We start from the raw sequence: 57,671 nt of genomic DNA, 5'->3' as shown, positions 1-57,671 counted from the left end.
TCCCCTCGTAATGGCGAAGGTCATAAAGTGCTTTTTCTGCAACAATGCCGAGCCGATTTCAGTTTGAGCGCACCTTCATCCGTATCTGAAATGCTTGACGACTCGATTAACGTCGGCGCCGCTTCCCGGCGCGCCGCGCGTGGGCAGGCCGCCACCACGCTGGCTGTGGGCTCGCGTTCCGGCCGCGAGCAGGACAAGTTCGCCGCCGCGGGGCTGGCCACATTCGCGGCGGCTGAAATTGCCGCGCCGTTGGTGGCCGGTTGTCTAGCCTGGCTGGAATGCCGCGTCATTCCCGAGTCAGCCGTGGCAGGCCGCTACGACTTGTTCATCGCGGAAGTGGTGGCCGCGTGGGCTGACCCCGCCGCATTTTCAGAGGGCTGATGGCATTTTCCGGACGCCGAGTGCCGCTCAATCCACTATCTGGCTGGTGGCGCTTTTTTTTGCCACGGGCCAGGGTTTTCAGGTAGTGCCGGGAGAGCGCGAATGAGCAGGGCGAGCGCGTGGCGCCGCGGCCGTCCCGCCATGAGCGGTCTGGCGTGGCGGGCACGGCACCCGGCTCAAGGAATCACGGGACACCGCCGTTATCTGCCTTGAGCGGGTCGCTGGGGTGTCGATCCGCCGGGCCGGGGCCGGTGGAGGCCTTGCGCATTCCTTACCGTATCGGGTGCTTCATGTCTTTCCATAACAATATCCAGATCAAAACTCTGCTGCGCGGCGCAATGGCAATGTTGTCGCTTCTTCTGATGCTGGTTGGCGGCGTTGGCCTGTATGGCATGTCGCACAGCAATGACGCGCTTCAGGAAACCTATGGTAACCAGCTAGCCTCGTCGCAAGCGCTGGGCGAGGCCATGCTTGGCATGACGCGCATGCGCCTGGCCCTCGATCGCGGCGTCATGCCGGGAGAGGGCGATGATGCCAAGGCGGTGGTGGACCGCTCGATGATCTTCATCGACAGTGCCGAGGCGGCCTGGAAGCGATACTTGGCGCTGCCGCAGGATGCCGAAGAAAAGGCGCTGGCCACGGAGTTCGGCCGCAAGCGCCAGGATTTCATGGAAAAGGGCATCCTGCCCCTGCAAAAAGCCATTAGGGAGAACAACGCGGACACGGCACTCAAGGTTGCCAAGAAGGACTTGCCCGATCTGCAGCGCAGCATGGCAACTGCCTACGAGGCACTGCAGGCATTCCAGTACCGTACCGGCGAGTCCAATTTCAATGACGCCCAGGCCCGCTTCCAGCGAGTGCGTGTGCTCTGCTTCCTGCTGATCGCCTTTGGCCTGGTGGTGGCCGCGCTGTGCACGGCTGCCCTGCAGCGGGCCATCGTCCGGCCGGTGGAGGAAGCCCTGGCGGTCTTCGAGCGTATCGCCGCGGGTGACCTGACCTCGCGTATCACCAATGTGTCGCGCAATGAGGTAGGCCGGATGATGCAGGCACTGGTTGCCATGCAGGAAAGCCTGTCGAACATCGTCTCGCAGGTGCGCGGCGGCACCGACTCGATCGCCTCGGCCACGCAGCAGATCGCTACCGGCAATCTGGATTTGTCGCAGCGTACCGAAGAGCAGGCCTCGTCGCTGGAGGAGACCGCTGCCAGCATGGAAGAGCTGACTTCGGCCGTGCGCCAGAATTCGGACAACGCGCGCCAGGCCGGCGTACTGGCCAGCGACGCCTCGCAGATCGCGCTCAAGGGCGGTGACGTGGTGGGCCGCGTGGTCGATACGATGAACGAGATCAATGGCTCGTCGCGCAAGGTGGTCGAGATCATTGCCGTGATCGAAGGCATTGCCTTCCAGACCAACATCCTGGCACTGAATGCCGCGGTGGAAGCTGCGCGCGCCGGCGAGCAAGGCCGCGGCTTCGCGGTGGTGGCAGGCGAGGTGCGCACCCTGGCGCAGCGCTCGGCCGCCGCCGCCAAGGAGATCGAGGCGCTGATCAGCGAATCCGGCCAGCGCGTGGAAAGCGGCACCAAGCTGGTTGCCGAAGCCGGCCAGACCATGGGCGAGATCGTCAACGCGGTCAAGCGCGTCACCGACATCATGAACGAGATCAGCGCGGCCACGCAGGAACAGACCAGCGGCATCGAGCAGGTCAACCAGGCAGTCACGCAGATGGATCAGGTCACCCAGCAGAATGCTGCGCTGGTGGAAGAGGCGGCGGCGGCGGCCGGCGCGCTGGAAGAGCAGGCGCAGAAGCTCAATGGCGTGGTGTCGGTGTTCCGTCTTTCCGGCAGCCACGTGATGGCAGCACAGCCGCCGGCAACGCGCGCGCCCGTGGCCGCCAAGGCCGCGGCGAGCAGTGCACCCGGGCGCCAGGCGGCCATGCCGGCGCGCCCGCGCACGCCGGTCCAGCGCCAGGCACGCGCAGCACGTCCGGCCGCCCCGGCGATGGCTACGGCCAACGCTGGCGGCGATGACTGGAGCGCGTTCTGAGCCATGGTTGAACGTTTGCCGCCGTTTTCATCACCGGGGAAGCGCGTGTAATGCGATGATGCGGGTCTTGCGCCCGCATCGCCTGGATCGTCGCGCCATCGCCCCCAATTTTTGCGCAGCTTCCTTATTGACATGAGTGCTAGCCTTCTGCTGCTCGCTGCCCTATCCGGCCTCGCGGTCGGGTTGGGGATACGTGCAGCCAAGCCGGACCGGGAGCAGCCTAGCGGGCCGGCCCGGTCGCTGCAATGGGCGGTCTTGCTGCTCTCCCCTGCTTCCGTAGGCCTGCCGTTATGGGTCGCGCTGGGTTCCGGCAGCCTGCGCGTCACGCACGACGTGTCGCAGACCGCGGCGGCCCTTGTCGCGACGGCCGCACTCACGCTTGCCATCCCCTGGCTGCGCCGCAACGTGCCACTGCGTGGCGCCGCGTTGCTGATGACACTGACCGGCGCCGGCGTGGTGGTGGCTGCCGGCATGCGCTTGAGCACTCTGTGCGGCGAGGCCCCGCACCCGTCCGCCCTTTGTCTGGATCCCGGCAGGTTCATGCCACCGGCCTGGGTGGCGGCGGGCACGCTGCTTTTGCTGCCGCTGGGATTCTTCGCCCTGCGCCGCGCCAACCTGCCCGGATGGCGGCTAGCCAGCAGCGGCAATTTCGCAAGCCCACAGAGCCATGCGTTGGACGAAATGTTCGAGGACCATCCGCCCGGCACTGGCGGCATCGCCGGCAGCGGCGGCCCGACCATGCCGATGCGGCGCCGTGGCCGTATCCCGGGCCGCCTGACCGTGCGCGCGACCGCGCGCGGGCACGGCACGGTCGGGGAGTACAGCGTCAGCACGGACCTTCCGGACCGCACCGGCTTTGCTCGCTGGCTCGACCAGTCGATCGCCCAGGCGCGCCTGGCCGAGACCAGCTGCGCCGTGCTGCTGGTGCATATCGCCGATTTTCGCGAGGTCGATGAAGTTTTCGAGGTGCGCGCCGACGATATCCTGGCGCAGGATGCCGGGGCGCTGGCCCAGGCAGCGCTGGAGCCGCACGACTTCCTGGCGCGCCTGGCGCGGGACGAATTCGCGGTTGGCGTGCCGGAGATGGTGCACCAGAACCGCGCCAATGAGCTGGGCGCGCGCTTGCTGGGCTCGCTCGCGGAGTTCGTGGCCGCGCGTGGCCTGCAGATGCAGATTGGCGTGAACATCGGCATCGCCATCTACCCGCGCGATGCGCAAACCTCCGAGGCCCTGATGCAGGCGGCACGCGTGAGCCTGAGCGAGGCGCGCGAGAGCGGCTCGAACCAGGTGCGCGTATTCAACTCGGCAGCCGGCGAACGTGCCCGGCGCATGCGGGTAATCCGCCGCGACCTGTGGCTGGCCATCCAGGACGATGGCCTCGCCTTGCAGTACCAACCGAAGTTCGACGTGCGCCAGCGCACCGTGATCGGCGCCGAGGCCCTGTGCCGCTGGCGCCATCCGACCCTGGGGCAGGTCAATCCCGCCGAGTTCATCACGGTGGCGGAGCAGTCCGGCCAGATCGACAAGCTCGACGACTGGGTGATCGCCACGGTCTGCCGACAGATCCGCCAGTGGCAGGACGACGGCATCCCCGTGGTGCCGGTGGCCATCAACGTGTCTGGCTTGCGCTTTGCCAGCCGCGATTTCCCGCAGTACCTGCTTGAGCAGATCCACCAGCATGACATCCCGCCATCGGCCGTCACGCTCGAGATCACCGAGACCGCGGCGATGAAGGACATCGCCCAATCGCTGGAAACGCTGCTGGAGCTGCAGGCGCTGGGCATCCACGTGGCGCTGGACGACTTTGGCAGTGGCTATTCAAGCCTCGGTTATCTCAAGCGCCTGCGGGTCGGGACGCTGAAGATCGATCGGACCTTGATTGGCGGGCTGGATGTCGATGCGCAGGGCAGGGCCATTGTCGGGTCGATGGTGGCGCTGGCGCACGAGCTGAAAATGCGGGTGGTGGCGGAAGGCGTGGAGTCGCATTCGCAACTGGATATCCTGGCAGGGATGGGGTGTGACGAGGCGCAGGGGTATTTGCTGTCGCATCCCTTGGACCCGGTTACGTTTGCCAATTTGTTATCGGGAGCGTGAGGAGGACCGGGCGAACGACGCCTCGCCGTCAAGCTTCACTTTCTGGGCGTGAAAGGCTCCGGTAGCGCACCCCCGGGCGGAAACAACGCCAAAACCCGGGTAAACCGCCCGCTCTCCGGCACCAGCAAGGCAAAGCGGGTCTCGCAATGGTGTCCGGTAACGGCCCCAAGCCGGCGCAACTGCTGGCTGCAGCTAACCAGCGACGGCAGCCCGCGCGGCAGGTAGATGCTCGCCAGCAGCGCCTCCGGCTCGATCCGCGTGCGGCCATGAAAGCGCGCTAGCTGCATCAGCAGCTCATCCGACATGCCGGCCTCGCTGCTGGTGTCCAGGTGCAAGGGCAGGCCAATGGCATCGCGATTCGCCACCGTCTGCACATCCCGCCAGTTCAGAGGCATGGGCCCGTCGCTGAGCACCGGCGCGAACAACACCGAAGCCAGCAGCTGCAGGGTACGCGGCAGCGCCTCGGCGGTGGTCGGCACGATGGGCCCGCAGCCAGTGGCGGCATGTGGCAGGCCGTCGACCAGCAATGTGAGGACAAGGCGGTCGGGATGGCGCAAGGAGCGCAGGCGTTGGGCGGTGGTAGCGTTGATCTGCCGCTCCACGATCACAAACTGCGCATCGGCCGGCTGGCGCGGGCGCCGCGATACCCAGTGCAGGCATCCACCAAAATCCGGCAGCGGCGCCAGCAATGCGTCTGGCGCGCCCTGGATGAAGACGGTGAGCTTGTCGGGTTGGCGCGGGTCAGGGGTATCCCGTTTGCTCCACTGCGGGCCTGGCAAGTTCGACATGATCACGTTCCGATGGTATTGCAGTGCCTCAGTCGCGGGTAGCGCAGGCGTGCCATGGCCCGCCGGTGCGCGGGCCATTTTACGGCGAGGCCGTAGTATGCCCACCCGCCGCCGCCAGATGCACCCCATGCTGGTGGGGTAACAAATTCCGCCGATCCACGCAACCGTACTACGGATTCGGCCGCTGCTGCCGATATGCCCCAAAGGGGCGTTGTTTGCACCGGCCACGCCAGTCGCGCTTCGCCGCACACCGCAGCCCCGTCCGCAGGAACATCGGTCCACCGTGCCAGAACCCCGGCTTGTGGACTCACCATCGTGCTGTCAACGGAGCCGCTATGTCTTTGCCTCATATTCTAGTTGTCGATGATTCTCCCTCCTTGCGCCGCATGATCGGCGCCTGCTTGCGCGCGGGGGGCTACGGCGTGTCCGAAGCCGCTGACGGCGACGAGGCGCTGGCGCTTGCCCTCGACGCTACCTTCGGCATGCTGGTGACCGACCAGGTGATGCCGGGAATGGACGGCCTGACCCTGATCCGCACGCTGCGTGGGAACGCTGCCTATGCCGCCATCCCGATGCTGATGCTGAGCACCGAGGCCGACAGCCAGGTGCGCGAGCAGGCTCGCGTGGCCGGCGCGTCCGGCTTCCTGGCCAAGCCGTTCGATCCGGATCAGCTGATGGAGGCTGTGAATGCGCTGCTAGACCCCTCCAAGGTAGGGTAAACGCATTGGCATTGTTGCCCTTCAGTCACGTCCAGGACTGCCGTTAAGAGGTAAACGATATTCGTGCCTCGTCGCAGGCTGAGTCTCGGCCTGGCTGCCCGCCCGCGGGCCGGCCGGCTGCGGCTTTGGCAGCGCCGCATGGCCGGTCATGGCAGCGGGAGCCAGCAAATGAAAACCGGGAACAAGACAGAGGGCACGGGGGAAGAGTTCCTCGCGTTCAGGTTGGGCGGCGAGGAGTACGGCGTCGACATCCTCAAGGTGCAGGAGATCCGTGGCTATGAGAACGTCACGCAGATTGCCAATGCGCCAGCCTATCTCAAGGGCGTGGTTAACCTGCGCGGGATCATCGTCCCGATCGTCGACCTGCGCATCAAGTTTCGCCAGGACAAGATCAACTACGACCAGTACACGGTCGTGATCATCGTTGACCTGCACGATCGCACCACCGGCATCGTGGTCGACGGCGTGTCCGACGTGCTGACGCTGGCCCCGGACCAGATCCGGCAAGCACCCCAGCTTTCCGGCGAGACGGACTACATCCGCGGCATCGGTTCGGTCGAAAGCCGCATGCTCATCCTCGTCGATATCGAGAAACTGCTAGACACCGAAGAACTCGCGGCCATTGAGGCAGCCGCGGCCGCCTGAGGCGGCCGCACGTAGCGAGAGTCCGATCCACGCAGTCTGCCATCCATGCGAAATAATCAACCCGTTACCACCCGAGAGTACAAACTCTCCGCAGACGATTACCTGATCTCCAGGACCGACCTGAAGGGTCGCATTACGTTCGCCAATCGCGCTTTTATCGAGGCCAGCGGATTCGAGCCCGAGGAATTGCTCGGCGCCGCGCACAACCTGGTCCGCCATCCGGACATGCCGCCGGAGGCATTCGTCGACCTGTGGAAGACCATCCAGGCCGGCCGCTCGTGGGTTGGCATTGTCAAGAACCGCCGCAAGGACGGTGATTTCTACTGGGTCAGCGCTACGGTGACGCCCACGATCGTCGACGGCCAGCTGGTGGGCTATACCTCGGTGCGCTCGATGCCGCAGCGCGAGCAGGTCGAGGCCGCAGGCGCCGCTTACGCACGCCTGCGCGAGGGCGGCGGCTCGGGCCTGGCCGTGCGCGACGGCGCCGTGGTGCGCCGGGGCTTGGCTGGGCTGCCGGCTCGCTTGGGCAAGATCACGCTCAAGCGGCGCATCCTGCTTTCGCAGGCGGCGGGGCTGGTGTGGTTTCTCGCGGCGCTGCTGGCCTTCGAGGCGCTGGCCGGGGCAGAAGCCACGAGCCAGTTGCGGCCCTGGTTGTGGGGCGGCTTCGGGCTGGCGGTCGCGTCATCCTTTATCGGCGGCACGCTGCTGCTGGCACGCGTGAACCGGCCGGTGCAGGACATGCTCGACTTTGCCTTGCGCATGGGCGCGGGCGATCTCACCACGCGCCTGGACTACCGCGCGAGCGACGAGGTGGGGGCGCTGGCGCGTGCCATGCGCACGATGCAGCGCAGCTTGCTGTCGGTGGTGGGCGAGATCCAGGAGGGCATGGCGAGCATTTCCACGGCCACGCGCCAGGTGGCCGCGGGCAACAGCGACCTGTCGCAGCGCACCGAGCAGCAAGCAGCCTCGCTGGAAGAAACCGCATCGAGCATGGAGGAGCTGACCAGCACGGTGCGCCAGAACGCGGACAACGCGCGGCAGGCCAGCGGCCTGGCAGCCAACGCCTCCGAGATTGCCGTCAAGGGCGGCGAAGTGGTGGGCCGCGTGGTGCAGACCATGGACGACATCAACGGTGCGTCGAAGAAGATCGTCGACATTATCGGCGTGATCGAAGGCATTGCCTTCCAGACCAATATCCTGGCGCTGAACGCGGCGGTGGAAGCCGCGCGGGCCGGCGAACAGGGCCGGGGCTTCGCGGTGGTGGCGGGAGAGGTGCGCGGGCTGGCACAGCGCAGCGCGAACGCGGCCAAGGAAATCAAGGGCCTGATCGGCGACACGGTGGCACGGGTGGACAACGGCTCGGCGCTGGTGGGCCAGGCCGGGCTGACCATGGGTGAGATCGTGCAGGCGGTCAAGAGCGTGACGGACATCATGGGCGAGATCAGCGCGGCGTCCGCCGAGCAGAGCTCGGGCATCGAGCAGGTCAACAAGGCCGTGGCCCAGATGGACGAGGTGACGCAGCAGAACGCGGCACTGGTGGAGCAGGCCGCGGCCGCGGCGGGCTCGCTCGAAGACCAGGCCGGGCGCCTGCGCGATGCGGTGGCTACCTTCCGCGTCAGCTTGCGCCCTGAAGCACGGCCGGTGCGCGCCCGTCAGGGCGACGCGCTGCATCTGGCGCAAGCCTGAATAGAGAAAGAGATCAAGCAGTGTCGAGGCAATCGGCCTGAAAGCGTGTTCAAAAAAAAAGAAGTAGCGCCTGTCGTGCGTACTGCCGGCAACCCGCCGGCAGCGGACAGATGAGGCTCCCGGTCAAGTCATTCAGAAAAAAGAGGTAGTCTGCATGCAATGGTTCAATCAGCTCCGCGTCACGACCAAGCTGGTCGTTGGCTTTCTGGTCGTGTCGCTTATCGGCGCGGTGATGGGTCTGCTGGGCGTCATCAATATGGGACGCATGACGGACTGGACCAGCCGGATTTATCACGGCGACCTGCAGGCGCTCAAGGCGGTGCAGAGCGGCAACATCGACCTGCTCTATTCCAGCCGCGCGCAGATTGCGCTGCTGTCGGCTTCGACCATGGGCGAGCGCGCCGCAGAGAAGGAGCAGATCGAAAGGTCGCTGGTCCTGCTGGACGAGAGCATGAAGCGTGCGCGCCCGGCGTTCGGCCAGCCCGAGGGGATAGCCCTCGTCAAGCAATTCGACACCCTGCTGCCGGCCTACCGTGAGCGCCTGGGCAAGTATGTGGCGCTCGTCAGCAAGCAGCCGCTCGATACCTCGCAGTTTGAAAGCCAGGTCTTTAGCGAAAGCGCCGACCTGATCAAGGATAGCCGCGCGCTCGAAGACGTGATGGCAAAGATGGTCAAGCGACGCGACGATCGCGCGCTGGCCAATATGGACGAAGCACGTGGCGTCTACGAAAGCTCCCGCCTGTGGATGCTGGGCCTGGTGCTGGGCGGCCTGGCCGTCTCCGTGCTGCTGGGCGCCTTCCTGGCCCGTACGCTGTCGCGCCAGCTGGGCGGCGAGCCGGCCTACGCGGTGGATATTGCCTCGCGTATCGCCGAGGGTGACTTCTCGGCAGACGTGAAGTTGCGTGCAGGCGACAAGGACAGCCTGCTGCACGCCATGAAGCAGATGCAGCAGCAACTTTCGGCCATGGTGCGCGACTTCAAGGATTCCGCGGAATCGATCGCATCCGCCTCGCGTGAGATTGCCGCGGGCAACAGCGACCTGTCGCAGCGCACCGAGCAGCAGGCGGCCTCGCTGGAAGAAACCGCATCGAGCATGGAGGAGCTGACCAGCACGGTGCGCCAGAACGCGGACAACGCGCGGCAGGCCAGCGGCCTGGCGGCCAACGCCTCCGAGACCGCGGTCAAGGGTGGCGAAGTGGTGGGCCGCGTGGTGAAGACCATGGATGAGATCAACGATGCATCCAAGAAGATCGTCGACATTATTGGTGTGRTCGAAGGCATCGCCTTCCAGACCAATATCCTGGCGCTGAACGCGGCAGTGGAAGCCGCGCGCGCCGGCGAGCAAGGCCGGGGCTTTGCGGTGGTGGCCGGCGAGGTGCGCAGCCTGGCGCAGCGTAGCGCGAACGCGGCCAAGGAAATCAAGGGCCTGATCGGCGACACGGTGGCACGGGTGGACAACGGCTCGACGCTGGTGGGCCAGGCCGGGCACACCATGGGTGAGATCGTGCAGGCGGTCAAGCGCGTGACGGACATCATGGGCGAGATCAGCGCGGCGTCCGCCGAGCAGAGCTCGGGCATCGAGCAGGTCAACAAGGCCGTGGCGCAAATGGACGAGGTGACACAGCAGAACGCGGCGCTGGTCGAGGAGGCCGCGGCTGCCGCCGGCTCGTTGGAAGACCAGGCTACGCGCCTGCAATCCTCGGTAGCCAGCTTCCGCCTCGCTGAAACGGATGCCTTTGCCGGCTCCCGCATGCAGGCGCCGCAGCCCAAGGTGATCGCTGCGTCCAAGCCTAAGCCCAAGCGCATGGAGCCGTCGGCACCGGCAGTTCGCCACGAAGAGTTCGGTCACGCCGAGCCCGCGCCGGCGGAAAAGGCTGAGCGCGAGGCCGGACGTGAAGCGCCTGCGCCGGTTACGGCACGCGCCGCGCGTCCCGCTGCCCTGGTCACCTCGGAAAGCGGCGACTGGAGCGCTTTTTGACGGCGAACAAGGTGCTCCCGCCGCCAGCGGCATAGCCAGACCTGCACATCATGACTACTGAAATCACCCTGGCGCTGCCCGAAGAGGCCGCGGCCAAGCTGCGCGCCGAGTTCGAGCACTTCGTCAAGCTCTCGACCGGGCTGGACAACGAGTTCACGCCGCCCGGCTTCGATGACTTCCTGCGGGCGCGCCTGCTGCACCATGACGGCCCGCTGACCGAGCGTGCCGTCACGCGGCTGCTCTCGGGTGGGGAGTACGCCTGGGCCAAGCGTGTGTTCAACAAGCAGCTGCCCAATGCCATGGCGACGCTGATGCGCGACGCGCAGCGCTATGGCTACGGCCTGGCGGTGCGCTACGAGTGGACGCCGCAGGAACGCCTTGCGCACGCCCGTGACTGGTCGCGGCAGATACTGGAGGACGCCGGGGCTGACCTGGCCTTTACCGATCCCCTGGCATCCCAGCTGGCTACCTCGGCGGTGGATATCCGCACGCTTGAGGAGCAGATGCAGACACCGGCATGGCGCGTCGCGGAAAGCCTGCGCCGCAGGGTCTACGACCTCATGTACATGGTGCAGACTGAGCGCACCACCGGCACGGCACGCTCGCGTCTGGGCGAATTGCGCGCGTTGCTGGGGCTATCGATGGACTACGGCACCGTGAGTGCAGAAGAAGCCGCACGCGTGATGGAACAAGTGGAGCAAACCTGCCCGCATCTGTTCCGCGAAGAGCCCGACGACCTGTTCGCACGGGTGGCTGCATGGCTGCGCAGGGTCCTAGTGTAGTGAGGCCGGCTCGTCAATAGAGGAATGCGACTAGTACACCCTCGAGCGGGATGACCTAACGCACCAGTTTAGAGCTTTTCCTCTGTTACGTAGGTGTAACAGTTTTGATGCAAATCACATGACAAGGAGATGGCTGTTACAAACTTTGAATCCCATGTATGTTTCATGCGACATTGCTGTACCCCAACGTAAGAGGGGATTGGCAGTCTGCTCAAATTGCCGATATAACACTGTCAGTCGCACTTACACTCTGTAACATTTGTAACGTTTCAGATAGGTCTGACCAAGCGCAGTTCCGTAGTCGTACGCAGTACCCATCGCACACGCACTCAAACGATCTGGTCGCCTTCAGCCTTCGGCTGCGGGTAAGCGCCGGACAAGCGGTCGAAGGGCTTTTGGTAGCGGGGAAAAATTGGAAAGCAGTGAAGTTCTCCAGGAGATCAGGGAGGTTAATCTCGCCTATCTGCTGCTCGCGCAACGCCTGGTGCGCGAAAATCATCTGGAAGCCATGTTCAGGCTTGGCGTCAGCAAGGAAATTGCCGACATTCTCGCCAAGCTGACACCGGCCCAGCTTGTCAAACTGGCAGCATCAAACATGGTCCTATGCCGTTTTCGGTTCGACGACCATGCCTTGCTGTCGACACTCACCCATACGGCCAAGAGCCATGATATGCAGCAGATCCATGCTGCGATCCTGCTCGCACGGCAGCCCGTGGAGTCGCTCAATTGACCGCGCTCCTGCAGGCCCCGTCAGCCCGGAGTACCACGGCCACTCCCGTCCCCAATCGCAAGAGCGTCCTGCAGGATGCCAACCAGACCCAGCTCGCCATTGAGCTGATCGGCCTGGGTGCGCGCCTGCAAGTCCTCGAAGCCGAGACCACGCTCTCGCGCGATCGCCTGATCCGCCTCTACAAGGAGCTGCGCGGCGCCTCGCCGCCCAAGGGCATGCTCCCCTTCTCGACCGACTGGTTCACCACCTGGTTGCCAAACATCCATTCCTCGCTGTTCTTCTCGGCCTATCAGTTCATGGTCCAGCAGGGCGAGACGGTTGGCATCCGCGGCGTGGTGGCCGCCTATCGGCTCTATCTTGAGCACGTATCGCTGCTCGAAAGCGAAATTGTCTTAAGTTTCACCCGTGCCTGGACGTTAGTACGGTTTTTCGAGAGCAACATGCTGCAGCTTTCCAGCTGCACCTGCTGCGGTGGGCGTTTCGTGACGCACGCGTACGAGCCGCATGCGAATTTCGTATGCAGCCTGTGCCGTCCGCCCTCGCGTGCTGGCAAAGCCAAGAAGCTCTCGAAGGACATCGCACCAGCGCAAGGTGTCGCCTGACTGAAATCCTTGGGTCGATAGGGCACTAAGTCTTCAAGTCTTGCCGTCTTCAGTCGTTAAGTCTTAAGACGGACAGACTTCAGGACCCAAGGCTTCAAGGCCCGATAGTCCCAAGGTCTCAGATCCGATGGCAGCCTGCGTGACAGGTGAGCCCTGCCAAGGCAGGCGGCATATCCGCCTGGCTGGAGGGGTGACTCTTGTGCGTGCCTGACGCGTGTTTTTCTGACGGGGAATCAATCGTGCTAGTTGTAATTGGCTTTGTTGTCGTGATAGCGGCGGTGCTTGGCGGATACGCCATGACCGGCGGCCATATGGGCGCGCTTTATCAACCGGCAGAGCTTGTCATCATTGGGGGCGCCGCGGTCGGCGCGTTCATCAGCTCCAATAATGGCAAGGCTATCAAGGCCACCATTCGCGTGCTGCCCACACTGTTTCGCAGCAGCAAGTACAGCAAGGCGCTGTACATGGAAGTCATGGCGCTGCTCTATGTCCTGCTGTCCAAGGCCCGCCGCGAAGGCATCCTGTTCCTCGAGAAGGAAATCGCGGATCCGGCGGCCAGCAGCGTGTTCAGCCAGTATCCGCGCATCCTTGCCGACCCGGGAATGATGGAGTTCCTGACGGACTACCTGCGCATGATGGTCAACGGCAATATGAACGCCTTCGAGATCGAGACCCTGATGGATCACGAGATCGAGACCTTCCGCCACGAGGCCGAGGTGCCGGCGCATGCGCTGACCCGGGTCGGCGACGGCCTGCCCGCCTTCGGCATTGTCGCCGCGGTGATGGGCGTGGTGCACGCGCTGGCCTCGGCAGACCTGCCGCCGGCCGAATTGGGCGCGCTGATTGCCCACGCCATGGTTGGCACCTTCCTCGGCATCTTGCTCGCCTACGGCTTTGTCTCGCCGCTGGCGGCGCGGGTCGAGCACCAGGTGGATGAAACCGTGAAGATGTACGAGTGCATCAAGGTCACGCTGCTGGCTTCGCTCAATGGGTACGCGCCTCTGGTGGCGGTGGAGTTCGGCCGCAAGGTGTTGTACTCGACCGAGCGGCCATCCTTCCTCGAACTGGACGACCACGTCCGCGAAGTCAAGAGCATCACCTGACGAAGAGGAGCGACAGCGATGAGCAGTGAGCACGGTGCGCACCCCATTGTCGTCAAACGCATCAAGAAGAGCAGCGCCGGGCATCATGGCGGATCGTGGAAGATCGCCTACGCCGACTTCATGACSGCRATGATGGCGCTGTTCCTTGTGCTTTGGCTGCTGAAGGCTGCCCAGCCCAAGGACCTGGTGCAATTGGCCGAGTATTTCCGCACACCGCTGAAAGTGGCCATTGCGGGCGGCAACAAGAGCAGCATGTCTTCCAGCGTGATCCCTGGCGGCGGCACGGACGTGACCCGCCAGGACGCGGAAGTCAGGAAGACGCCCGAAGACGCCACGGAAAAGGCCAAGGAACGCCAGGAAGCCGAGCGCCTGCGCTCGCTCAAGAAGCGTCTTGAGCAGATCATCGAGAACAACCCCGTGCTGCGCCAGTTCCGCCCGCAGTTGTTGCTCGATATCACCAGCGAAGGTTTGCGCATCCAGATCCTGGATACGCAGAACCGGCCGATGTTCCGTACCGGCAGCGCCGCGGTCGAGCCGTATATGCGCAGCATCCTGCGCGAGATCGGCCCGGTGCTCAACGAGATGCCCAACAAGGTCAGCCTGTCCGGCCATACCGACTCCGCCAACTATTCCAATGGCGAGCGCACGTATAGCAACTGGGAGCTGTCTTCCGACCGCTCCAATGCCTCCCGGCGCGAGCTGATTGCCGGCGGCATGAACGAGGGCAAGGTGCTGCGCGTGATTGGCCTGGCCGCGACCATGCCGCTCGACAAGAAGGACGATCTCGCGCCGGTGAATCGCCGCATCAGCATCGTGGTGCTGAACCAGCGCGCGCAGTCTCGGATCGAGGCTGAGAATGCCAGCGCCGCCGAGGTTTCGATCGCAGCAAAGGCCGGTGAAGCCGGCCAGGAAGTGCAGGCAGGCCTGGCGGCCGCCTCCGCCCCCGCAACCGCAGTCGCGCCGGCCGCTTCGGCCGCCCCGGCTGCGGCTGCGCCGGGCAACGCCGCCGCGGCCCCGGCCAAGCCGGGCAGTGTTCAATGAAGGCCGCCTGCCATGCCGGCAGCGGGCTTCGCAGCAAAATTCAGTGAGCCAGGACGGTTATGTCTGTCGATATCGATATCACGCAGTTCTACCAGACCTTTTTCGAGGAGGCGGAAGAGCTCCTCGTGGAAATGGAGCAACTGCTGCTTGGGCTGGATCTCGAATCCCCCGATGCGGAAGAGCTCAACGCGATTTTTCGCGCGGCGCACTCTATCAAGGGCGGCGCGGCCACGTTCGGCTTCGCCGCCCTGACCGAAACCACGCACCTGCTGGAAAACCTGCTTGACCGTACACGGCGGCGGGAACTGGCGTTGTCCCGGACCATCATCGACACTTTTCTGGAAACCAAGGACGTGTTGCAAGATCAGCTCAACGCCTACCGTAACGGTACGGAACCCGATCCGGAAACGCTGGCGCGTATCTGCGCCGTTCTTCAACAACTGGCGCTCGAGGCTGCGGGCGGCACGCCGGCGGCGCCCGCCCCGGCTGCGCCTGTTGCCGCAGCGGCAGCCGCGGCACCGGTGGCATCGGCACCCGCCGGCGGTGGCCTGAAGGTGACGCTGGTCAAGGTGTCGCCTTCGGACCAGGCGCTGTTGCGCGAGGAACTCGCCAACCTGGGCGAGATCACGGGCCAGAAGGAAGAGGGCGGCGATCTCACCGTGTGGCTGTCGAGCCAGTGCAGCGCCGATGACATCATCGCGGTGTGCTGCTTCGTCGTCGACGGCGACCAGATCGTCGTGGAAGCGGCGGATGCGCCGGCGCCGGCAGCGGCCGAGCCGGTAGCTGCGGCCGCTGCGCCCGCGCCGGCCGCCGCCGCACCGGCGCAGGCTCCGGCCGCGCCCGCGCCCGCTCCCGCCAAGGAAAAAGCCAAGGCGCAGCCCGCCGCGGCCGCGCACGCGCAGGAGAACGGCTCCATCCGCGTGCCCACCGAAAAGGTGGACCAGATCATCAACCTCGTGGGCGAACTGGTCATCACGCAATCGATGCTGGCGCAGACCGCATCCGCGCTCGATCCGGTGCTGTTTGACCGCTTGTTCTCCGGCATGGGCCAGCTCGAGCGCAATGCGCGCGACCTGCAGGAAGCGGTGATGTCGATCCGCATGATGCCGATGGACTACGTCTTCTCGCGCTTCCCGCGCCTGGTGCGCGATCTGGCCGGCAAGTTGGGCAAGCAGATCGACCTGGTCACCTTCGGCAAGGCCACCGAGCTCGACAAGAGCCTGATCGAACGCATCATCGATCCGCTGACCCACCTGGTGCGCAACAGCCTGGACCATGGCATCGAGACACCGGACTTGCGCGTTGCCGCGGGCAAGGAACCCACCGGGCAGCTGATCCTGTCGGCCCAGCACCACGGTGGCAACATCGTCATTGAAGTGAGCGACGACGGCGGTGGCCTGCGCCGCGACAAGATCCTCGCCAAGGCGCTGCAGAATGGCCTGCCGGTGTCGGAGAACATCAGCGACGATGAAGTCTGGCAACTGATCTTCGCGCCGGGATTCTCCACCGCCGAAGCGGTGACCGACCTGTCCGGCCGCGGCGTGGGCATGGACGTGGTCAAGCGGAACATCCAGGAAATGGGCGGCCACGTCGAGGTCACCTCGCGTCCCGGCCAGGGCACAACCACCCGCATCGTGCTGCCGCTGACGCTGGCGATCCTGGACGGCATGTCCGTCAAGGTGGGCGCCGAGACCTTCATCCTGCCGCTGAACTGCGTGATGGAGTCGCTGCAGCCCAAGCCGGAAGACGTGCACACGGCCGCCAACAACGACCGCGTGATGCATGTGCGCGGCGAGTACCTGCCGCTGCTGGAGCTGCACCGCGTGTTCAACGTGGCCGAAGCCGTGCACGAGCCGACCCAAGGCATCGCCGTGATCCTGCAGGCCGAAGGCAAGCGCTTCGCGCTGCTGGTGGACCAACTGATCGGGCAGCACCAGGTCGTGCTGAAGAATCTCGAAACCAACTACCGCAAGGTGCCTTGCATTTCCGCCGCCACCATCCTTGGCGACGGCAGCGTGGCACTGATCGTGGACGTCGGCGCGCTGCAGCGCACCGGAGTGCGCCGCCAAGACCCGGCGCTTGCTTAACGCTCAGGAGAACAAGACATCATGGCCGGCATCGGACACATCGATACCCCCGGGAGCGAAGCTTCCGGGCAGGAGTTCCTGGTTTTCACGCTGGGGAGCGAAGAGTATGGCATCGACATTCTCAAGGTGCAGGAGATCCGCGGCTACGACGCGGTGACCCGCCTGGCGAATGCGCCTGACTTCATCAAGGGCGTGACCAATCTGCGCGGCGTGATCGTGCCGATCGTGGACCTGCGCCTGAAGTTCCGCCTGGGCAACGTGCGCTACGACCACCAGACCGTGGTCATCATCCTCAATATCGCCGGCCGTGTGGTTGGCATCGTGGTGGATGGCGTATCGGACGTGCTGACCCTGACCGGCGAAGCCATCAAGCCGGCGCCGGAGTTCGGCGTCTCGGTTTCCAACGATCACCTGACCGGCCTTGGCACTGTCGACGGCCGCATGCTGATCCTGATCGACATCGAGAAGCTGATGACCAGTGCCGAAATGGAACTGGTCGAAGCCGAGCTCGCCTGATCCCGACCGGATCCGCCTGAGTTCACCAAAGCAAGCCCCAGCAAGACCACGGCCAAAAGCCCTCGCAACACATGACGCAGCTTCGCCCAACCGCCTTTGCCGCCGGCCCGCAATCAGCGCAGCCCGCTTCCCTGCGGCGCGACGAGCCGCGTGACTTCCTGCTGACCGAGCGGGACTTCGAGAAGATCCGCGCGATGATTCATCGCCGCGCGGGCATCTCGCTTGGCAGCCACAAGCGAGAGATGGTGTACAGCCGGCTGGCGCGGCGGCTGCGCACGCTGCAGCTGGTTGATTTCGGCACTTACCTGGCGATGCTGGATGCCGATGACGGCTCGGACGAGTGGGAGTTCTTTACCAACGCGCTCACCACCAACCTGACGTCGTTCTTCCGCGAAGCCCATCACTTCCCCTTGCTGGCGGAGCACGCCAAGAAGACCGGCCGGCCCTACTCGGTATGGTGCTCGGCCGCGTCCACCGGCGAGGAACCCTACTCGATCGCCATCACGCTGGCCGAGGCGCTCGGCGAGCGCGCCGCCACGGTGCTGGCAACCGATATCGATACCCAGGTGCTGGCCAAGGCCCGCTCCGGTGTCTATATGGCCGAGCAGGTGAACAAGCTCTCGCCGGAGCGGCTCAAGCGCTTTTTCCTCAAGGGCACCGGCCAGCGCGCCGGCGCGGTCAAGGTCAAGCCAGAACTGGCGGGCACCATCAGTTTCGAGCCGCTCAACCTGCTGGCGCCGGACTGGGGGATTCGCGAGAAGTTCGACGCGATCTTCTGCCGCAACGTGATGATCTACTTCGACAAGCCTACCCAGGGCAAGATCCTGGAGCGCTTCGTGCCGCTGCTCAAGCCGCACGGGCTGCTGTTTGCGGGCCACTCCGAGAATTTCTCCTACGTGACGCGCGCCTTCCAGCTGCGCGGGCAGACTGTCTATGAACTGGCGCCGCAGTCGGCCCGGCTGGGAGGATCGTGATGCGCACGCCCCAATTGCCCGAGGCGATCGCCACCCGCAGCTACTTTGACCGCGAATTCGGCAAGCAAGCCATCAAGTTGCTGCCCAACGAGTATTACGTGACCCGCGAGGACGTGGTGCTGACCACGGTGCTCGGCTCGTGCGTAGCGGCATGCATCCGCGACGAGACGGCCGGGGTAGGGGGCATGAACCACTTCATGCTGCCGGACGACGATGGCGCGGGTGCGGATCGGCTGCTGTCCGCATCGATGCGCTACGGCTCCTACGCGCTGGAAGTGCTGATCAACGAATTGCTGAAGATGGGCGCGCGCCGTGAGCGGCTCGAAGCCAAGGTGTTCGGCGGTGGCGCGGTGCTGGCCAACATGACCACGCTCAATATCGGCGATCGCAACGCCGAGTTCGTGCTCAGGTACCTGAAGGCCGAGGAGATCCGCGTGGCCGCCCAGGACCTGCGCGGCCCGCACGCGCGCCGCGTCAGCTATTTTCCGCTTACCGGGCTGGCGCTGGTGCGCCGGCTCACCCGACAGGACGACCAGGTGGTGGTCGAGCGCAATGAACGCGCGCTGGCACGCGCCATCGCCAGCTCCGCGACGGCGCCCGCAAAGGGCGGCGCGGAACTGTTTTCGCGGCGCGCGCCGTCGGCTGCCGTTTCCTGATACGACAAGGACTTTTTCCAGACATGACTGCGGCCAAGATCAAGGTATTGTGCGTGGACGACTCCGCGCTGATACGCAGCCTGATGACGGAGATCATCAACAGCCAGAGCGATATGGAGGTGGTAGGTACCGCCCCCGATCCGCTGGTGGCGCGTGACCTGATCAAGCGCCTGAATCCGGATGTGCTTACGCTGGACGTGGAAATGCCGCGCATGGACGGGCTGGATTTCCTCGAGCGGCTGATGCGCCTGCGCCCGATGCCGGTGCTGATGGTGTCGTCGCTGACCGAGCGCGGCTCGGAAATCACGATGCGCGCGCTGGAGCTCGGCGCGGTGGATTTCGTCACCAAGCCCAAGCTCGGCATCCGCGACGGCCTGATGGATTACACCGACACCATCGCCGACAAGATCCGCGCGGCGTCGCGCGCGCGTATCCGCAGCAAGGCACCCGCCAGCGGGGAAGCGGCAGCGCCGGCTACCCCGATGCTGCGCAGCCCGTTGCTGTCCACGGAGAAGCTGATCATCGTCGGGGCGTCCACCGGCGGCACGGAGGCCATCAAGGACTTCCTGATGCCGATGCCGCCCGATTGCCCCGCCGTGCTGATCGTCCAGCATATGCCGGCCGGCTTCACGCGTTCGTTCGCGCAGCGCCTGGACGGCCTGTGCCGGATCACGGTCAAGGAAGCGGAGCACGGCGAGCGCGTGCTGCCCGGCTACGCCTATATTGCCCCGGGCGACTCGCACCTGCTGCTTGCGCGCAGCGGGGCCAACTATGTGGCCCACCTGTCGCAGGAGCCGGCGGTCAACCGCCACCGGCCGTCGGTCGAGGTGCTGTTCGATTCGGCCGCCAAGCACGCCGGCAAGAATGCCATCGGCGTGATGCTGACGGGCATGGGCAAGGACGGGGCGCAAGGCATGCTGCGCATGCGCGAGGCCGGCGCCTATAACCTGGCGCAGGACGAAAGCAGCTGCATCGTATTCGGCATGCCCAAGGAGGCGATTGCCGCCGGCGGGGTGCATGAGGTAGTACCGCTGCACGCGATGAGCCAGCGCGTGATGGCACGCCTGGCCACCTTCGGGACACGCGCGCAGCGAGTTTGACAGGGCACAAGCGCCAGCCCGGCCGCACGCCGGCCGGGCCGGCGCAAGTATTGCAGCAACTTTCCACAACTGTATTGGAGCCGTTAGAGTGGACAAGAACATGAAGATCCTGGTGGTCGATGACTTCCCCACCATGCGTCGCATCATCCGCAACCTGCTTAAGGAACTGGGCTTTGCCAACGTCGAGGAAGCCGAAGACGGCGCCGCGGGCCTGGAGAAAGTCAAGGACGGCAGCTTCCAGTTCGTCATTTCCGACTGGAACATGCCGAACATGGACGGCCTGAGCATGCTGCAGGCGATTCGCGCCGAAGGCCCGTTAGCCAAGCTGCCGGTGCTGATGGTGACGGCCGAGGCCAAGAAGGAGAACATCATCGCCGCGGCACAGGCCGGCGCGAACGGCTATGTGGTCAAGCCGTTCACGGCAGCGACGCTCGATGAGAAGATTACCAAGATCTTCGAGAAACTGGCGAAGGAAGGGGCATAAGGTGGGCGACATGTCGACGACTCCGACTCTCAGCAACGAATCTGCCGAGCAGCTGTTCCAGCGCATTGGCGCCCTGACGCGGATGCTGCGCGACAATATGCGYGAATTGGGGCTCGACAAGGAAATCGAGCGTGCCGCACAGGCCATCCCCGATGCGCGCGACCGGCTCAGCTATATCGCCTCCATGACCGAGCAGGCTGCCGAGCGCACGCTGACCGCGGTGGAGCTGGCGCAGCCGATCCAGTCCGGCATGGAGAAGCAGGCCGAGGCGCTCGACAAGCGCTGGGAAGCCTGGTTCGAAACGCCGGTGGAGCTGGGAGACGCGCGCGAACTCGTGCTCGACACCCGCGCCTTCCTGACCGACGTGCCGCAGCAGGCCCGCGCCACCGGCAGCCACCTGCTCGACATCATGATGGCGCAGGACTTCCAGGACCTGACCGGCCAGGTCATCAAGAAGATGATGGACATGATCCACTCCCTGGAGCAGGAACTGCTGCAGGTGCTGATCGACAATGTCCCGGCCGATCGCCGTGTGGAAGCGCCGGCTACGTTGATGAATGGGCCGCAGGTGAACCCCGAAGGCAAGGCCGACGTGGTCTCCGACCAGTCACAGGTCGACGACCTGCTCGCCAGCCTGGGCTTCTGATCGCCAGGCACGGACCGCGGCGCCGCTAGCGGCGCCGCGCCATCCTGCGTGCGCCCCTTCGCCCGGGTGCACTGCCGGAGCGCCCCCGCCGCCAAGGCGGGGGCTGCGCATCGCGCATGCCGCCCCTCCCCCGCGCGCCGCGCCCAAGCGGCGCCATCGCGCAAACAGCGCCAGAATCCCAGTCCTATTCCGGCTAATGCCCGCCGGTCTGCGCTCCGATAATCGATCCTGACGAACGGCCGCATGCCGCTTCGTAACGGAGCGGCCATGTCCGAAGAAAGCGATCTCGAGAAAACCGAACCCGCCTCAGCGCGGCGCCTGGAAAAGGCGCGCGAAGAGGGGCAGGTCGTGCGTTCGCGCGAGCTCGCCACGCTGATCATGCTGATGAGCGGCGTAGTGGGCCTGTGGACGCTGGGCGGCACGCTTGCCAACAAGCTCGATGCCGTGTTGCACGCTAGCCTGGCCTTCGAGCCGGCGATTGCCTTCGACACGACGCGCATGATGTCGCGCTTTGGCATCGCGGTCTGGGAGGGCCTGCTGGCCTTCCTGCCGCTGCTGCTGTTCTTTGGCGCGGCAGCGCTGGCCGGCCCCATGCTGCTGGGCGGCTGGATGTTTTCCGCGAAGTCTTTCGCCCCGGATTTCTCCCGCCTCTCGCCCCTCAAGGGGCTGGGCAGGTTGTTCTCCTCGCAGTCGCTGGTGGAGCTGGCGAAGGCCATTGCCAAGGCGCTGCTGGTTGGCAGCGTCGCCGGCTGGGTGCTGTGGCGGCGGTTGCCCGAGGCCATCGCGCTGATGAGCGCGCCGATCCACGAAGCGCTGCTGCACATGCTGGAGATGGTGCTGAGCTGCTCCGCGATGGTGGCGGGTTCGCTGGTGCTGGTGGCCGCGCTCGATGTGCCCTGGCAGTACTGGACCTTCTACAAGAAGCTGCGCATGACCAAGGAAGAGGTCAAGCAGGAGCACAAGGACAGCGAAGGCGACCCGCACATCAAGGGGCGCATCCGCCAGCAGCAGCGTGCCATGGCCAAGCGCCGCATGATGTCGGAAGTGCCGAAGGCGGATGTGGTGGTCACCAACCCCACCCACTTTGCCGTGGCGCTGCGCTACGAAGAAGGGCGCATGAGCGCGCCGCGCGTGGTCGCCAAGGGCAGTGACGCCGTTGCCGCGCGCATCCGCGAGATTGCCGTCGAGAACGGCGTGCCGTTGCTGTCCGCGCCGCCGCTGGCGCGCGCACTGCATCGTCACGTAGAGCTGGGCAGGGAAATCCCTGCCGGCCTGTACACCTCCGTGGCCGAAGTCCTGGCCTGGGTCTATCAACTGAAGCACTGGCACCACAGCAGCGGCCCGCATCCGGCGGCACCCTCCGATCTGCTGGTGCCTGACGAGTTAGTCGTACCGGAAAGCCAAGCATGAACGCATTGACCTCGCTGTTCAAACTGCCGGGGGGCCAGACAGGCGGGCAGATGAAGGCCCTGGCCGGCCCGCTGCTGATCATCATGATCCTCGGCATGATGATCCTGCCGCTGCCGCCCTTTATCCTGGATCTGCTGTTCACGTTCAACATCGCCCTGTCGATCATGGTGCTGCTGGTGGGCATGTACACCCAGAAGGCGCTGGACTTCGCCGCCTTCCCGGCGGTGCTGCTGTTCACCACGCTGCTGCGCCTGTCGCTCAACGTGGCCTCGACCCGGGTCGTGCTGATGGAAGGGCACACCGGGCCGGATGCCGCGGGCAAGGTGATCGAGGCCTTCGGCCACTTCCTGGTCGGCGGCAACTTCGCGGTGGGCATCGTGGTGTTCGCGATCCTGGTGGTGATCAACTTCATGGTCATTACCAAGGGCGCGGGGCGTATCGCTGAAGTTGGCGCGCGCTTCATGCTCGACGCCATGCCCGGCAAGCAGATGGCGATCGACGCCGACCTCAACGCTGGCCTGATCAATGAAGACGGCGCCAAGAAGCGCCGCGCCGAGGTCTCGCAGGAATCGGACTTCTACGGCGCGATGGACGGTGCCAGCAAGTTCGTGCGCGGCGATGCCGTGGCGGGCCTGATGATCATGTTCATCAACGTCGGCGCCGGCATGGTGGTGGGCATGGTGCAGCATGACCTGGACTTCGCAACCGCGGTGCGCAACTACACGCTGCTGACCATTGGCGATGGCCTGGTCGCACAGATCCCGGCGCTGGTGATTTCCACCGCTGCGGGTGTGATCGTTTCGCGGGTCTCCAACGAGCAGGATGTGGGCCAGCAACTGACCGGCCAGCTGTTCTCCAATCCGCGCGTGCTCTACCTGACCGGCGCCATCATTGGCATGATGGGCATCATCCCGGGCATGCCGCACTTCGCCTTCCTGGCCTTTGCCGGCGCGCTGGTGTGGTTCGGCCGCTATGTGGCACGCCGCGACGTGGCGCAGGCGCAGGAAAAGACGCGCGAGGAACGCGCTCCCGCGGTGGCGCCGGAATCGACCGAAGCCAGCTGGGACGATGTCACCCTGGTCGATCCGCTTGGCATGGAGGTGGGCTATCGCCTGATCCCGCTGGTGGACCGCGCGCAGAACGGCGAGCTCCTCGGGCGCATCAAGAGCATCCGCAAGAAGGTGGCGCAGGAGATCGGCTTCCTGGTGCCGGTGGTGCATATCCGCGACAACCTGGAACTCAAGCCCAACGCCTACCGCATCACGCTCAAGGGCGTCGAGATCGGCCGCGGCGAAGCCGCGCCCGGGCAGTGGATGGCGATCAACCCCGGCCAGGTGTCCGGCGCGCTGCCGGGCACGCCCAGCCAGGACCCGGCCTTCGGCCTGCCCGCGGTGTGGATCGAGAGCGGCCTCAAGGAACAGGCGCAGACCTACGGCTACACCGTGGTGGACGCAAGCACGGTAGTGGCGACCCACCTCAACCACCTGATCCACATGCACGCGGCTGAACTGCTTGGCCGCCAGGAAGTGCAGGCGCTGCTCGACCGCATCGCCAAGGAATCCCCCAAGCTCACCGAAGACCTGGTTCCCAAGGTCATCACGCTCACCGCGTTGCAGAAGATCCTGCAGAACCTGCTGGACGAAAGCGTGCCGATCCGCGACATGCGCACCGTGCTGGACGTGGTGGCCGAGCACGCGCCGAAGGTCAGCGATCCCAACGAGCTCACCTCGCTGGTGCGCGTGGCGCTGGGCCGTGCCATCACCCAGCAGTGGTTCCCCAACGGCGCCGACCTCCAGGTCATCGGCCTGGACGCTGGCTTGGAGCGCGTGCTGTCGCAAGCGCTCACTAATGGCGGCGGCATCGAGCCGGGCCTGGCCGATGCACTGCTGCAGCAGACGCAAGGCGCGGTGACCAGGCAAGAACATCTGGGGCTGGATCCGGTGCTGCTGGTGCCGCATCCGCTGCGCCCGTTGCTGGCGCGCTTCCTGCGCCGGACCATGCCGCAACTCAAGGTGCTCTCGCATGCCGAGGTGCCGGACAACCGAAATATCAGGATCACCGCCATGATCGGTGGCACAGCGTGAGGGGTTTCGCAAAATGAGCGTAGCTAAATTCGTGGCGGCCAATGGCCGCGAGGCTTTGCGCCAGGTGCGCGAGGCGATGGGACCGGACGCGGTGGTGCTGTCCAACCGCACCGTTGAAGGTGGCGTGGAGATTGTCGCGATGCGCGACACCGATCTCGGCGCCATCTCCAGCAACGCGCCGGTATTCACGCCGCCGCCGGCTGCCGCGGTCGCTGTCGACGGCGCCCTTGGCGACCTGCGCGGCGAGCTGCAGACCATGCGCGCCATGATGGAGCGCCAGTTCTCCGGCGTGGGCACGCACAGCCTGCCGTCGATCGGCGGAGACCCGTTGCGCGATTCGCTGTTTACCTGGTTAGTGACCGCTGGCTTCTCCGGGCAGCTCGCCCGTTCGCTGCTGGGCCACTTGCCGCTGGGCCATGACCGGCCTGCTGCCATGACTTGGATCCGCCAGGAGCTTGCGCGCAAGGTGCCGGTGCTGAACGACGAAGATGCGCTCTTTGCCCAGGGTGGCGTGCTGGCGCTGGTCGGCCCTACCGGCGTTGGCAAGACCACCACCACCGCCAAGCTGGCCGCGCGCTTCGTGCTCAAGCACGGCCCGGAACGCCTGGCGCTCCTGACCACCGACACGTTCCGGATTGGCGCGCACGAGCAATTGCGCATCTACGGCGACATCCTTGGCGTGCCCGTGCACGCGGTCAAGGACGCGGCCGACCTGCGCTTTGCGCTTGCGGCGCTGACCGAGAAGCACCTGGTGATCATCGACACCGTGGGCATGAGCCAGCGCGACCGCAACCTGTCCGAGCAGATTGCCATGCTGGCCGGCGTGCAGGCGCCGGTGCAGCGCATCCTGCTGCTCAACGGCGCCAGCCACGGCGACACGCTTAACGAAGTCGTCCACGCCTACCGCCACGATGCCACGCCCGACGGCGGCATCGACGGCTGCATCGTCAGCAAGCTGGACGAGGCCACGCACCTGGGCTCCGTGCTCGACGTGGTGATCCGCCACCGCCTGCCGGTGTACTACGCCTCGACCGGCCAGCGCGTGCCCGAGCACCTTGAGCTCGCCAACGGCGCGGCCCTTGTCGAGCGTGCCTTCCAGACGCCGCGCCGCGGCTCGGTGTTTGCCGACGCGGAAGCCGCGCGCCGCGCCATGCCCGCGCAGGACGATGGCGAAGCCACGCGCGCGGCCAGCCCCGGCGGTGCCGACGGCATGCTGCGCTCGCTGACCGACAGCGCCAACGCGGTGGGCGATTGCGTGGAGCAACTGAACGCTGGCAGCTATAGCTTTGAACTGGTCCGCTCGCTGTGGCAGCAACGCAATGAGAGCGCATCCTCGCCGCGCCTGATGGCGCAGCAAGTGCGCGAGGCCGCCTGCCGCGACCTCGCCCGCCATTGCGACCGCTTCGTGCTGTCGCTGAGCGCCACGGTGGCCACGCCGGTGGCGGGACGGCGCGCGCCGCGCCCCTGGCAACACACGCTGTTCCTGGCGGACCGCGACGGCCTGCCGCTGGCGGCCGCCGCCGCGCCCGCCGGCCGCACCGGCCCGGCGCTGCAGGGCGGCCAAGGCGGATGGGAAGCCGATGCCGCCACGCTGTGCGCTGCCATCGCCGCCGCCCGTACCGTGGTCAACGTACTCGACGCCATGCCTGCCGCCCCCATGCTGGCACGCTGGCAGCAAGCAGGTGAGCGCTGGCTGGCCACCGCGCGCAAGACCACCCGCGTGGCCAGCGGCGGGGCTGCCGTCAAGCTCGACGCGCTGGCCGAGACGCTGACCTTCCACGCCGTGCAAGACATGGACTATCGCGGCCGCGATGCTGTGCAGTGGATCGCGCAAAGCCCGGTACGGGTGCTCGAAGGCCAGGCACGCGGCGCCCGCTCCGCCGCCGAGGGCGGTACCGAGGCAGGCTTGCTGGTGTCACGCGTGGTCGACCGCGAGAACGGCCAGACGCTCGCCGTGCACTATCTGCTGTGCGACCCGGCGCTGTCGGCCGAGGGCGCACAACTGGCCCGCTGGGCCCGCTGGGCCGAAGCCGGCGAAGCGCAACTGCGCACGCTGCGCCATGCGCTGGACCACCTGGGCCAAGGCGACGGCGGCAATGAACCCGCACAGGCTGAAGCGCAGGCCTGCGCCCGCTTGCTCGCGCTGCAGATGGGCGTGGCCGCGCTGCGCCTCGAGCAGGCCAGCGACGATTCGGTCGGCGCGTTCCTGGCCCGACTGACCGGCCGTGCGCCGGCTCGCCAGGCTTGCGGCGCCGCCGTGCTGGTCGAAGGTATCGGCCGCCTGCTGGCCTTGCTCGACGTGCTGGAAAACTATCCGGCCCGCGGCGGCCGCGCCACGCAGCCCGCTGTTCAGGAAGCCCCGCCAGAGACGTTCCAACTGGGCGGCGCCGGCGGCCTGCTCGAGGCGCGCATGAGCGGCAGCCGCGTGTTCGAGACGCTGGCGCAGGGAGAATAAGCCGTGAATTCACTCGCATCCGACCAGGCGGAAAGCCTGCGGCGCATGCTGGCGCCACGCGCCACGCGCCGCATTGCCGTGGTCGCAAGCGATGCCGGTGCCGGCGCCACCACGGTGGCACTGGGGCTGGCCAACGCCCTTGCCCTGCAAGGCGAACGCGTACTGCTCGTCGATGAGGACCGCTTCGGCGCCCGCGCCACGCGGCTTGCCGGCGCCATGCCGGAAGGCACCCTGGCCGCGGTGCTGGGTGGCGCGGTGACGCTCGATGCTGCGCTCGGCAAGCGTCCCGCCGGCACCATCGCCGTGCTGCCGGGCAGCCCCCAGGCCAATGGCGACCTGCAGTTGCTCAAGTCGTTTCGCACGGTGCTCAGCGACGCCCGCAGCGATGCGGATGGCGGTTTGTCGCAAATGGCTGGCGCGGCGCACAACCTCATCGTGGTGCTGCGTGCGGAGCCGGCCTCGATCAAAGCCGCATACGCCTGCATCAAGCAGCTCAATCACTTGTACGCCTGCCGGCGTTTCCACCTGGTGATCAATGCCGCCGCCGGGGACGCCGCCGCCAATGCGGTGCTGGGCAACCTGGCCCGTACCGCCAGCCAGTACCTTGGCGTTGAGGCCAGCCCCGCGGGCAGCCTGCCGCACGATCCGCTGGTTGAGCGCAGTACCGCATTGGGCCGCTGCGTGGTCGAGGCCTTCCCGGCCGCGCCCGCCACTGCCGCACTACGCCGAATTGCCACGGGCATTGCCAGCTGGCCAATGTCTACCGATCCCCGTTCAACCCTGTCGGTGCCGATGGTGCCGACGGCCACGGCCCTGGCTTAAGCGCCGGGACCTGCAAGCTAGGACTCACGAGAATTCCACCATGTATACGATTCAGGGAAAGCTCGAACAGACTGATACCGTGACGGCGCATGCGTCGCTGGTGCGTCGTATCGCCTTGCAACTGGCAGCCAAGCTGCCTGCCAGCGTGCAGCTTGATGACTTGATCCAGGCCGGCATGATTGGCCTGCTCGACGCCGCCAAGCGCTATGAAGACACCCACGGTGCGCGTTTCGAGACCTACGCCAGCCAGCGCATTCGCGGCGCCATGCTCGACGAGGTGCGCGCCAACGACTGGCAGTCGCGCAGCCTGCGCCAGTTCACGCGGCGGATCGAGCGTACCGTGCGCGGCCTGGAGCAAACGCTGGGCCGTGCGCCGCTCGATTCCGAAGTGGCGCAGGAGCTGGAGCTGCCGCTCGACGAATACCAGACGCTGCTCAACGAGGTCTATGGTTGCCAGTTGCTGCACTATGAAGACTTCGAGCGCTCCGGCGAAGAAGACTTCCTGGACCGGCACTTGAGCGTGAGCGATGACGGCAACCCCCTCACAGTGCTGATGGAGAGCGGCATGCGCCAAGCGCTGATCCGCGCCATCGAGCGCCTGCCGGAGCGGGAGAAGCTGGTGCTGTCGCTGTGCTATGACCAGGAGCTGAACCTGCGGGAAATCGGCGCGGTGCTGGAAGTCACCGAGTCGCGCGTGTGCCAGATCCGTAGCCAGGCGATTACACGGCTGCGTTCGCAGTTGCGCGGATTGCTGTGAGCAACTGGCCCAAGCGCTTCACCGCGGCGGCACTGGCCGTGGCGTGCTGCCCGGCACTGGCAGCGCCTGGCGGGCAGGCGCTGCATAGCTGGTCGGCTTCGGTGAACGGGCCTGCGCTGTACAGCAAAGGCTTGCGCACCGTTTCCGTCCCGATTTCACCGACAGGTTATTTACCGCAGGCGCAGGGCGTGATCACGACGGTGCGGTGGCGCTATAGCTTCTCGCGTACGCCGCCGAATGCACTGCAGGCTTACCTATGCAATGCGCAACGATGTGTATTGCTTTCGGGAGCTGAGGGTCTGACCGAGGCGTTTAGCGGGGATGACGCCGCCAAGGGCTTTGTGTTCGCTTTTCAGGTGCCGGGGAAGGGCGCGTTGACGCCGGTTTTGATTGGGCAGGCCAATGCGGTGACGGTTGGGTTTCGGTGAGGGGGCAGGGTTGCTTAACCGCAACTGCAGTCCCGCTACCCCAGCCGGGCGGCAATCACGGCTACACCGAATCGTCTTCTGTTCCCGCTGGATTGCTCTGCCCTCTCCCAATTGTGGGAGCGGGGCCGGGGGAGAGGGCGGGCACTCGCAAGAACGAGAAGCCACAAACTACCCAACTCAACCGTTACCTAATTCAACCAGTCGCCAGACTGACCCCTTGCGGCCCGGTCTGCGCGCGCCCGTCGCGCCCATAGAGCGTCGTGTTATCACCCCGTTGCCGCAACGCCAGGATCGCTTCCTCGGTGAACTCGAGATGCGCATCCACAACCGCGGCATTCAGGGCATTGGCGTCGCTTGCAGCGCGTGCCGCAAATACCAGCGTCCGCCATGCGGCTTCCACCGACGGATCGATCTGGCGTCCGAACAGCTGGCCACCCGCGCCGGTGCGAATTCCCATGGCGCCCATCTGCGCCTCGCGCGTGCGCGTCAGGGCGCCCAGCAATCCAGCCAGTTCTACCTTGCGTTCCAGCAGCCCGGCAAGGGCCTGGTAATCGCCAGTCTTGATCAGGCTTCTTTCTTCGCCTAGTACGGTGGCGAACTCCTGCGCGAGCTCGGTCTCGCGGCGCAGGTTCTGGATCAGGGACTGGCTCATGGCTTGCCTATCTTAGGGTGGGGTTGGCGATGCGGCCCGTAGCAAGCCGCGGTGTCAGGCGCCGCCGCTGAGTTCGCGCAGGGACGCGAGCAGGCCGTCGGCGATCTTGCTTGGGTCGATCTTGATGCGGCCTTCGGAGATGGCCTGGCGGATCTCTTCGACCTTGGCGGTGTCGATATCGTCGTCATGGTCTTCTACCATGCGCGCGCCGATCTCGCGCACCTGGGCCGACAGGGGACTGCTGACGCGTACGCTGGACGTCTCCGGGGCAGCCGTCGATCCGGGGGCGCCGGCCACGCTGCGCACGGCGCCCTCGATGGCGTCGCTCGGCCTCGACGAGGTGGTCTGATTGATCTTCACGATGATTCCTTGCTGGGTACCTTTGGCTTATCGGATGCTTGGGCCGAAACTTTAGGTCGAATTGCGACGCCGCGGCGCCGTTTTTCCGGCCCCGGAGCGCGCGATATTGTCTCATGAGCCGGCTCATGAGACGCGTACGCAACTCCAGGCGTCGCCGTCCCGATTTCCTATTGCTGTAGCACCACCGTGTCGCCGTTGCGCACCAGCGCATTGACCACCTGACCGCTCTTGAGCCGCACCTGGACGTTGTTGCCCACCGCAGCCTCGGCCATGACCTTGCCTTCGCTGCTGAGCTGGAACGAGTCGCCCTCCACCAGCACCGTCACGTTCTGGCCCTGGCGTACGGCAATGGCTTTCTTCAGCAGATCCATCCGCATTGGCGAGCCCATGGCGATGCGGTTGGCCGCTACCGCGCCGGTCACCTGTGCGGGATCCGTCACCACCGCGCGCGGCAGCGACGCCAGGTCGCCTTGGCGGACTTCCATATCGGCCGCATCGATGGGCTCGCCGGGCATCAGGTTACGCCCTGCCACATAGTAATCGGCCACCACCGACACGCGCGCTTGCACGTAGCGGGTCCAGGGGCGCTCGCCGGCGCATCGCACGCCGACCGAGACCCGGCCCCAGGGGGACGCGCCCGGCGGCAGGAACGGCTCGGGCAGCGGGCAATCCGGCGCGCGCCCGCCCGAAGGCGGCACCACCTGGATGGTGGCCTTGCCGGGCAGGCCGGCAGTCTGGCGTTCAAGGAATTGTTCGACCGCGGCGCGCACCGGGTCTTCGGGAAACGGCGAGGGCGGCGCCGCGCCGGCGCTGCCGGGCAGCGTGCCGCCGGCGGCCAGCACGCAGAGCAGGGCGCGCGCCGCGGCGGCCCGGAAACGAGGGTTCATGTGTACATCCAGGCAAGGAAACGACGCGGACCGCACCGCGAAAGCGGGTGCCGCGTGCGTGTCAACGGGTCCTATTGTAGGCAGCCCCACGTTCTTGCTCGAGTCGAAATGCGCGGTCTTCTTTGCTCTATTCGTGCGATTGGCATGAAGGGGCCGCCCCTAAGATGGCACACCTGAAGAAGGTCGACCTTCGTTGCTCTCCCCCTCCAGCGAGACACAGACATGATTGACAGACTCGATGCGGCGTTGCGCTTCCAACAAGAAGCGCTGAGCTTGCGGACCCAGCGGCAATCTGTGATTGCCTCCAATATCGCCCACGCCGACACACCCGGCTACAAGGCGCGTGACTTCGATTTCTCCAGCACGCTGGCGCAAAGCGTCGAGCGCGGAAAGCAAGCCGAAGGCGTGTCGCTGTCCACCACCTCGGTGCGCCATCTGCCGGGCGTGACGTCTGCGTTCGCCGACAAGATGCAACTCGACTACCGCATCCCGATGCAGTCGAGCATCGATGGCAATACCGTCGAGATGGACACCGAGCGCGTCGCCTTTGCCGACAATGCGGTGCACTTCGAGTCCGGGTTGACCGTGATGAGCGCCAAGATCAAGACCATGCTGTCGGCCATCCAGCAGTGAGCACGCCATGCCCGCAATGAACATCTTCGAAGTCGCCGGCTCGGCCATGGCTGCGCAGTCGCAGCGCATGAACGTGACCGCGTCCAACCTGGCCAATGCCGACAGTGCGGTCGGCCCCAACGGCCAGCCCTACCGCGCCAAGCAAGTGGTGTTCGGCCTTGCCGCCACACCAGGCCAGAACGACGTGGGCGGTGTGCAGGTGGAGGGCGTGATGGAAGATCCGTCGCCCCCGCGCATGGTGCACAACCCCACGCATCCGCTGGCCAATGCCGACGGCTACGTCACGATGCCAAACGTTAACCCGGTGGAGGAGATGGTCAACATGATCTCGGCCTCGCGTTCCTACCAGGCCAACGTGGAAGTCCTCAACACCGCCAAGAACATGATGCTCAAGACGCTGACCATCGGTCAGTAAAACCGGGATACGCAATGACCACGACTTCCTCCACAGGCAGCAGCACCAGCGCCGCCGGGATCGCCAATACCCTGCAAAGCGGCAGCGCCTCCGCCGCTGACCTGCAGAACAGCTTCCTGACGATGCTGGTCACGCAGATGAACAACCAGGATCCGCTCAACCCGATGGACAACTCGCAGCTGACCTCGCAGCTCGCGCAGATCAGCCAGGTGAGCGGCATGCAGACCTTGAACACCACGCTGAACTCGCTGCTGTCGCAAGTCAGCGCGAGCCGCGCGATGGATTCGGCAGCGCTGATTGGCCACACCGTGATGGTGCCGGGCAATGCCACCACGGTGGCCAGCGGCGTGCCGGGCCAGATCGGCGTGGACTTGCCGGCGACAGCCGACGCGGTCACGGTCAGCGTGCTCGACAAGGACGGCAACGTGGTGCGCACCATCGACATGAAGGGCCAGACCTCAGGCGTGCACGATATCGCCTGGGACGGCAAGAACGATGCGGGCGTCGCGGTTGCCGACGGCGATTACAGCTTCAAGGTCACCGCCACCGCTAACGGCAAGGATGTCGTGCCGGTCGCGCTGGTCTACGGCAAGGTCAACAGCATCAGTGGCGACTCCACGGGCGTGCTGGTCGACATCGGCGGCGGCCGCACCGCGCCGGTCGACGGCGTTCGCCGCATTCTTTAATCACGTGGCCACGCGCGAGACGCGCCGGCAGGATGTCAGGTAACTAGGAGAAAATCATGGGTTTCGGTCAAGGGGTAAGCGGCATCAATGCCGCCGCATCGAATCTGGACGTCATCGGCAACAACATCGCCAACGCCAACACGGTTGGCTACAAGCAATCGACCGCGCAGTTCGCCGACGTGTACGCCGGCACCAAGATCGGCTTGGGCACGACCGTGAATTCGGTGGTGCAGTCGTTCAACCAGGGCAATATCGAGTCGAGCGGCAGTGCGCTCGATGTGGCCATCACCAATGGCAACGGCTTCTTCCGCCTGACCGATTCCTCGGGCTCGGTCTTCTACTCGCGCAACGGCCAGTTCCAGCGCCAGCAGGACGGCAGCATCACCAACGCGCAAGGCCTGAAACTGACCGGCTACCCGGCAGGCACGACGGGCGGCGGCGCTGTGCAGCCGCAGCCGCTGGTGGTGCCGAACACCACGATGGCCGCCAAGGCGACCACCACCCTCGGCATCTCCTTCAACCTGAACTCCGGCAGCACCGTACCGACCACGCCGTTCGCCAGCACGCCGGCCGCGCTGCCGACATCGAGCATGTACAACTACAGCTCCGGCGTCACTGTCTATGACTCGCTGGGCAATGCCAAGCAGCTCACCGCGTACTTCTCCACGGGCACGCCCGGCGCGGGCACGTTCCCGGCAGCGGGCGGCGGCGGCACCGACTGGACGATGAACCTGACCGATGCGGCGGGCAATGTGGTTGGCGCGCCGATCACGCTCAAGTTCGACTCGAAGGGCACGCTGCAGTCGCCGGCCGCCGGCGCTACCACCGCCATCAACATTGCCGCTGCCAACGGTGCGGCGCCCCTGGCCATCGCGATGGACCTGACCGGCACGACGCAGTTCGCCGGCGCCAACGACACCAAGCCGCCTGTGCAGAACGGCTATACCGCGGGCAGCCTGCTCGGCTTCGCGATCCAGCCGGATGGCACCATCCTTGGCAGCTATTCGAACCAGCAGACGCAGGCGCTGGGCCAGGTCGTGATGGCTGGCTTTGGCAACGTGCAGGGCCTGAAGCCGGAGGGCAACAATGTGTGGTCCGCGACCGGCGCATCGGGCCAGGCCGTGGTCGGCGCGGCCGGCGGTGGCCTTGGCACGCTCAAGTCCAATGCGGTGGAGGCATCCAACGTGGACCTGTCCGGCCAGCTGGTCAGCCTGATCGTGGCGCAGCGCAACTACCAGGCCAATGCGCAGACCATCAAGGCGCAGGACACCGTCATGCAGACGCTGGTCAACCTGTAATGCGCAGCGTTGGCAAGACGAGCCGCACGGACAGGAACTAAAGGGACGCCATGGACCGCATGATCTATACCGCCCTGTCGGGGGCCAAGCAGACGCTCGACCAGCAGGCCGCGGTGTCCAACAACCTGGCCAATACTTCCACGCCGGGCTTCCGCGCGCAGGTCAACATGTTTCGCGCGGTGCCGGTGGTGGGGCAAGCCTCGCCAACGCGCGCATTCACGCTGGCGTCCACGCCTGRCGCCGACTTCAAGGCCGGCCCGCTGACCTACACCGAGCGTCCGCTGGACGTGGCGCTGCAGGGCAACGGCTGGCTGACGGTGCAGGCACCGGATGGCACGGAAGCCTATACGCGCGCCGGTTCGCTGCAGGTGTCCGCGGACGGGCAGCTGGTTACCAGCACCGGCCTGCAAGTGATGGGTGATGGTGGCCCGATCGCGGTGCCGCCTGGCGCGCAGGTCACCATCGGCAGCGATGGCACGATCACCGCACGCGGCCCTGGCGAGACCTCCGCGGGCCTGGCCCAGGTGGGCAAGCTGCGGCTGGTGAATCCACCGCCCGATTCGATCGCCCGAGGCGACGATGGCCTGTTCCGGCTGCGCCCCGGCGCGCAGCCGCTGCAGGTTGACGCCAACATCCGCGTGATTTCCGGCGCGATCGAAGGCAGCAACGTCAACCCGGTCGAGGCGATGGTCGACATGATCGCCAACGCCCGCCGCTTCGAGATGCAGATGAAGATGATCCAGGGCGCTGACACCAACGATCAGCGCGCTAATCAACTGCTCTCGAATAACTGAACTTTGAATTGATGTGCTGCCGCGGCTCGCGGCAGCCTTGTGAGGACAAACATGATCCGCTCTCTCTGGATTGCCAAGACCGGCCTTGATGCGCAGCAGACGCAGATGGACGTGATCTCGAACAACCTGGCCAACGTCTCCACCAACGGTTTCAAGCGTGGGCGTGCCGTGTTCGAGGAACTGATGTACCAGACCGTCCGCCAGCCCGGCGCATTGTCTTCGGACCAGACCACGCTGCCGTCCGGCCTGCAGCTGGGCACCGGCGTGCGTCCCGTGGCTACCGAGCGGATCCATACCCAGGGCAATCCGCAGCAGACCGGCAACAGCAAGGACGTGGCCGTGATCGGCCAGGGCTTCTTCCAGGTCACGATGCCCGACGGCACCACCGCCTACACGCGCGACGGCTCGTTCCAGACCGACCAGAACGGCCAGCTGGTGACGTCCAGCGGATTCGTGATCCAGCCCGCCATTACCCTGCCGGCCAACTACACGGCGCTGACCGTTGCGCGCGACGGCGTGGTCTCTGTGACCCAGCCCGGTTCGAGCCCCAACGTGCAGGTCGGCCAGCTGCAACTGGCTACCTTCGCGAACCCGGCCGGCCTGGAGAGCCTGGGCGAGAACCTGTACGTGCAGACCGATGCGTCGGGCGCGCCGAACACCACGGTGCCTGGCCTGAACGGCTCCGGCACGCTGCAGCAGAACTACGTCGAAGCGTCCAACGTGAACGTGGTCGAAGAACTGGTGAGCATGATCCAGACCCAGCGCGCCTACGAAATCAACAGCAAGGCCGTGCAGACCTCCGACCAGATGCTGCAGCGCCTCACCCAGCTGGGATGATCATGATTGCCTCGCTGACTCGCCTGGGCGCGCTTGCCCTTTGCTGCTTCGCGACAGGTTGCGCGATGATGCCGCGCGAGCCGCTGGTCCAGCTGCCCACCTCCGCGCGGGCAGAGCCGCGCGCGCTGGCGCCGGCGAGCGGATCGATCTACCAGTCGTCGTACGCGGGCAATCCGTTGTTCGAGGATCGCCGGCCGCGCAACGTGGGCGACATCCTCACCATCGTGATCAGCGAGAACGTCAACGCCAGCAAGAACTCCGGCACCAACGCCAGCCGCACGTCCAACAGCGCGCTGGCCTTCGATGCCGTGCCCAGGGCGCTTGGCGGGCTGTTCAGCAGCGCCCAGAACGCAACCATGAGCGGCGCCAATGCGCTCAAGGCCAGCGGCGGCGCCAGCGCCACCAATACGTTCAACGGCACCATCACCGTGACCGTGCTGGAAGTGCTGGCCAACGGCAACCTTATCGTCTCCGGCGAAAAGCAGATGGCCATCAACCAGGGCGCGGAGTACATCCGCTTCTCCGGGGTGGTCAATCCGCGCACGATCACCGGCGACAATGCGGTGCCGTCCACGCAAGTGGCCGATGCGCGCATCGAGTACACCGCCAAGGGCTATATCGACGAGACGCAGAACATGGGCTGGCTGCAGCGTTTCTTCCTTAATGTTTCACCGTATTGATCACTGACCGCGTCATGTCCCTGTCTTCGTTCCCCGCCTCGCGCAGCCGCATCGTCCGCGCTCTCTTCCTGGCGCTGACGCTGGGCCTGCTAGCAGGCGCGTCGCACGCGGAACGGCTGAAGAACCTGGCCAACTTCCAGGGCGTGCGCGACAACCCGCTGGTGGGCTATGGCCTCGTGGTGGGGTTGGATAACACCGGCGACCAGACCATGCAGACGCCGTTCACCACGCAGAGCCTGACCAACATGCTCTCGCAGCTCGGCATCACCCTGCCGGCCGGCAAGAACATGCAGCTCAAGAACGTGGCGGCGGTGATGGTCACCGCCACGCTGCCGCCGTTCGCACGGCCCGGCAGCCAGCTCGACGTGGTGGTGTCGTCGATGGGCAATGCCAAGAGCCTGCGTGGCGGCACCTTGCTGATGACGCCCCTCAAGGGCGCCGACGGCCAGGTCTACGCGATCGCGCAGGGCAACATGCTGGTGGGCGGCGCGGGCGCGTCGGCCAACGGCAGCAAGGTGCAGGTCAACCAACTGGCGGTGGGCCGCATTGCCAATGGTGGCATCGTGGAGCGCGCCGTGCCCGCGTTCCAGCCCGAAGGCGGCATCCTGAACCTGGAACTGCGCGAAACCGATTACGGCACGGCCGAACGCGTTGTCGAGGCGATCAATCGCGCGATGGGCGGCGGCGTAGCCAGCGCGCTGGACGGCAGGGTGGTGCAGGTGCGCACGCCAGCGGCCCCGAGCGCGCGGGTGGGCTTCATGGCCCGCATCGAGAACATCGAGGTCACGCGCGCCAAGGCCGCCGCCAAGGTCATTCTCAATGCGCGTACCGGCTCGGTCGTGATGAACCAGGCCGTGACGGTGGACGACTGCGCGGTGGCGCATGGCAATCTGTCCGTGGTGATCAATACCCAGCCGGTGATCAGCCAGCCGGCGCCGTTCAGTGGCGGCCAGACGGTGGTGGCGCCGGTTTCGCAGATCAACATGAAGCAAGAAGGCGGCGCACTGCAGATGGTCAAGGCCGGAGCGTCGCTGGCCGCGGTGGTCAAGGGCCTGAACGCGCTGGGCGCGACGCCGGCCGACCTGCAGACCATCCTTGAAGCCATGCGTGCCGCGGGCGCGCTGCGCGCCGACCTCGAGATCATCTGATCATGTCAGCCAGCCGCGTGGCCGCACAGGCCGAACTCTCGCAACGCTTCGCCCTTGATACGCAAGGCTTCGAAGGCCTCAAGCAAAGTGCCCGTACCGGGGCCACTCCGGAGACGCTGCGCACCGCCGCACGCCAGTTCGAGGCGGTGTTCACGCAGATGGTGCTCAAGAGCATGCGCGACGCCACGCCGCAGGATGGCCTGTTCGACAACGAGCAGACCAAGCTGTATATGTCGATGATGGACCAGCAGCTGTCCCAGCAGATGTCCACGCGCGGCATCGGCCTGGCCGACGTCATGGTGCGCCAGCTCGCGCGCGCCAGCGGCGCGGGCCTGCCGCCCGAGCTCGCCGGTGCGGCTGCCAAGCAGGCCGCCGTGCAGGCAGGCATGGACGACGCGGCCCCCGGCCTTGCGCGCACGCTGGACATGCGCAACGGAGACGCGGACGCGTCGCGTGCAGGCAGCGTGGTGGCCGGCACCAGCTGGAACCCCAGCGCGGGCCTGCGCCAATACCAGTCGCAGGACACCGGGGCCTGGCAAGGCGGCAACGCCGTGTTGCCGGAAGACACGCCGGCCCACATCAGCGCCTTCGTTTCCCGCATGGCGGGGCCGGCGCAATCCGCGGCGCGCGCCACCGGCGTGCCGGCCAAGCTGATCCTGGGCCAGGCCGCGCTCGAATCCGGCTGGGGCCGGCGCGAGATTGCCTACCCGGACGGCAGCACGACCTTCAATGTCTTCGGCATCAAGGCGGGCGCCAACTGGAAGGGCCAGGTTGCGGAAATCACCACCACCGAATATGTCGACGGCCAGCCGCAGAAGGTGCGTGCGCGCTTCCGTGCCTACGGCTCGTACGACGAAGCCTTTGCCGACTACGGGCGCTTGCTGAGCAACAACCCGCGCTACGCCGAGGTGCTGGCCGCGGCCACGCCGGACGACGCGGCCCGGGGCCTGCAGCGGGCCGGTTACGCCACGGATCCGGCATACGGCGAGAAGCTGGTCCGGATCATGCGGAAAGTGCCCGTCTGAGCGCATGCCGCGCTCCTGCCGGGCGAACGCCGGCCGGACGTAAATTGTCGGCGCCGCGCACTAAAGTCTCCTTGTACTTCTGCCGTTACTTACATCATTCACCGCCGTCCATGCCCGGCAGCGGCGAACCGGCATCGAAGGCTCCGCGAGAAGCGGCCACGGTGCACGGATCGCCCCGGTCAAGCACACGGCAGCCACCAGATGCGGGGTTAGAGCATGTCTCTCTTCAATATCGGACTTTCCGGCCTGAACACGGCGCAGAACGCGTTGACGACGGTTGGCCACAATATCAGCAATGCCACCACGGCAGGCTATACGCGGCAGAACACCATCATTGCGTCCGCGGGTGGCCAGTACACCAGCAGCGGCTTTTACGGGCAGGGTTCCAACACGACCACGGTGGTTCGCGTCTATGATGAATTCCTGACGGGCCAGCTGCGCAACGCCCAGTCCGCCAGCGCCCAGCTCTCGACGTACTCCGACCAGATCAGCCAGATCGACAACCTGCTGGCCGACCAGAAGGGTGGCATCGCGCCGCTGATGCAGAAGTTCTTCGCCGCCGTGCAAGGGGTGTCGGACACGCCGGCAGATCCGGCCGCGCGCCAGAACATGATCAATGCCGGGCAATCGCTCACCGGGCAGATGCGCGCCGCCAATTCCTACTTCCAGCAATTGCGTGATGGCGTCAATACCCAGGTGCAGAGCTCGGTGACGCAGATCAACGCCTACTCCCAGCAGCTTGCCAAGCTCAACGACCAGATCACGCGGGCTACCGCTGCCGGCGGCGGCCAGCCGCCCAACGACCTGCTTGACCAGCGTGACCAGCTGGTCTCGCAGCTGACCCAGCTGGTAGGCGTCAAGGTGGTGCCGCAGGACAATACATACAACGTGTTCGTCGGCAACGGCCAGCCCCTGGTGATGGGCTCGAACTCCTATGACCTGAAGGCGGTGCAATCGTCGGCCGATCCGTCGCGTACCACGATCGCCTACACGCAGGCCAACGGCAACGTGACCGAGATGGACGAAAGCACCCTCACCGGCGGCTCCGTCGGCGGTTTGCTCAAGTTCCGCACCGAGTCGCTGGACCCAGCGCAGAACGCCATCGGGCGGCTCTCGGTGACGCTGGCCCAGACCTTCAACGACCAGCATAAGCTCGGCGTGGACCTGACCGGCCAGATCGGCGGCAACCTGTTCAAGCTCGGCACGCCCGTCACGCTGCCCAAGAGCTCGAATACCGGCACCTCGCTGGTATCGGCCAGCATCAGCAATACGTCGCAGCTGACCACCAGCGACTACACGCTGACCTACGACGGCACCAACTACTCGCTCACGCGCATATCGGACAACACGGTCGTGGCCACCCAGGCGGGCGCTACCGCCACCTATCCGCTGACGCTGTCGGCGGACGGCGTGGACGTCAAGATCCCGACGGCGATGTCGGCCAATGATTCCTACCAGATCCAGCCGACCCGCAATGTGGCCGCGAACATGGACATGGCCATTACCGATCCCGCCAAGATTGCCGCCGCTGGCCCGCTGCGCGTCAGCGCAGGCACTACCAACACGGGTACCGGCACGGTCAAGGTCAGCAATGTCGCGCAAGGCTTCAGCCTGCCCGCCACCACGATCACGGCCAAGTACAACGGCGCCAATTACGTCTTCACCGATGCGACCGGTGCTCCGGTCGTACCCACCAGCGGCCCGACCCCCAGCGGCACTGCGACGCAATACTCGTTCAACGGTGTCACGGTCAGCTTTGACGGCACGCCCAAGACCGGTGACAGCTTCACGCTGGCGCCCAACCTGAGCGGCGTATCCGACAACGGCAACGCGCTCACGCTGGCCAAGCTGCAAACCACCAAGACCATCGGCGGCGTGTCGAGCTACAACGATGCCTTCGCACAGTTGGTCAACGACGTCGGCAGCCGCGCCAAGTCGATCCAGATCGCCTCGACGTCGCAGGACAGCGTCACTACCCAGGTGCAGACGGCACAGCAAGCCGTCTCAGGTGTGAACATGGATGAGGAAACGGTCTCCATGCTGCGTTTCCAACAGCTCTACCAGGCCAACGCCAAGGTCATCCAGACCGCCACCACGCTGTTCGACACCATCATCGGTATCGGCCGCTGATCGCTTCTGAAGACCCGGATCTCCTAAAGGAACAGACATGCGCGTTGCAAGCTCCACGCTCTACCAACTCGGCCTGGCCTCGATGAACAGCCAGCAAAGCTCGTTGCTGCATGTGCAGCAACAGCTCGGCACCGGCCGCCGTATCCTGACCCCGTCCGACGACCCGGTGGGAGCGACCCGGGCGCTGGTGGTCTCGCAGTCCAGCGCGGTCAACGACCAGTACGCCACGTCCCGCAAACAGGCCAACACCAACCTGTCCATGGAGCTGAGCTCGCTCAACAGCGTCGTCACCACCGTGCAGAACATCCAGACGCTGGTGGTGCAAGCCGGTAACGGCACCATGAGCGCTGCCGACCGCGCCTCGGTCGCCTCCTCGCTGCAGGACTCATACAACCAGTTGCTCGGCCTGTCCAACGCCGACGATGGCAACGGCCAGTTCCTGTTCGCGGGTTACCAGTCGTCCACGCCGCCGTTCGCGAAGAACGGCAGCGGCGCGGTGGTCTATGGCGGCGATACCGGCCAGCAACTGCTGCAGGTCGACGTCGCTCGTCAGATGCCCACCAACGACAACGGCAACGCGATCTTCATGAGCGTGCAGTCCACCGCCACCTACGTTGCCTCCTCGCCCGCCACCAATACGGGCACTGGCGAGTTCAGCGCGATCTCGGTGACGGATCCGACCAACGCGCTGTACGGCCACAGCCTCTCGCTCAATTTCGCCACCAATGCCGTCACCGGCAAGATGCAGTACCAGGTAATGGACCAGAGCGCCGCGCCGCCGGCCGCCGTTGGCGCTCCGGTGGACTATGTGGACGGCGCCGGCATCTCGGTCGGCGGGCTCTCGCTGTCGATCAAGGGCACGCCCAAGGATGGCGATGTTGTCAACCTGCAACCCGCGAAGCAAGCCGGCACCGACATCTTTGCCAACCTGCAGAGCATCATCAATGCCCTGAAGCAGCCGGTCGTCACCGACACCGACCGCGCCACGCTGGCCAACGCGCTGTCCACGGCAAACCGCCAGATGGCCAACTCGCTGGACAACGTCAGCACGGTGCAGACCTCGGTCGGTTCGCGCATGAATGAGCTCGATGCGCTCGACACCATCGGCACCAACCGCGGGTTAAATTACAGCCAGACGCTTTCGGGCCTGCAGGACCTGGATTACTACTCGGCCATGACCGAGTACTACCAGCGCCAGACTTCGCTGCAGGCGGCGCAGCAGTCGTTCATGCAGATCCAGGGGATGAATCTGTTCAAGTATCTGGGGTAAGCGCCGGATTTCGGCGGCAGGTGAGTTGGTGCTTTGCTCTGTGTGTCCCGAGAGAATGGAATTTGTCAAACCACCGCTTTTGCGTTTTTCAAATTAGGCTAAACCGGCCGGAAAGGCTTGTGGGGCCTGGCTTTGACAAACGCTAGCCCTCGTTTCTCCGCAAGCATCGGGAAAGGGACGTTCTTCTGTTTTTCGACCCCGCTTGCTTCCCGCCGCCAGCGACGGAATTAAAGGAGTTCCGAGGGGAGACGGGACGCTCCGGACGCCATTTACGTCACTATAGGTCACCTTGTGCGAGTTGCACGCTATAGGCCCTGCCAGATTATCCGGCAGGGCGCTGGTGTCCTTAACGCACTTGGAAATTCTGTCGGCCGGCCCAATTCAGTCCAGGTTTGTCGCGACTAGCTTCTCGCGCTTGCTGCAAATTGAGGACCTCATCAAGCATGGCTGACACAGCGGCCACGCCGCATTTTTACTGGGAAGAACGGCCGCACAAAGGTCACTTGCGTCGTGGCGTCCCTAAGGGGCGTCGGCATGCGGGCCCCTCAACCCCCACCTCCAAAGTCCTGACGGCCTGCATGAGTCCCAGAGCCAACAGCTTTCGGCGAGGCCCATCCCGGTGCCCACGGGCGGTCTGGGTAAAGTCGGCGCCGCCGTTGGCCAGATTGCCGACGTCATCTCTGCCTTGCTGATGAGTTGCTGACCAACCGGGCATTCTCTCGCGTCGAGATTCTTGCGCTCGATGTTGATCGCGAGATCAAGCACCGTAGTTTTGATGGCATGGAGCCACATTTCGATTGCGGCGACGGGCACCTGCTTCCATGCGTCGACAAACGGATACCCTTGTGTTGCGCGTGATACGCATTGGCGCGCAAGCTCCGGCACCCATGGCAACATCAGAGTCGCCCCGACCTCCCCTTCTGTGAAGCGCTGGAAACTGCTGACAGGGCCACCCATTTGAGCCACGCGATAGGCGTCCCGAAACGCGGCTGGCAACACGCCAGTCTGGGATGTGGAATTCCCCTGTGAGACTGACGAAGAAGCGGTAGTTCCCCACCAATCCTTACCGCCGCCTACATAGATCGCTCTACCTGAGCGAAGAACAGGTTCCACCCCACCCTCGGGCTCAGCGTAGGGCACCTGCGCCGGTTCTTGCCGCCGGCCTAAAGTTGCCCGCTTGCTTGCCGTAGTTAGCACTGTGGTGCCTAAGACAGGCCGATGGCGTGGTCTCAAGCACCGCGATAATGCCGTACTCAGACCGACTCACCCAGGTAACATCACTCTCTTCGGTATGACCGCATCCTCGCTCCGCACGCGCATCGCTCTGATCATGTCCGCCACGGTTGTCGGCGCTCTCGCACTCTCGGGTGCCGCCACCTATGGCATCGTCCGCGCAAATATGACGGCAACAATGGAGAGCGACCTTGGTGCCATCGCCAGTGGTAACACGCTGGCGATCGAACAATGGGTCGCCGCCAAGGCTTTGGCCGTCAAGACGGCAGCGGAGGTCGTGGAGAAAGGCGACCCCGCTGGCTTGGTGAAGTTCATGGGTGATGCCAACGGCTTTCCCGTGACCACCATCGGGTGGAACGACAAGTCATACTACTCGAGCAGCAGCACGACGCCGAAGGACTACGACCCCACCGCGCGCCCTTGGTACAAAGCGGCGCTGGCCGCGGGCAAGCCGACTGTGACCAAGCCGTATGGAGATGTCTCGACTCGAGTGCCATACGTTTCCTTTGCGGCGCCACTCATCCGTGACGGTGCGGCAATCGGCGCCGTCAGCGGCGCAGTGCCACTGGAAGGCGTGCGAGAAGCCGTGAAGGCGATACATCCAACGCCTTCGAGCTTGGCCTTCGTCGTAGCCAGGGATGGCCAGGTAATCGCTCACGCCGATGCAAATCAGATGCTAAAGCCGGTCAGCGAGGTGACCGCCGCACTGACGCCTGCCACGCTCGAGAACCTGGTTCGGGCTAGTGCGCCGCTAGAAGTGGAAATCCAGGGCGTGCCGAAGCTGCTAAAGGCCCAGGCTGTCGCCGGCACCGATTGGTATCTGGTGATCGCGCTCGATAAGGCCGAAGCCACCGTAGGCCTGCGCCACGTCGTAAGCGCCATGGGCATAGCCATGGTCTTGCTTACCCTGGCTGCGCTCGGCATTGCCACCTTCTTTACCGCAAAAGCTCTCCGCAGGCTCTCCAGCGTACGTGACGCGATGGATACCATCGGGACTGGCGGGGGCGACTTGACCCGCCGGCTGGATGTCGTGGGCAATGATGAGGTGGCACAGATATCCGCGTCGTTCAACGCCTTCGTAGAGAAGATCGGCGCCGTGTTGGTCGACGTGCGCGCCAGTGTGCAGGGTATGACCTCGGCAACTGGCGAGATCGAGGCAGGTAATCGCGACCTATCCCACCGCACGGAAGCCTCGGCCAGCAATCTGCAGCAGACCTCGGCAGCCTTGACCCAACTGGCATCGAGTGTAAAGCAGACGGCGGAAGCGGCCGAGCAGGCAACGCAGTTGGCGACTGATGCCAGCGCCACCGCGGCGCGCGGCGGCGAAGTTGTCTCTGGCGCCGTGCGCATCATGGACGAGATCGCCAAATCGTCGGGGCGGATCACGGAAATAATAGGCGTGATCGACAGCATCGCCTTCCAGACCAATATCCTCGCGCTTAACGCGGCAGTCGAGGCGGCGCGTGCCGGGGAACAGGGCCGCGGCTTTGCCGTGGTGGCTGGCGAGGTGCGGACCCTGGCTCAGCGCAGTGCCACAGCCGCCCAGGAGATCAAGGGGCTCATCGAGAGCTCCGTAGCCAGCGTAAGCAGCGGCACCGAGCGGGTTCAGGCAGCGGGCTCGACCATGACCGAAATTGTCAAGGACATCGAGCACGTTCGACGCATCATTACTGAGATACACGGTGCGGTGAGCGAGCAGAACACAGGTATTGGACAGCTCGACCAGAGCGTGTCGGAAATGGATCAAGCCACGCAACAGAACGCTGCGCTGGTGGAGGAGTCTGCGGCAGCATCATCGATGCTTAACGATCGGGCGCGGGAGCTCGCGCGAACAGTGGCGCGGTTTCAATTGCGCGAGGCATAACACGGTTATCTGGCAGCGGCCTGCAGACAGCGGCGCAGACATGAACGCGCGGATTCGCCATGCGGCCTCATCGCTACGAGGAGTTGAAGGCCCAGTTCGAAGCAGCCAGGTCGGGACATCTCGATGGCAAGTTTCAGGCTAGTTAACGTGGGCTCGCTCAAATGCTCGACGCCGGACTGCCGACGCGCTTCCCTACGATTCCCTCCAACTCAATCGCCATCGCCACGTCGAACAGCCAGGCGCCATCTTCCTCGTCCTGGACGTAGAGCAAACCGAGCGGCGGTGTGCCGGTCAGGAGCTTGCGCGCGCCGCTTTGCGCTTCTCCAGTGGCTGATCGCGCATGTCCCTGCCACGGGCGACGAGTAGGTCAAATATGCAGTAACCGACGGGGTCGGCACCCGGATACCAGCACCGCCGCTTCGCGCGTGCGTGCGCTCCTCGGGGGTCATCACACACACTTCACCGTCGACGATGCAACCGGCCGGCAATTTGCCGAGGGAGGTCACGACCTCCGGAAACCAGGTGGTCGCGTCCGAGTTCTTCGTCTGGAGTTGCGCCCTTGGCCCCGTCGACGCCAAGACCCGGTAGCCGTCGTACTTCTATAAGTACCTCGATCAGCGATGCGATAGGCTGCGTGCTGACCAGTCAGAACTGGAGCCGTAGGGTCGTGGGCGAACTACCGTTCCCGACCCTTCAGAGCCGTTCGAGTACACGGGGCCGAACGGCCGAGTCGGCCGATGAAGAGACGATCGCGGCCCCCGCCTTGCATGACCGCTCATGGGCGCTCAACGGACTTGGATATGCAACGCGAGCTACGCCGGAGCGCACTTTGAGCTGCGCGTGCCCTCATTTCACTGCCATCGCATGCTCCGCTTGCCGCGTCGCGAGCACTTCAGCGAACCCGGGATAGCGCGATTGGAAGAACGAGGCTCGCCGTTCATTTGGCCGCCGTCAAGCTGACAACCTTTCTTCTAGCTGCGCCGATAGTCCCGCCAGGGCGGGAAGCGCTGCGTTGATCACGTAGACGGGGATGTCGGCCAGATAGTCCCGCATGCGACCTTTGTTTTCGAACCTACGGCGGAAGGCGGATTGGGCGAACACTGCGCCTAGGCGCGGCACAATTCCACCACCGATATAGATGCCACCTCGCGCGCCGATGGTTAATGCCAGGTCCGCGGCGACTGTGCCCAACATTGCACAGAACATTCCCACCGCCTTTTTGCAATGCGGATCGGTTCCCAAGAGTGCCTGCTCGGTGATGGCGGCGGGAGAGAGTGGATACTGTCCCGGCGCATGCGTGCGGATCGCCTCATGAATCAGCGTCAAGCCGGCTCCGGAAAGCAGGCGTTCCGCGGATACGTGCCCAAAGCGGGCGAGCGCATATCGCCACACCCGCACCTCCTCGTCGTCAGAGGGGGAAAAGCTCGTGTGCCCGCCTTCGCCCGGCAGCGCTATGTATCTGTCGTTGCTCCGTATCAAGCCCGCAATGCCCAACCCGGTTCCGGGCCCGAGCACGCCAAGGGGGGAAAGCTGGCAGGCAGGCTTGCCGCCGACTTGCAACAGATCCGCGGCCGTCAGGTAGGGTAGCGCATGCGCCAGCGCGGTGAAGTCGTTTGTCACTACCAGGGTATCGAACGAGAAAGCGTAACGTAGCGCGTCAATGGAGAATGACCACTCGAGGTTCGTCATCTTCACCAGGTCAGCTAGCACCGGCGTGGCAATGCCGATCGCTGCATGGCGTACCTGCGGCCCGAGGTCCCCGAGCGTGGCCAGATAGGCGCGCAGGGCAGCCTCGATGCCACGGTAGGCAGCACAATCTAGCACCGTCACGTGCGCGAATATCCGTGTTGCTACCTCGATTGCAAACCGCGCGTTGGTGCCGCCGATGTCGGCGACAAGCCGTGGCGACGCGAATGGTTCAATTTGCCGCATAGACGTCGATGGGGACGGTATCTTGATGGATGATGTAACTGATCGGCAGGGCGAAATCCTGCGCGTGCGAGGCAAGCGCAAACACTTCGCGCTTGCTTGCTCCGCCGATCGCCACTATCAGTTTGCTGGCCCCAAGCAGTGCCGCTCGGTTCAATGTTATGCGCCGATGGGCGGCGCCGCGTGGAGATGTTGCTGTGTATCCCGGTGGCGCGCTCAGATCCATGGCCTGCGCGTACTCGGGGGCATCAGCAAATAGAGACGCTATGTGGCCGTCCTCGCCCATACCGAGAACCACCAGGTCAGGCTGGCTGAAACCGACGTTGGCCTGGGTCAGTGCCTTGGCCACATCGATACGGTCCGGCGTTGCGCACTTCTCTGTAACCAGCGGGATGAAGCGGGCCTTCGCGGCTTCGCCCCTAAGCAGATTTTCCTCCACCAGCCTGGCATTGCTGTCGGTATGGTCCGGTAGCACGGCACGTTCGTCGACCAACATGATATCGACGTGTTGCCACGGCAGACGCTGTATGCTTAGCGCCTGGAAGAAGGGGACGGGCGTACGGCCGCCAGACACGGCCAGGTATGCGTCGCCTTTGTTTTCGATCAGGACGGAAAGCTGCTCCGCCACGCTCAGCGCCAGTGCTGCGGCCTGGGCAGGAATGTTGTCGTGGAATATTCTCTGCATGTCAGATTTCCTCGTGCCATGCAACACCGTCACGCGAGAGCAAGGCGCTGGAGGCCGCTGGTCCCGACGTTCCCGCGGTATAGGGCTTGAGCGGCGGACTGCCGGAAGACCATGTCTCGATGATTGGCTTCACCCAACACCATGCCTGGGCTTGCTCATCGCGGCGGACGAATAAACCGAGACGCCCGTGAATGACGTCGAGCAGCAAGCGCTCATAAGCCCCTGCTCGGCGCTCGGTTGAAGTCCTGGCGAGGTCGAGGTCGAGATAAGTTTCCCGCAGCGAAACAGTATCACCGGGTGCCTTTGTGAAAAGATAGAGGCGTATGCTCTCCTCGGGTTGCAGCGAGATGACTAGACGGTTCTGGGCCGACAAGCCAAGCGGGCGAGGGAATAGCTCGTGGGGAACGCTACGGAAGTGGACGACGATCTCGGCTAGGCGCGACGGCATGCGTTTTCCGGTGCGCAGGTAAAAGGGGACGCCCGCCCATCGCCAGTTTGCGATCTCGGCTTTGATAGCGACGAATGTTTCAGTCTGGCTGTCCTGCGTTATGTCCGTCTCTTCACGATAGCCTGGCACAGGGTATCCGTCCGCCGCACCTGGGCGATATTGGCCCCTTACAGTTCTCTCGGTCACGCATCGAGGACTCATTGGCGTGAGTGCCTTGAGCACCTTCAGTTTTTCGTCCCGGATGGCGTCGGCGTCCACGGTGGCAGGCGGCTCCATTGCGACCATGCAAAGGAGTTGTAGGAGATGGCTCTGGAACATGTCCCGCAGCGCACCGGTACGGTCATAGAAGGTGCCGCGCTGCTCGACTCCCAGTTCCTCAGCGATTGTGATCTGAACATCGCGGACCCATTCCCTGCGCCAGAGCGGTTCGAACAGGGTATTGCCGAAGCGCAGTGCCATCAGATTCTGGACCGGTTCCTTGCCGAGGTAATGGTCAATGCGATAGATCTGATCCTCTTCAAAGAAGCGGGCTACGGCGTCATTGATTGCCTCGGAAGATTCGAGGTCGTGACCGAGCGGTTTTTCCAGGACGACGCGCACATTGCGCTTGTTCATGCCGACACGGGCAAGCTGCTCGCAGATCTGTGCGAATAGGTGTGGCGGGGTGGCCAGGTAGCAGACGACGACTTCCGTGGCGTGTTGTGCTATGCATTCTGACAGCGCTTCAAAGCCTTTGTCCTGGGAGGTGTCGACATGGAGGTAGTCGATTCGGTTCAGGAAGCTCTCCCAGCATCCCTGGAACCGCAGATCGTCCGGGCTACCTCCAGCGATCTGTACGCCCGGTTGCACCATCGGCCGGGCGCGCTCCTCGAGCATGGAGATCAAGCTTCCCCGATCCATTGGCTTTGTGCCGGTCGCGAGGATTCGGCCTTGTGCATGCAGGAGCCCGGCGCAATGGGCGTCGAAGAGCGCGGGAATGAGCTTGCGGCATGCAAGGTCGCCCGTGCCGCCGAAGATCACCAGATCGAATTCAGGTAGTGACAAGCTTCACCTCTCCCAGGTGTATGTGTATGGAATCGCGTCGTGTTACAGGCGGATGCTGATCTTTTGGCCCGGACCACCGCGCAGCGATAGCGAACTCAGGATGCCGGGCGACCACGAACTCAGAACTTCTTGCGAATACCGACGGCTACGCCGAGCATGTCGTTCTTGCCGGCGCCGAGGAAGTAGCCGTTGACGAACCCAGTGGCAGAAGCGTCGAAGTTCAGGCCAGCGTTCTTCGCGTATGCCGTGGTCAAGTAGATGTCCGTTGTCTTGGATAGGTTGTAGTTGGAGATGAACAGGATTTGCCAGGGATTCTTGGCCCTGACTGCGGGAAGCCGGCCGAGGCTGACGTTGACGAGACTGATGTCGTCATAGTAGTACGCCAGGGTCAGGCCCAGCGCCGCGGTGGCCTGATAGTTGACACCGACCCAGTAGAGGTTGTCGTGCCAGAGGGTGGCATTGGAGCCGGTCTTGTCCATGCCCCAGCGATAGCCGGCCACGAACTTGGCGGGGCCGGCGGCGTAGCTGCCGGCGATGCCCGCGCGCTTGAAACTGCCGATGTCACTGGTGGCGGCGAGCGTCGGGTTGTACTGGTCATAGGCGATACCGATGCCGAAGGCATCGGATTGGTAATTCAATGCCGCGCCGTACCCGGAGTCGCGGCGGAACTGGCCCGGTGTTTCGCCGGCGCCGAAGACGCCGTTGCCAAATGTCCAGTGCGCAATCGCGGTCACACGGCCGAATTGGCCAACGTACTTCGACATATTGTCCGAACGGGAGCTGAAGCCTCCTATGGCACTACCCGGCTCGTATTGGTTCGTATAGAGGGCTGCAGTGAAGTTCGCGAAACCGTCGTAGATGGACGTGGTCTGCCGGCCGAAGGTGACACGCCCGAAGTCACTGCTGGCAAGGCCGACCCACGCCTGGCGGCCAAACATGCGGCCACCGAAGCCCAACTTGCCGTCATCCAGGGTAAAGCCGTTCTCCAGCGCGAATACCGCTCGCAGGCCACCGCCGAGATCCTCGGCGCCGCGCAGGCCGAAGCGCGAGCCGGATAGCCCGCCGGAGTTCATTCGCACCAGGTTGTGCGCGGGCCCGCTTGTGTAGCGGTTGGCCGCGGTGGGCGTAGTGCTCGAAAAATTGCTGACGTACTCGATGTTGGCATCGACCACGCCGTACAGGGTAATGCTCGACTGGGCCTGCGCTGCCCCGGCGATGAATGTCGCACATCCAGTCAATAGGGCCTTGCGCAGATGTCTACGTTGGTGAATCCCTTTCATTGTTCTCCTCCTCTAGTTATTGGCAGAATGCTTCATTAGGTGTCATTCTTCAGGGCGCAGCGAATTGCTGCTAAGCGTTGCCATGCGCGGCTTTGCGGCGGCACTCGACCCGCACGGTCCCTGATGCGCTCGCCCATATGCGTGCGGATCCCTGCTCCGGCATGTCTTCGCAACGCTGCACCGGGCCTTCGATGGCGATCGCAACCCCGTGCGGGAATTGCGCCAACGGCAGCACGAGTTCGGTCGGTGCCTGCACCGTTAAGTCGGCTTGGTATGTAAAAACGAACGCGCCAGAAACGCGGTCGTATTGCATCGCGTTCAAGTGCCCCTGCACCGCGGCGACATAGGGCCGGGCAAAGCCGGCCACCGCGCGGCCACCGGCGTCCGGGTCGAGTGGGTCGTCGATCTGGTCTACGGAAAAGATGGAGAGGTCTTCCTGATTCCACTGGTCGCCGATACGCAGATCGTTGCGGTTGGTCGCCGTGTAGTTCCATTGCGTGGCACTCAGCAGCAGCTCGTCCAAGGCGCCATACATCAGCTCGAGCGCCAGGGTGTGCGGTCCGAATACATCCCGCTTGCCCGCACTCCACTCCACATACGCCCGGCCATTGTCCAAGTCGAAGGGAATGCCGAACTCTCCGACCAAGGTGGGCGCGCCGCCTGGGAACCGGTCTGCTGCTCCCTTCAGCCTGGTCAGTTGCCGTACGTACAGATCGCGCAGGGCGGCGGGCCCTTCGGCGCGCTCGCCTGTCAGCACGTCGATGGAGTTGTTCTGGTCGAACGACTTGCTAAGGAGCAGCCCCAGGTCGTACCAGTGGCTTGCATTGACCGATTGGCAGGGCATCGCGGTGGGGAAGGCCCGGCCGCTAATCGCGCCAATCGGGTCCATCTGCGCCATCAGCAACCAGTCTTCGCGATAGCGGCGCACACGGATGGCAGCCTCGGCAAAGAACGGCGCGAATACGTCTTCAGTGATGTCCAGGGGGCGACCGTTTACCCGCTTGAAGACGTCCTCGTCGAGCGGCACGATGTGGCCCCCCTCAAGCCGGTAGATGCCCGCGCGTTCGAACGGGCAAGTGGCTCCTTCGACCCAGATGGGGCGCCCTGCGGCATTGAGCCGGCACATCGCGTCCGAACGGGGTCCACCTTGGTCCGAGCTGGGAGGAATCAAGGGGACCTCAGTCGGGATGCCCCGGGCCAACGAAAGCGCGGCGAGCGGCGCGACAGCAGGACCGGGCAGATGCGGGCCGTCAAGCGTCGATAGCGATTGGCCCAGCCAGCCGAGTCCCGGTTCGTTGAGAATGTCGAAGCCGATCACGTGTGGCAGCGCGCGCAGGCATTGCGCCATCTGCTCGACTGCATCGAAGAAGCGCCCCTGCAGGTAGTCCTGCACGTTCTGGCCTTGAATGCAAAAGTCCGGCGTCAGGGAGCGGCCTGCCCAGAAGAGCGTCCACATGATGGCGTTCGCGGGCAAGCTGTAATTGAGCGGCCAGCTCATCTGGGGGTAGCTGGGTTGGCGCGGATTTCCGTTCGCGAAATGGAAGCGATGCTGCATGACGTGGGCCGCGTCCGCGCTATCGAAGTTGCGGAAGTCCAGGCCGACCGCTTCGAAGGTCCAGCCCGGTGCGCCATCGCCCCCGCTCATCCTCGACCATGCGTCCTGATGGAAGTCGACGAAGACAAAGAGGCCATGCTCCCCGGCCTTTCGGCAAATCTCCGTGAAATAGGCTAGGTAGTCTTCGTCGTATTGTCCGGGGCCGGCATGCTCGATCGCTTCCCATGTGGTGATCAGGCGCAGGCAGTTGAAGCCCCAGCGGCGGATGCGCGCCAGGTGCGAATCTGCTTCCGCCAGCGGGAACGGCCGGCCGACAAACGACGCCTCGCGATGATCAGCGAAGTCCGTCGGGTATTGCGTGCCCCCATGCGGGTAGGGGACCTTGCTGTCGCCTCCCAGGTTTACGCCGCGCAGCAGGACGTGTCGGCCGTGCGTATCGACGAATCGGCCGGATTTGGTATGTAAGCGAGTCGGTGACATGTGGCTCCAAGTGCGAGAAAGTGGCGCGGTCGGCAAACGCCGATGCTTTCAGCTACTATATTAACTAACGTGAAGGTTAGTATGTTGAGGAAAAATATGCACTTGGGGTTTACAATGGCATGCACTTTGTCTGCGGCAATCAATCTGGAGCCATTCAATGAAACCCAAAAGACGGGATGAACACCGTAGATCAAACGCTGAGATGTCGGCGCAAACGAAGGCCAAAATCTTGATGGCGGGTATAGAAAGCCTGGCGGAACTTGGCTACGCGGGCACGACGATCTCGGAGATTGCGGAGCGCGTCGGCTTGACCCGCGCCGCTTTGCTTTACCACTTCGAGAGTAAGAACGCCCTGATGGTGGCGGTGATGAATGCACTCTATGATGAGATGGCTTCGCGCTTCGCCGCCGCCGCACCGGCGTTTCTTGCGCCTAGGGAGCGTCTGCTAGCGGTGCTGGACACGATGGGCAACCATGCTTCCTCGACGAACCAGATGGCGCTGATTGAATTGCTGCTGGCAGCTCGGCGCGATCCCGGCTTCCGCGACGAAGTGGCTCTCACGGTTGCACGGCGCGAGGCCGTGTTCGATAGCGCTTGGGGGAGCCTTATCGAGAGTTTCCCGACAGCGCCCCGCCTGGAAGTGTTGCGCGATCTTACCGTCGCGGCGCTGCGTGGCGTCACCATCGGCAGGTCTTTGGGGGGCGACGACCCCCGCTTCGATTCCCAGTTCGCCGAGTTGCGCCGCCTGTTCGTGGAGGCGACATCGGAGTAACGGCGGGCGGGTTGCCACGCCGTTGAGCAGAAGTAGGGGGGTGGGGGCGCATTGCTGCGGGGTTTCCCCTAGTTGATCCGAATAGTTACTTACTGGATAGTAAGCAAATGCACGGTACAAGCCGGCAATTTTGGAGACCCCCGATGGCCACCCCTTCCAGTTCTGCGCTACCAAAGCAGCGCACATTGAAGACCGGATCGACCCTGGAAGCAGGCGGACCCGCTCAGGCCCCCCTTGGGTGGCGCCATCGCCTCGGGTATGGCGCCGGAGATTTTGGATGCAATCTCTACTGGCAGGCAATCACGCTGTTCTTGTACTTCTACTACACGGACGTGCTGGGAATTGCGCCGGCGATTGCGGGGCTGTCGGTCGCCATTGCGTCCGCCTACGATGCCTTCGCCGATCCGATCATGGGTTCGATCGTGGATCGCACCCAGTCGCGCCGGGGGCGTTACCGGCCCTATATGCTGTTTGGCGCCGTGCCGCTAGCGCTTAGCTTTGGGGCCATGTTTTACGTGCCGCCAGCAAGCGGTACCGCCCTCGTTATTTACGCGACCCTGTCCCATATTCTGATGCGGACACTCTACACGGTCGTCAATCTTCCCTATCTCGCCATGACGGCGAGCATGACCTCAGACTCGGCGGAGCGCGCCACGCTTGCCGGCGTGCGCATGATGTTTGCCGCGGGGGCGGGCATATCCGTCGCCATGTTCCTGCCCAAGGCGGTGTCTTTGCTGACGGGCAAGGTGGCGCAACCGTATTTCGTCGTGGCGGTACTCATCGGACTTCTGTCGACCTTGACGATCCTCCTTTGCGTGCGCAACACCAACGAGAACACAGCCGGAACGGCTGGCAGCCCTGCCCCCGCGCGATCCTCGGTGCTGGGCCAAACGATCCGCGATTTTGTCAGATTCTGGGGCATGTTGCGTCAGAATGGCCCACTGGCACGCGTGCTTGGCGCCATCGTGGTTGCCGCGGTGGCGTTGACGATGTTCTCCAAATGCCTCTTGTACTGGTTCAAGTATGGACTGCAGCGGCCCGATATGACTTCGGTGGCACTCGTGCTTAGCGTAGTGATGCTCGCACTGTTCGCACCTTTTTGGGTATGGGTGGCGCGGCGCTTTTCGAAGCGGAGCGCGTGGATGGCAGGCAGCGCGATCGCCGCAACAGGTTACCTCGGCTTCTGGCTGAATACCAACCCGGCAATGCAGGTTGTGCTTAGCTGGATCGCGCTTATCGGCGTGGGCACGGCAAGCTTTGCCATCAACTATTGGGCGATGTTGCCGGACACGGTGGAATTCAACGAGTGGAAGTTCGGTGAACGGAACGAAGCGACGATCGCCGGCTTCGCCGCCTTTTCGCATAAGGCAGCCTTGGCCGTCAACGCCATGCTTCTCGGGCAGATTCTGCAATGGGCCGGCTTCGTGGCGAACAAGCCGTTGGACGCCTCGGCCCTGGCCAGCATCAAGGCAGCAATGTGCCTGATCCCGGTGGCCGGCGTACTGTGCTCGGTTCTGCTGCTTTGGAAGTATCCGATTACGCCGGCATTCCATCGCCGCATGGTGGATGAGATCACCCGGCGCCGCTCGCATCCATAGCGAGGTCGTGCGCTGCCCTGCGGCACACGAGATTGCGCGGCGGAGCCAGCGGCGTACCCGCAAATCAGGGCGTGGCCCGCTGTACGCAGGATCTTCTTGCCGACGCAGGCCCGACAACGCTGGCCTCGTTCATCCTTCCCGGTCGGCTCGACGCTTGCCCGATGGCGAATCCGATTGAATCACGCTAACTCCAGAGACCTTATGCGGCTACTCTACATTGATATCGACACACTCCGACCGGACCATCTCGGATGCTATGGCTACCATCGCAACACTAGCCCCAACATCGACAAGCTGGCTGGCGAGAGCATCCTGTTTCGTAATGTGCATGCCTCAGACACGCCTTGCTTGCCGAGCCGTACCGCACTGCTGACCGGCCGCTTCGGCATACACAATGGTGTGGTCAATCATGGCGGCGTAGACGCTGATCCGGTGATTGGCGGCCCCGAACGGAAGTTCTGGTCGCGCCTGCAACTAGAGAGCTTCCCGTTCCTGCTGCAGCAGGCCGGGCTCAAGACCGTGAGCATCAGTTCCTTCGCGCAGCGGCATTCCGCCTTTCAGTGGTACGCCGGATTTGACGAGGCATACAACGTGGGCAAGTTTGGCCTTGAGACCGCGGATGAAGTCTTCGCGATCGCCTCGGACTGGCTGGCGCGGCATGGCGCCGAAGACAATTGGTTCTTGCATGTGCATATGTGGGATCCCCACACTCCCTATCGGGCCGCAGCGGATTATGGYCAGCCGTTTGCCAATGACCCATTGCCGGACTGGCTGACAGAGGAGATTCGCGCGCGCGACTGGCAGGGGTGCGGTCCGCACACCGCCCAGGAATGCACAGGTTTCGCGCCACAGCCCGCGGCGCGCGTGTACTTCCCACGGCAGCCGCAAGAGATTCCTGACATGGAGGCGGTTCGGGCTATGTTCGACGGCTACGACACGGGGATTCTCGTCGCCGATGAATACGTCGGGAAACTGATGGCTCAGCTTGCCGAACTCGGCGTGAAGGACGAGACCGCGATCATGCTGTCATCTGACCACGGCGAAACACTGGGGGAACTCAGCGTCTATGGCGACCACCAAACGGCGGACCAGTTCACGACGAATGTCCCTCTTCTTCTCAAGTGGCCGGGGATCAAGGTAGGCCGAGAATGCCAAGCATTCCACTATCAGGTCGATGTGACGGCAACCGTGCTGGAACTGCTGGGCCAAACGGTCCCGGCAAGCTGGGATGGAGCTTCTTTCGCCGGCAGTCTGACAGACGGTACTGATGAAGGGCGGAGCCACCTGGTTGTGTCGCAAGGGGCGTGGACATGCCAGCGCGCCGTCCGGTTTGAGAACTGGATCCTGATCTGCACACTGCACGACGGCTACCACCTCTTCGACGACGTGATGCTGTTCGATCTGCTCGCCGACCCGCACGAGCAGAACAACTTGGCCAGCGCGCGGCCGGAGATCGCGGAAAGAGGCCTGGCACTGCTGAAGGATTGGCTCGACAGGATGCTGCCTGATGCGGCGCGCGGCCGGGATCCACTACGCAATGTCATTGCGGAAGGGGGACCCTATCACGTGCGCGGAGAACTGCCAGCCTATCTCGATCGCCTGCGCGCGACGGGGCGTGGCGACAAGGCGGACGCACTTGCGAGGAAATATGAGCGCGACCTGAAACGACTTCCCGTGGCGGGAGCCCTGCCGCCGATCCCGGCCCACGTCCTGCGTTCACTCCAAGGCGCCAAGAGGTAGGTGCCGCGTTCGGACGGCTCGTTCATACAGGCACGCGCGTTCCGAGATGCCAGTTCCTGTGTCTTTCAGCAAAATGCAAGAGGTTGGCCTAGGTGAGTACATTAAACAAGGGGGGGCGGATGCCGCTCGCCAACACGGCGAGCGCGGCGGCTCTGGCCTTTCGCCGGCGCACGTTGCTTCGGGGGGGCGCAGTGGCCGTTCTTGCCGCCATGGGCATCGCGCTTGGCTGGGTGGCCCACTCAGCCGCCAAGCCTGTCCTGCAGGCCAACGCAACGCCATCGCAGCGGATCATTCTCGGCGATGGTGTTGCCGGCCCGCGGGGCATGGCGTGGGTTCCCGGCGGCGAATTCCTGATGGGCAGCAACCACCGGCTCGCACGGGACAACGAACGCCCTGCGCACAAAACGCGCGTGCACGGATTCTGGATGGACCAGCATCATGTGACCAACGCCGCGTTCCGCGCTTTCGTGGCGGCGGCCGGCTATATCACCACCGCCGAGAAGAAACCGGATTGGGAGACCCTGAAGGTTCAGGTTCCAGCGGGCACGCCGCATCCGCCTGATAGCACGCTGGTGCCGGGGGGAATGGTATTCGTTGGCACAGACCGGCCTGCTCCGCTGCAGTACTCCTCGCGCTGGTGGCGCTTCGTGCCGGGCGCGAATTGGCGCCATCCGGATGGTCCCGGCAGCACGATCGAAGGAAAAGGCAACCACCCCGTCGTCCAGGTTTCTTATGAAGACGCGCAAGCCTACGCCAGATGGGCCGGCAAGCGCCTGCCGACAGAAGCCGAATGGGAGTTCGCAGCGCGCGGTGGACTGGAGCAGGCGACCTACGCATGGGGAGATCAGTTCGCACCCGACGGCGAGCAGATGGCCAATGTCTGGCAGGGCCAGCAGTCACGACCCTTTCCGGTGGTGAGCGCCAAGGCGGGCGGAGCGCTGGGCACGAGCGCTGTCGGCACGTTTCCCGCCAACGGCTATGGGCTCTACGACATGACCGGTAATGCCTGGCAATGGGGCGCGGACTGGTATCGCGCCGACCAGTTTAAGCGGGTAGCCGGCATCGGGCAGGTAGAGGTCGATCCGCTGGGGCCGGCGGATAGCTGGGATCCTTCGGAGCCGGGTGTTCCCGCGCGAGCGCCCAGGCGCGTGATTCGCGGCGGCTCCTTCCTATGCAACCAGGACTATTGCCTGAGCTACCGCCCAAGTGCCAGGCAGG

General features: G+C 64.6%; 50 protein-coding genes and 1 pseudogene (2 of these 51 running past the window's edge). 41 read left to right on the top strand and 10 right to left on the bottom strand.

From position 1 onward, the window contains the following. The 3 genes and pseudogenes from AC1DQR_RS07975 to AC1DQR_RS07965 form a co-directional block, all read left to right on the top strand. A pseudogene (locus tag AC1DQR_RS07975) lies at positions 1-462 on the top strand (flavin reductase family protein); its annotated part reaches 171 nt to the left of the window's first position; the annotation flags it as partial. 209 nt (positions 463-671) lie between these two features. After that, positions 672-2,423: a methyl-accepting chemotaxis protein gene (locus AC1DQR_RS07970; protein ID WP_416051515.1), complete on the top strand. Its 1,752-nt coding sequence runs from the start codon at positions 672-674 to the stop codon at positions 2,421-2,423. Between the two features lie 132 nt (positions 2,424-2,555). Then, positions 2,556-4,517, top strand: a complete 1,962-nt coding sequence (locus AC1DQR_RS07965) for a putative bifunctional diguanylate cyclase/phosphodiesterase (RefSeq protein ID WP_416051516.1) — start codon at positions 2,556-2,558, stop codon at positions 4,515-4,517. A gap of 35 nt (positions 4,518-4,552) precedes the next feature. On the opposite strand, the gene AC1DQR_RS07960 is transcribed toward AC1DQR_RS07965, so the two are convergent. Continuing rightward, positions 4,553-5,305, bottom strand: coding sequence for a hypothetical protein (locus AC1DQR_RS07960; protein WP_416051517.1), 753 nt, complete (start codon positions 5,303-5,305; stop codon positions 4,553-4,555). 335 nt (positions 5,306-5,640) lie between these two features. Here AC1DQR_RS07960 and AC1DQR_RS07955 point away from each other — a divergent pair, with 335 nt between their 5' ends. From AC1DQR_RS07955 to AC1DQR_RS07850, 22 genes are all read left to right on the top strand, one after another. Continuing rightward, entirely contained in the window at positions 5,641-6,024 is a 384-nt protein-coding gene (locus tag AC1DQR_RS07955; protein ID WP_416051518.1) for a response regulator, read from the top strand. A 168-nt stretch (positions 6,025-6,192) separates the two neighbouring features. Then, the gene (locus tag AC1DQR_RS07950; RefSeq protein ID WP_416051519.1) at positions 6,193-6,669 is read left to right on the top strand and encodes a chemotaxis protein CheW; all 477 of its coding nucleotides are present in this window, start codon (positions 6,193-6,195) and stop codon (positions 6,667-6,669) included. A gap of 45 nt (positions 6,670-6,714) precedes the next feature. Then, positions 6,715-8,355: a methyl-accepting chemotaxis protein gene (locus AC1DQR_RS07945; RefSeq protein WP_416051520.1), complete on the top strand. Its 1,641-nt coding sequence runs from the start codon at positions 6,715-6,717 to the stop codon at positions 8,353-8,355. A gap of 154 nt (positions 8,356-8,509) precedes the next feature. Beyond that, on the top strand, positions 8,510-10,333 hold the full coding sequence (locus AC1DQR_RS07940; protein ID WP_477132845.1) for a methyl-accepting chemotaxis protein: 1,824 nt from the start codon (positions 8,510-8,512) through the stop codon (positions 10,331-10,333). 50 nt (positions 10,334-10,383) lie between these two features. Beyond that, entirely contained in the window at positions 10,384-11,115 is a 732-nt protein-coding gene (locus AC1DQR_RS07935; protein WP_416051522.1) for a DUF4088 family protein, read from the top strand. Positions 11,116-11,527: 412 nt separating this feature from the next. Then, positions 11,528-11,845: a flagellar transcriptional regulator FlhD gene (flhD, locus tag AC1DQR_RS07930; RefSeq protein ID WP_006162633.1), complete on the top strand. Its 318-nt coding sequence runs from the start codon at positions 11,528-11,530 to the stop codon at positions 11,843-11,845. Beyond that, positions 11,842-12,447 carry a flagellar transcriptional regulator FlhC gene (gene flhC, locus AC1DQR_RS07925; RefSeq protein WP_477132844.1) on the top strand — a complete coding sequence of 202 codons (606 nt, stop codon included), beginning with the start codon at positions 11,842-11,844 and terminating at the stop codon, positions 12,445-12,447. Before flhD ends, flhC begins: the two co-directional genes overlap by 4 nt. A 239-nt stretch (positions 12,448-12,686) precedes the next feature. Further along, positions 12,687-13,550, top strand: a complete 864-nt coding sequence (gene motA, locus AC1DQR_RS07920; RefSeq protein WP_253930423.1) for a flagellar motor stator protein MotA — start codon at positions 12,687-12,689, stop codon at positions 13,548-13,550. Positions 13,551-13,568: 18 nt separating this feature from the next. Then, positions 13,569-14,591 carry a flagellar motor protein MotB gene (motB, locus tag AC1DQR_RS07915; protein WP_416051523.1) on the top strand — a complete coding sequence of 341 codons (1,023 nt, stop codon included), beginning with the start codon at positions 13,569-13,571 and terminating at the stop codon, positions 14,589-14,591. A 59-nt stretch (positions 14,592-14,650) separates the two neighbouring features. Further along, positions 14,651-16,678, top strand: a complete 2,028-nt coding sequence (gene cheA, locus AC1DQR_RS07910; protein WP_477132843.1) for a chemotaxis protein CheA — start codon at positions 14,651-14,653, stop codon at positions 16,676-16,678. 21 nt (positions 16,679-16,699) lie between these two features. Next, positions 16,700-17,194, top strand: coding sequence for a chemotaxis protein CheW (cheW, locus tag AC1DQR_RS07905; protein ID WP_006162638.1), 495 nt, complete (start codon positions 16,700-16,702; stop codon positions 17,192-17,194). Between the two features lie 71 nt (positions 17,195-17,265). Then, positions 17,266-18,168, top strand: coding sequence for a CheR family methyltransferase (locus tag AC1DQR_RS07900; RefSeq protein WP_477132842.1), 903 nt, complete (start codon positions 17,266-17,268; stop codon positions 18,166-18,168). After that, positions 18,168-18,824, top strand: a complete 657-nt coding sequence (gene cheD / locus AC1DQR_RS07895; protein WP_253930426.1) for a chemoreceptor glutamine deamidase CheD — start codon at positions 18,168-18,170, stop codon at positions 18,822-18,824. The genes AC1DQR_RS07900 and cheD overlap by 1 nt, the downstream gene beginning before the upstream one ends. 23 nt (positions 18,825-18,847) lie before the next feature. After that, the gene (locus AC1DQR_RS07890) at positions 18,848-19,924 is read left to right on the top strand and encodes a protein-glutamate methylesterase/protein-glutamine glutaminase (protein WP_416051526.1); all 1,077 of its coding nucleotides are present in this window, start codon (positions 18,848-18,850) and stop codon (positions 19,922-19,924) included. Positions 19,925-20,012: 88 nt separating this feature from the next. Next, entirely contained in the window at positions 20,013-20,408 is a 396-nt protein-coding gene (gene cheY / locus AC1DQR_RS07885; RefSeq protein WP_043357014.1) for a chemotaxis response regulator CheY, read from the top strand. Between the two features lie 10 nt (positions 20,409-20,418). Then, positions 20,419-21,054 (top strand): protein phosphatase CheZ, encoded by a 636-nt coding sequence (gene cheZ, locus AC1DQR_RS07880; protein ID WP_043358525.1) that lies wholly within the window; start codon positions 20,419-20,421, stop codon positions 21,052-21,054. A 267-nt stretch (positions 21,055-21,321) separates the two neighbouring features. After that, positions 21,322-22,464, top strand: coding sequence for a flagellar biosynthesis protein FlhB (gene flhB / locus AC1DQR_RS07875; protein ID WP_477132841.1), 1,143 nt, complete (start codon positions 21,322-21,324; stop codon positions 22,462-22,464). Then, positions 22,461-24,548: a flagellar biosynthesis protein FlhA gene (gene flhA / locus AC1DQR_RS07870; protein ID WP_416051528.1), complete on the top strand. Its 2,088-nt coding sequence runs from the start codon at positions 22,461-22,463 to the stop codon at positions 24,546-24,548. Before flhB ends, flhA begins: the two co-directional genes overlap by 4 nt. Before the next feature lie 13 nt (positions 24,549-24,561). Beyond that, positions 24,562-27,003, top strand: coding sequence for a flagellar biosynthesis GTPase FlhF (gene flhF, locus AC1DQR_RS07865; RefSeq protein WP_416051529.1), 2,442 nt, complete (start codon positions 24,562-24,564; stop codon positions 27,001-27,003). A gap of 3 nt (positions 27,004-27,006) precedes the next feature. Continuing rightward, positions 27,007-27,825 carry a MinD/ParA family ATP-binding protein gene (locus AC1DQR_RS07860; protein ID WP_416051530.1) on the top strand — a complete coding sequence of 273 codons (819 nt, stop codon included), beginning with the start codon at positions 27,007-27,009 and terminating at the stop codon, positions 27,823-27,825. A gap of 40 nt (positions 27,826-27,865) precedes the next feature. Next, on the top strand, positions 27,866-28,582 hold the full coding sequence (locus AC1DQR_RS07855) for an RNA polymerase sigma factor FliA (protein WP_416051531.1): 717 nt from the start codon (positions 27,866-27,868) through the stop codon (positions 28,580-28,582). Further along, positions 28,579-29,010 (top strand): flagellar protein FlhE, encoded by a 432-nt coding sequence (locus AC1DQR_RS07850; RefSeq protein WP_416051532.1) that lies wholly within the window; start codon positions 28,579-28,581, stop codon positions 29,008-29,010. The genes AC1DQR_RS07855 and AC1DQR_RS07850 overlap by 4 nt, the downstream gene beginning before the upstream one ends. A 193-nt stretch (positions 29,011-29,203) precedes the next feature. On the opposite strand, the gene AC1DQR_RS07845 is transcribed toward AC1DQR_RS07850, so the two are convergent. The 3 genes from AC1DQR_RS07845 to flgA form a co-directional block, all read right to left on the bottom strand. Further along, the gene (locus tag AC1DQR_RS07845; RefSeq protein ID WP_416051533.1) at positions 29,204-29,662 is read right to left on the bottom strand and encodes a flagella synthesis protein FlgN; all 459 of its coding nucleotides are present in this window, start codon (positions 29,660-29,662) and stop codon (positions 29,204-29,206) included. 54 nt (positions 29,663-29,716) lie between these two features. Beyond that, positions 29,717-30,022 (bottom strand): flagellar biosynthesis anti-sigma factor FlgM, encoded by a 306-nt coding sequence (gene flgM, locus AC1DQR_RS07840; RefSeq protein ID WP_416051534.1) that lies wholly within the window; start codon positions 30,020-30,022, stop codon positions 29,717-29,719. A gap of 167 nt (positions 30,023-30,189) precedes the next feature. Continuing rightward, on the bottom strand, positions 30,190-30,909 hold the full coding sequence (gene flgA / locus AC1DQR_RS07835) for a flagellar basal body P-ring formation chaperone FlgA (protein WP_416051535.1): 720 nt from the start codon (positions 30,907-30,909) through the stop codon (positions 30,190-30,192). A gap of 222 nt (positions 30,910-31,131) precedes the next feature. On the opposite strand from flgA, the gene flgB reads away from it, so the two are divergent. The 11 genes from flgB (at position 31,132) to flgL (ending at position 41,825) form a co-directional block, all read left to right on the top strand. Further along, positions 31,132-31,542 carry a flagellar basal body rod protein FlgB gene (gene flgB, locus AC1DQR_RS07830; protein ID WP_416051536.1) on the top strand — a complete coding sequence of 137 codons (411 nt, stop codon included), beginning with the start codon at positions 31,132-31,134 and terminating at the stop codon, positions 31,540-31,542. Between the two features lie 7 nt (positions 31,543-31,549). Beyond that, positions 31,550-31,957, top strand: coding sequence for a flagellar basal body rod protein FlgC (gene flgC / locus AC1DQR_RS07825; RefSeq protein ID WP_006162655.1), 408 nt, complete (start codon positions 31,550-31,552; stop codon positions 31,955-31,957). Between the two features lie 14 nt (positions 31,958-31,971). After that, a complete protein-coding gene (locus tag AC1DQR_RS07820) occupies positions 31,972-32,643 on the top strand; it encodes a flagellar hook assembly protein FlgD (RefSeq protein WP_416051537.1) in 672 nt (223 codons plus the stop codon). A 56-nt stretch (positions 32,644-32,699) separates the two neighbouring features. Continuing rightward, a complete protein-coding gene (flgE, locus tag AC1DQR_RS07815) occupies positions 32,700-33,941 on the top strand; it encodes a flagellar hook protein FlgE (RefSeq protein WP_416051538.1) in 1,242 nt (413 codons plus the stop codon). Positions 33,942-33,991: 50 nt separating this feature from the next. Continuing rightward, on the top strand, positions 33,992-34,735 hold the full coding sequence (gene flgF, locus AC1DQR_RS07810) for a flagellar basal-body rod protein FlgF (protein ID WP_477132840.1): 744 nt from the start codon (positions 33,992-33,994) through the stop codon (positions 34,733-34,735). Positions 34,736-34,786: 51 nt separating this feature from the next. Next, positions 34,787-35,572: a flagellar basal-body rod protein FlgG gene (gene flgG / locus AC1DQR_RS07805; protein WP_477132839.1), complete on the top strand. Its 786-nt coding sequence runs from the start codon at positions 34,787-34,789 to the stop codon at positions 35,570-35,572. Positions 35,573-35,574: 2 nt separating this feature from the next. Continuing rightward, positions 35,575-36,252 (top strand): flagellar basal body L-ring protein FlgH, encoded by a 678-nt coding sequence (flgH, locus tag AC1DQR_RS07800; RefSeq protein WP_370564869.1) that lies wholly within the window; start codon positions 35,575-35,577, stop codon positions 36,250-36,252. Between the two features lie 14 nt (positions 36,253-36,266). Beyond that, positions 36,267-37,400, top strand: a complete 1,134-nt coding sequence (locus AC1DQR_RS07795) for a flagellar basal body P-ring protein FlgI (RefSeq protein ID WP_477132838.1) — start codon at positions 36,267-36,269, stop codon at positions 37,398-37,400. Between the two features lie 2 nt (positions 37,401-37,402). Beyond that, positions 37,403-38,425, top strand: coding sequence for a flagellar assembly peptidoglycan hydrolase FlgJ (gene flgJ / locus AC1DQR_RS07790; protein WP_416051541.1), 1,023 nt, complete (start codon positions 37,403-37,405; stop codon positions 38,423-38,425). Positions 38,426-38,641: 216 nt separating this feature from the next. Then, positions 38,642-40,555, top strand: a complete 1,914-nt coding sequence (gene flgK, locus AC1DQR_RS07785; protein WP_477132837.1) for a flagellar hook-associated protein FlgK — start codon at positions 38,642-38,644, stop codon at positions 40,553-40,555. Positions 40,556-40,592: 37 nt separating this feature from the next. Continuing rightward, complete coding sequence (flgL, locus tag AC1DQR_RS07780) at positions 40,593-41,825, top strand: flagellar hook-associated protein FlgL (protein WP_416051543.1); 1,233 nt, start codon at positions 40,593-40,595, stop codon at positions 41,823-41,825. 519 nt (positions 41,826-42,344) lie between these two features. Here flgL and AC1DQR_RS07775 read toward each other — a convergent pair. Further along, positions 42,345-42,824 (bottom strand): AbiTii domain-containing protein, encoded by a 480-nt coding sequence (locus AC1DQR_RS07775; protein WP_477132836.1) that lies wholly within the window; start codon positions 42,822-42,824, stop codon positions 42,345-42,347. A 292-nt stretch (positions 42,825-43,116) separates the two neighbouring features. Between AC1DQR_RS07775 and AC1DQR_RS07770 the strand changes: the two genes are divergently transcribed. Continuing rightward, positions 43,117-44,922: a methyl-accepting chemotaxis protein gene (locus AC1DQR_RS07770; protein WP_416051545.1), complete on the top strand. Its 1,806-nt coding sequence runs from the start codon at positions 43,117-43,119 to the stop codon at positions 44,920-44,922. Positions 44,923-45,873: 951 nt separating this feature from the next. Here the strand turns inward: AC1DQR_RS07770 and AC1DQR_RS07765 are convergent. The 5 genes from AC1DQR_RS07765 to AC1DQR_RS07745 all read right to left on the bottom strand — a co-directional run bounded on the left by AC1DQR_RS07765 (position 45,874) and on the right by AC1DQR_RS07745 (position 52,343). Next, entirely contained in the window at positions 45,874-46,854 is a 981-nt protein-coding gene (locus AC1DQR_RS07765) for a glucokinase (protein WP_416051546.1), read from the bottom strand. Next, positions 46,841-47,536 (bottom strand): 6-phosphogluconolactonase, encoded by a 696-nt coding sequence (gene pgl / locus AC1DQR_RS07760; protein ID WP_416051547.1) that lies wholly within the window; start codon positions 47,534-47,536, stop codon positions 46,841-46,843. Before pgl ends, AC1DQR_RS07765 begins: the two co-directional genes overlap by 14 nt. 1 nt (position 47,537) lies before the next feature. Further along, positions 47,538-49,028: a glucose-6-phosphate dehydrogenase gene (gene zwf, locus AC1DQR_RS07755; protein ID WP_416051548.1), complete on the bottom strand. Its 1,491-nt coding sequence runs from the start codon at positions 49,026-49,028 to the stop codon at positions 47,538-47,540. Between the two features lie 119 nt (positions 49,029-49,147). Next, positions 49,148-50,308 carry a porin gene (locus AC1DQR_RS07750; RefSeq protein WP_416051549.1) on the bottom strand — a complete coding sequence of 387 codons (1,161 nt, stop codon included), beginning with the start codon at positions 50,306-50,308 and terminating at the stop codon, positions 49,148-49,150. Positions 50,309-50,378: 70 nt separating this feature from the next. Next, positions 50,379-52,343, bottom strand: coding sequence for a glycoside hydrolase family 5 protein (locus tag AC1DQR_RS07745; RefSeq protein WP_416051550.1), 1,965 nt, complete (start codon positions 52,341-52,343; stop codon positions 50,379-50,381). Between the two features lie 157 nt (positions 52,344-52,500). Between AC1DQR_RS07745 and AC1DQR_RS07740 the strand changes: the two genes are divergently transcribed. The 4 genes from AC1DQR_RS07740 to AC1DQR_RS07725 form a co-directional block, all read left to right on the top strand. After that, positions 52,501-53,115, top strand: a complete 615-nt coding sequence (locus tag AC1DQR_RS07740) for a TetR/AcrR family transcriptional regulator (protein WP_416051551.1) — start codon at positions 52,501-52,503, stop codon at positions 53,113-53,115. Between the two features lie 143 nt (positions 53,116-53,258). Further along, complete coding sequence (locus tag AC1DQR_RS07735; RefSeq protein ID WP_416051552.1) at positions 53,259-54,713, top strand: MFS transporter; 1,455 nt, start codon at positions 53,259-53,261, stop codon at positions 54,711-54,713. A gap of 201 nt (positions 54,714-54,914) precedes the next feature. Continuing rightward, positions 54,915-56,453 (top strand): sulfatase family protein, encoded by a 1,539-nt coding sequence (locus AC1DQR_RS07730; protein ID WP_416051553.1) that lies wholly within the window; start codon positions 54,915-54,917, stop codon positions 56,451-56,453. 119 nt (positions 56,454-56,572) lie between these two features. Beyond that, positions 56,573-57,671, top strand: the 5' portion of a protein-coding gene (locus AC1DQR_RS07725) for a formylglycine-generating enzyme family protein (protein ID WP_477132835.1). The gene runs 119 nt beyond the window's last position; only the first 1,099 of its 1,218 coding nucleotides appear in the window; it begins with the start codon at positions 56,573-56,575; its stop codon lies beyond the right edge, outside the window.

Source organism: Cupriavidus sp. 05L411, from assembly GCF_056398045.1.
Note: the sequence above shows the minus strand (reverse complement) of the source record. Positions and strands in the feature narration are given on the sequence as shown.

Excerpts from the sequence above, each read along its gene's own strand:
- AC1DQR_RS07970 (WP_416051515.1), top strand. The coding sequence starts at position 672 with ATGTCTTTCCATAACAATATCCAGATCAAAACTCTGCTGCGCGGCGCA.
- AC1DQR_RS07965 (WP_416051516.1), top strand. The coding sequence starts at position 2,556 with ATGAGTGCTAGCCTTCTGCTGCTCGCTGCCCTATCCGGCCTCGCGGTC.
- AC1DQR_RS07960 (WP_416051517.1), bottom strand. The coding sequence starts at position 5,305 with ATGTCGAACTTGCCAGGCCCGCAGTGGAGCAAACGGGATACCCCTGAC.
- AC1DQR_RS07955 (WP_416051518.1), top strand. The coding sequence starts at position 5,641 with ATGTCTTTGCCTCATATTCTAGTTGTCGATGATTCTCCCTCCTTGCGC.
- AC1DQR_RS07950 (WP_416051519.1), top strand. The coding sequence starts at position 6,193 with ATGAAAACCGGGAACAAGACAGAGGGCACGGGGGAAGAGTTCCTCGCG.
- AC1DQR_RS07945 (WP_416051520.1), top strand. The coding sequence starts at position 6,715 with ATGCGAAATAATCAACCCGTTACCACCCGAGAGTACAAACTCTCCGCA.
- AC1DQR_RS07935 (WP_416051522.1), top strand. The coding sequence starts at position 10,384 with ATGACTACTGAAATCACCCTGGCGCTGCCCGAAGAGGCCGCGGCCAAG.
- cheA (WP_477132843.1), top strand. The coding sequence starts at position 14,651 with ATGTCTGTCGATATCGATATCACGCAGTTCTACCAGACCTTTTTCGAG.
- cheW (WP_006162638.1), top strand. The coding sequence starts at position 16,700 with ATGGCCGGCATCGGACACATCGATACCCCCGGGAGCGAAGCTTCCGGG.
- AC1DQR_RS07900 (WP_477132842.1), top strand. The coding sequence starts at position 17,266 with ATGACGCAGCTTCGCCCAACCGCCTTTGCCGCCGGCCCGCAATCAGCG.
- cheD (WP_253930426.1), top strand. The coding sequence starts at position 18,168 with ATGCGCACGCCCCAATTGCCCGAGGCGATCGCCACCCGCAGCTACTTT.
- AC1DQR_RS07890 (WP_416051526.1), top strand. The coding sequence starts at position 18,848 with ATGACTGCGGCCAAGATCAAGGTATTGTGCGTGGACGACTCCGCGCTG.
- flhB (WP_477132841.1), top strand. The coding sequence starts at position 21,322 with ATGTCCGAAGAAAGCGATCTCGAGAAAACCGAACCCGCCTCAGCGCGG.
- flhA (WP_416051528.1), top strand. The coding sequence starts at position 22,461 with ATGAACGCATTGACCTCGCTGTTCAAACTGCCGGGGGGCCAGACAGGC.
- flhF (WP_416051529.1), top strand. The coding sequence starts at position 24,562 with ATGAGCGTAGCTAAATTCGTGGCGGCCAATGGCCGCGAGGCTTTGCGC.
- AC1DQR_RS07855 (WP_416051531.1), top strand. The coding sequence starts at position 27,866 with ATGTATACGATTCAGGGAAAGCTCGAACAGACTGATACCGTGACGGCG.
- AC1DQR_RS07845 (WP_416051533.1), bottom strand. The coding sequence starts at position 29,662 with ATGAGCCAGTCCCTGATCCAGAACCTGCGCCGCGAGACCGAGCTCGCG.
- flgA (WP_416051535.1), bottom strand. The coding sequence starts at position 30,909 with ATGAACCCTCGTTTCCGGGCCGCCGCGGCGCGCGCCCTGCTCTGCGTG.
- flgB (WP_416051536.1), top strand. The coding sequence starts at position 31,132 with ATGATTGACAGACTCGATGCGGCGTTGCGCTTCCAACAAGAAGCGCTG.
- flgC (WP_006162655.1), top strand. The coding sequence starts at position 31,550 with ATGCCCGCAATGAACATCTTCGAAGTCGCCGGCTCGGCCATGGCTGCG.
- AC1DQR_RS07820 (WP_416051537.1), top strand. The coding sequence starts at position 31,972 with ATGACCACGACTTCCTCCACAGGCAGCAGCACCAGCGCCGCCGGGATC.
- flgE (WP_416051538.1), top strand. The coding sequence starts at position 32,700 with ATGGGTTTCGGTCAAGGGGTAAGCGGCATCAATGCCGCCGCATCGAAT.
- flgG (WP_477132839.1), top strand. The coding sequence starts at position 34,787 with ATGATCCGCTCTCTCTGGATTGCCAAGACCGGCCTTGATGCGCAGCAG.
- flgH (WP_370564869.1), top strand. The coding sequence starts at position 35,575 with ATGATTGCCTCGCTGACTCGCCTGGGCGCGCTTGCCCTTTGCTGCTTC.
- AC1DQR_RS07795 (WP_477132838.1), top strand. The coding sequence starts at position 36,267 with ATGTCCCTGTCTTCGTTCCCCGCCTCGCGCAGCCGCATCGTCCGCGCT.
- flgJ (WP_416051541.1), top strand. The coding sequence starts at position 37,403 with ATGTCAGCCAGCCGCGTGGCCGCACAGGCCGAACTCTCGCAACGCTTC.
- flgK (WP_477132837.1), top strand. The coding sequence starts at position 38,642 with ATGTCTCTCTTCAATATCGGACTTTCCGGCCTGAACACGGCGCAGAAC.
- flgL (WP_416051543.1), top strand. The coding sequence starts at position 40,593 with ATGCGCGTTGCAAGCTCCACGCTCTACCAACTCGGCCTGGCCTCGATG.
- AC1DQR_RS07770 (WP_416051545.1), top strand. The coding sequence starts at position 43,117 with ATGACCGCATCCTCGCTCCGCACGCGCATCGCTCTGATCATGTCCGCC.
- AC1DQR_RS07765 (WP_416051546.1), bottom strand. The coding sequence starts at position 46,854 with ATGCGGCAAATTGAACCATTCGCGTCGCCACGGCTTGTCGCCGACATC.
- pgl (WP_416051547.1), bottom strand. The coding sequence starts at position 47,536 with ATGCAGAGAATATTCCACGACAACATTCCTGCCCAGGCCGCAGCACTG.
- AC1DQR_RS07750 (WP_416051549.1), bottom strand. The coding sequence starts at position 50,308 with ATGAAAGGGATTCACCAACGTAGACATCTGCGCAAGGCCCTATTGACT.
- AC1DQR_RS07745 (WP_416051550.1), bottom strand. The coding sequence starts at position 52,343 with ATGTCACCGACTCGCTTACATACCAAATCCGGCCGATTCGTCGATACG.
- AC1DQR_RS07740 (WP_416051551.1), top strand. The coding sequence starts at position 52,501 with ATGAAACCCAAAAGACGGGATGAACACCGTAGATCAAACGCTGAGATG.
- AC1DQR_RS07735 (WP_416051552.1), top strand. The coding sequence starts at position 53,259 with ATGGCCACCCCTTCCAGTTCTGCGCTACCAAAGCAGCGCACATTGAAG.